Annotated in this window: 42 protein-coding genes and 1 tRNA gene (2 of these 43 only partly in view); 23 read left to right on the top strand and 20 right to left on the bottom strand. The window is 60.6% G+C overall.

Going from position 1 to position 57,671, the window contains the following annotated elements; translation table 11 throughout:
• Both M0D65_RS05520 and M0D65_RS05525 read right to left on the bottom strand, forming a co-directional pair.
• Positions 1-2,567 carry the 5' portion of a sugar-binding domain-containing protein gene (locus tag M0D65_RS05520; protein WP_266251691.1) on the bottom strand. The gene continues 325 nt to the left of window position 1, outside the view, so the window shows 2,567 of its 2,892 coding nt (coding positions 1-2,567); the start codon lies at positions 2,565-2,567; its stop codon lies off the left edge, out of view.
• Positions 2,568-3,371: 804 nt separating this feature from the next.
• Positions 3,372-5,174, bottom strand: a complete 1,803-nt coding sequence (locus M0D65_RS05525; RefSeq protein WP_266251693.1) for a family 20 glycosylhydrolase — start codon at positions 5,172-5,174, stop codon at positions 3,372-3,374.
• 1,010 nt (positions 5,175-6,184) lie between these two features.
• Between M0D65_RS05525 and plcR the strand changes: the two genes are divergently transcribed.
• From plcR to M0D65_RS05555, 6 genes are all read left to right on the top strand, one after another.
• Positions 6,185-6,892, top strand: coding sequence for a phospholipase C accessory protein PlcR (gene plcR, locus M0D65_RS05530; RefSeq protein ID WP_266251695.1), 708 nt, complete (start codon positions 6,185-6,187; stop codon positions 6,890-6,892).
• A 180-nt stretch (positions 6,893-7,072) separates the two neighbouring features.
• Complete coding sequence (locus tag M0D65_RS05535; RefSeq protein ID WP_266252032.1) at positions 7,073-8,398, top strand: pectin acetylesterase-family hydrolase; 1,326 nt, start codon at positions 7,073-7,075, stop codon at positions 8,396-8,398.
• A gap of 93 nt (positions 8,399-8,491) precedes the next feature.
• Entirely contained in the window at positions 8,492-10,567 is a 2,076-nt protein-coding gene (locus tag M0D65_RS05540; RefSeq protein WP_266251697.1) for a cellulase family glycosylhydrolase, read from the top strand.
• Positions 10,568-10,701: 134 nt separating this feature from the next.
• The gene (locus tag M0D65_RS05545; RefSeq protein WP_266251699.1) at positions 10,702-11,064 is read left to right on the top strand and encodes a hypothetical protein; all 363 of its coding nucleotides are present in this window, start codon (positions 10,702-10,704) and stop codon (positions 11,062-11,064) included.
• The gene (locus tag M0D65_RS05550) at positions 11,045-11,293 is read left to right on the top strand and encodes a hypothetical protein (protein ID WP_266251701.1); all 249 of its coding nucleotides are present in this window, start codon (positions 11,045-11,047) and stop codon (positions 11,291-11,293) included. Before M0D65_RS05545 ends, M0D65_RS05550 begins: the two co-directional genes overlap by 20 nt.
• On the top strand, positions 11,293-11,571 hold the full coding sequence (locus tag M0D65_RS05555) for a beta-mannosidase (protein ID WP_266251703.1): 279 nt from the start codon (positions 11,293-11,295) through the stop codon (positions 11,569-11,571). Before M0D65_RS05550 ends, M0D65_RS05555 begins: the two co-directional genes overlap by 1 nt.
• Before the next feature lie 199 nt (positions 11,572-11,770).
• On the opposite strand, the gene M0D65_RS05560 is transcribed toward M0D65_RS05555, so the two are convergent.
• The 6 genes from M0D65_RS05560 to M0D65_RS05585 form a co-directional block, all read right to left on the bottom strand.
• A complete protein-coding gene (locus M0D65_RS05560) occupies positions 11,771-12,685 on the bottom strand; it encodes an alpha/beta hydrolase fold domain-containing protein (RefSeq protein ID WP_266251704.1) in 915 nt (304 codons plus the stop codon).
• Between the two features lie 70 nt (positions 12,686-12,755).
• Positions 12,756-13,952, bottom strand: a complete 1,197-nt coding sequence (locus M0D65_RS05565) for a porin (RefSeq protein ID WP_266251706.1) — start codon at positions 13,950-13,952, stop codon at positions 12,756-12,758.
• Positions 13,953-14,053: 101 nt separating this feature from the next.
• On the bottom strand, positions 14,054-15,454 hold the full coding sequence (locus M0D65_RS05570; RefSeq protein ID WP_266251707.1) for an APC family permease: 1,401 nt from the start codon (positions 15,452-15,454) through the stop codon (positions 14,054-14,056).
• Between the two features lie 169 nt (positions 15,455-15,623).
• Positions 15,624-17,243, bottom strand: coding sequence for an FGGY-family carbohydrate kinase (locus tag M0D65_RS05575; protein WP_266252033.1), 1,620 nt, complete (start codon positions 17,241-17,243; stop codon positions 15,624-15,626).
• A complete protein-coding gene (locus M0D65_RS05580) occupies positions 17,230-18,729 on the bottom strand; it encodes an aspartate aminotransferase family protein (protein WP_266251709.1) in 1,500 nt (499 codons plus the stop codon). The genes M0D65_RS05575 and M0D65_RS05580 overlap by 14 nt, the downstream gene beginning before the upstream one ends.
• Before the next feature lie 144 nt (positions 18,730-18,873).
• Positions 18,874-19,533, bottom strand: coding sequence for a class II aldolase/adducin family protein (locus M0D65_RS05585; RefSeq protein WP_266251710.1), 660 nt, complete (start codon positions 19,531-19,533; stop codon positions 18,874-18,876).
• Positions 19,534-19,802: 269 nt separating this feature from the next.
• On the opposite strand from M0D65_RS05585, the gene M0D65_RS05590 reads away from it, so the two are divergent.
• The 8 genes from M0D65_RS05590 (at position 19,803) to M0D65_RS05625 (ending at position 27,231) form a co-directional block, all read left to right on the top strand.
• Complete coding sequence (locus M0D65_RS05590; protein ID WP_266251712.1) at positions 19,803-20,897, top strand: AraC family transcriptional regulator; 1,095 nt, start codon at positions 19,803-19,805, stop codon at positions 20,895-20,897.
• 534 nt (positions 20,898-21,431) lie between these two features.
• Positions 21,432-22,472: a hypothetical protein gene (locus M0D65_RS05595; RefSeq protein ID WP_266251713.1), complete on the top strand. Its 1,041-nt coding sequence runs from the start codon at positions 21,432-21,434 to the stop codon at positions 22,470-22,472.
• A gap of 88 nt (positions 22,473-22,560) precedes the next feature.
• Positions 22,561-22,779: an AlpA family transcriptional regulator gene (locus tag M0D65_RS05600; RefSeq protein ID WP_266251715.1), complete on the top strand. Its 219-nt coding sequence runs from the start codon at positions 22,561-22,563 to the stop codon at positions 22,777-22,779.
• The gene (locus tag M0D65_RS05605; protein WP_266251717.1) at positions 22,776-23,021 is read left to right on the top strand and encodes a hypothetical protein; all 246 of its coding nucleotides are present in this window, start codon (positions 22,776-22,778) and stop codon (positions 23,019-23,021) included. Before M0D65_RS05600 ends, M0D65_RS05605 begins: the two co-directional genes overlap by 4 nt.
• A gap of 386 nt (positions 23,022-23,407) precedes the next feature.
• Complete coding sequence (locus tag M0D65_RS05610) at positions 23,408-23,584, top strand: hypothetical protein (protein ID WP_266251718.1); 177 nt, start codon at positions 23,408-23,410, stop codon at positions 23,582-23,584.
• On the top strand, positions 23,577-23,927 hold the full coding sequence (locus M0D65_RS05615; protein ID WP_266251720.1) for a hypothetical protein: 351 nt from the start codon (positions 23,577-23,579) through the stop codon (positions 23,925-23,927). The genes M0D65_RS05610 and M0D65_RS05615 overlap by 8 nt, the downstream gene beginning before the upstream one ends.
• 14 nt (positions 23,928-23,941) lie before the next feature.
• Entirely contained in the window at positions 23,942-24,268 is a 327-nt protein-coding gene (locus tag M0D65_RS05620; protein WP_266251722.1) for a hypothetical protein, read from the top strand.
• Positions 24,269-24,393: 125 nt separating this feature from the next.
• Positions 24,394-27,231, top strand: coding sequence for a DUF927 domain-containing protein (locus tag M0D65_RS05625; RefSeq protein ID WP_266252034.1), 2,838 nt, complete (start codon positions 24,394-24,396; stop codon positions 27,229-27,231).
• A 710-nt stretch (positions 27,232-27,941) separates the two neighbouring features.
• Here M0D65_RS05625 and M0D65_RS05630 read toward each other — a convergent pair.
• The 4 genes from M0D65_RS05630 to M0D65_RS05645 form a co-directional block, all read right to left on the bottom strand.
• Entirely contained in the window at positions 27,942-29,186 is a 1,245-nt protein-coding gene (locus M0D65_RS05630; RefSeq protein ID WP_266251723.1) for an integrase arm-type DNA-binding domain-containing protein, read from the bottom strand.
• Between the two features lie 157 nt (positions 29,187-29,343).
• Positions 29,344-29,434: transfer RNA gene (locus tag M0D65_RS05635), tRNA-Ser, on the bottom strand.
• Positions 29,435-29,598: 164 nt separating this feature from the next.
• Entirely contained in the window at positions 29,599-30,891 is a 1,293-nt protein-coding gene (gene serS / locus M0D65_RS05640; protein WP_266251725.1) for a serine--tRNA ligase, read from the bottom strand.
• A 106-nt stretch (positions 30,892-30,997) separates the two neighbouring features.
• A complete protein-coding gene (locus M0D65_RS05645) occupies positions 30,998-32,311 on the bottom strand; it encodes a replication-associated recombination protein A (RefSeq protein WP_266251726.1) in 1,314 nt (437 codons plus the stop codon).
• A gap of 441 nt (positions 32,312-32,752) precedes the next feature.
• On the opposite strand from M0D65_RS05645, the gene cytX reads away from it, so the two are divergent.
• Positions 32,753-34,072: a putative hydroxymethylpyrimidine transporter CytX gene (gene cytX / locus M0D65_RS05650; RefSeq protein ID WP_266251728.1), complete on the top strand. Its 1,320-nt coding sequence runs from the start codon at positions 32,753-32,755 to the stop codon at positions 34,070-34,072.
• A gap of 70 nt (positions 34,073-34,142) precedes the next feature.
• Here the strand turns inward: cytX and lolA are convergent, their stop codons facing one another.
• Entirely contained in the window at positions 34,143-34,883 is a 741-nt protein-coding gene (gene lolA, locus M0D65_RS05655; protein ID WP_266251730.1) for an outer membrane lipoprotein chaperone LolA, read from the bottom strand.
• 100 nt (positions 34,884-34,983) lie between these two features.
• The gene (locus tag M0D65_RS05660) at positions 34,984-37,299 is read right to left on the bottom strand and encodes a DNA translocase FtsK (protein ID WP_170275849.1); all 2,316 of its coding nucleotides are present in this window, start codon (positions 37,297-37,299) and stop codon (positions 34,984-34,986) included.
• 375 nt (positions 37,300-37,674) lie between these two features.
• Between M0D65_RS05660 and trxB the strand changes: the two genes are divergently transcribed.
• Together trxB and M0D65_RS05670 are read left to right on the top strand one after the other, a co-directional pair.
• Positions 37,675-38,673 (top strand): thioredoxin-disulfide reductase, encoded by a 999-nt coding sequence (trxB, locus tag M0D65_RS05665; RefSeq protein ID WP_091011389.1) that lies wholly within the window; start codon positions 37,675-37,677, stop codon positions 38,671-38,673.
• Between the two features lie 156 nt (positions 38,674-38,829).
• Positions 38,830-39,576, top strand: a complete 747-nt coding sequence (locus M0D65_RS05670) for a Smr/MutS family protein (protein WP_266251732.1) — start codon at positions 38,830-38,832, stop codon at positions 39,574-39,576.
• 854 nt (positions 39,577-40,430) lie between these two features.
• Here the strand turns inward: M0D65_RS05670 and M0D65_RS05675 are convergent.
• The 4 genes from M0D65_RS05675 to M0D65_RS05690 all read right to left on the bottom strand — a co-directional run bounded on the left by M0D65_RS05675 (position 40,431) and on the right by M0D65_RS05690 (position 44,850).
• On the bottom strand, positions 40,431-41,546 hold the full coding sequence (locus M0D65_RS05675) for an ABC transporter ATP-binding protein (protein ID WP_266251734.1): 1,116 nt from the start codon (positions 41,544-41,546) through the stop codon (positions 40,431-40,433).
• Between the two features lie 110 nt (positions 41,547-41,656).
• Entirely contained in the window at positions 41,657-42,514 is an 858-nt protein-coding gene (locus M0D65_RS05680) for a carbohydrate ABC transporter permease (protein ID WP_091011386.1), read from the bottom strand.
• Positions 42,504-43,445 (bottom strand): carbohydrate ABC transporter permease, encoded by a 942-nt coding sequence (locus M0D65_RS05685; protein ID WP_091011385.1) that lies wholly within the window; start codon positions 43,443-43,445, stop codon positions 42,504-42,506. Before M0D65_RS05685 ends, M0D65_RS05680 begins: the two co-directional genes overlap by 11 nt.
• 157 nt (positions 43,446-43,602) lie before the next feature.
• The gene (locus tag M0D65_RS05690) at positions 43,603-44,850 is read right to left on the bottom strand and encodes an ABC transporter substrate-binding protein (RefSeq protein WP_266251737.1); all 1,248 of its coding nucleotides are present in this window, start codon (positions 44,848-44,850) and stop codon (positions 43,603-43,605) included.
• 558 nt (positions 44,851-45,408) lie between these two features.
• Between M0D65_RS05690 and zwf the strand changes: the two genes are divergently transcribed.
• The 3 genes from zwf to M0D65_RS05705 all read left to right on the top strand — a co-directional run bounded on the left by zwf (position 45,409) and on the right by M0D65_RS05705 (position 49,591).
• Positions 45,409-46,869, top strand: coding sequence for a glucose-6-phosphate dehydrogenase (zwf, locus tag M0D65_RS05695; RefSeq protein ID WP_091011383.1), 1,461 nt, complete (start codon positions 45,409-45,411; stop codon positions 46,867-46,869).
• Between the two features lie 123 nt (positions 46,870-46,992).
• The gene (pgl, locus tag M0D65_RS05700) at positions 46,993-47,697 is read left to right on the top strand and encodes a 6-phosphogluconolactonase (protein ID WP_091011382.1); all 705 of its coding nucleotides are present in this window, start codon (positions 46,993-46,995) and stop codon (positions 47,695-47,697) included.
• Positions 47,675-49,591, top strand: a complete 1,917-nt coding sequence (locus M0D65_RS05705; RefSeq protein WP_091011381.1) for a bifunctional transcriptional regulator/glucokinase — start codon at positions 47,675-47,677, stop codon at positions 49,589-49,591. Before pgl ends, M0D65_RS05705 begins: the two co-directional genes overlap by 23 nt.
• Positions 49,592-49,694: 103 nt before the next feature.
• Here the strand turns inward: M0D65_RS05705 and M0D65_RS05710 are convergent, their stop codons facing one another.
• Positions 49,695-50,903: a Bcr/CflA family multidrug efflux MFS transporter gene (locus M0D65_RS05710; protein WP_266251740.1), complete on the bottom strand. Its 1,209-nt coding sequence runs from the start codon at positions 50,901-50,903 to the stop codon at positions 49,695-49,697.
• Between the two features lie 205 nt (positions 50,904-51,108).
• Positions 51,109-53,844, bottom strand: coding sequence for a TonB-dependent receptor (locus tag M0D65_RS05715; RefSeq protein ID WP_266251742.1), 2,736 nt, complete (start codon positions 53,842-53,844; stop codon positions 51,109-51,111).
• A gap of 1,176 nt (positions 53,845-55,020) precedes the next feature.
• On the opposite strand from M0D65_RS05715, the gene M0D65_RS05720 reads away from it, so the two are divergent.
• The 3 genes from M0D65_RS05720 to ribD all read left to right on the top strand — a co-directional run.
• Positions 55,021-55,560, top strand: coding sequence for a hypothetical protein (locus M0D65_RS05720; RefSeq protein ID WP_091011378.1), 540 nt, complete (start codon positions 55,021-55,023; stop codon positions 55,558-55,560).
• Between the two features lie 204 nt (positions 55,561-55,764).
• The gene (gene hemL / locus M0D65_RS05725) at positions 55,765-57,057 is read left to right on the top strand and encodes a glutamate-1-semialdehyde 2,1-aminomutase (RefSeq protein ID WP_091011377.1); all 1,293 of its coding nucleotides are present in this window, start codon (positions 55,765-55,767) and stop codon (positions 57,055-57,057) included.
• A 9-nt stretch (positions 57,058-57,066) separates the two neighbouring features.
• Positions 57,067-57,671, top strand: the 5' portion of a protein-coding gene (ribD, locus tag M0D65_RS05730) for a bifunctional diaminohydroxyphosphoribosylaminopyrimidine deaminase/5-amino-6-(5-phosphoribosylamino)uracil reductase RibD (protein ID WP_266251746.1). It continues 526 nt past the right edge of the window; only the first 605 of its 1,131 coding nucleotides appear in the window; the start codon lies at positions 57,067-57,069; its stop codon lies beyond the right edge, outside the window.

A 57,671-nucleotide genomic window follows, 5' to 3' on the forward strand; every position in this document is an offset into this window, starting at 1 on the left:
GTGATTCGCGTGGTCGTATCGTTCGCTTCCACAAGCGACGCGCTCACCGCGATAGAAGCAGCCGCGATCGTGTCGAGCGACTCGTAAGAAGCGTCCTGTCCATTCTTCTGGCACCAGTAGAGATTATCGGCAACGGTCGCGCCGCCCGGATTACGCAATGCGAGCGCCACGATGCAAACGTCCGACGTAGCAGCCGCGATCTGCGCTCCAAGATTCGCGACAACCTGATGCGATGCCGGTGCGACTCCGACGTCCTGAACGGTGCTACCGGCCAGCGTGCTGTCGAGGTTGTAGACGCGCATATCGACACTGCCGAACACCGCGCTCGCGTCATGGTTGGCGATCGTCACATTGAACGTATTCGCATCGAGGATCACATTGATGCGCCGACATGCACGCTGGACCGCAAAGAAGGACGAATGCTGCTCGAGATCGTGGCTGTACATCTGCCAGATAAAACTCGGCTGAGCGGGATTCGTCATCCACATGATCACGCCGGTGGCGGGAGAAGCGATGTTGCCTGACGCCGGGCCAATCATCACGGCAGCGGTTGCTTCGTAGATCGCCTTGATGCTCTCGTAATTCATCATCTGCGACTTACGCACGAAGTCGGCAAGATTCTTCGGCTGCCCATAGCGGTTCCTAGTCCGTGCGATATAGCCGTCACCCCCCCATCTTAATGTCCACCCGTCCAGGTAGATGGACTGATAGCCGTCAGCATTGATGTCGCGATCCGCCCAATAGTCATCCGGGCATTCCCACGACGACGATGGCAGCATCGCCTGGACGAATTCCAGTGTCGGAATCGAATATGATCCGACTTCATTGTGGAACGCGGTATTCGACGTTCCGTAGCCGCGAGAGAAGATTCCTTTCGGCGACTCCCAATGGTACGGTCCGCCAGATGAATAGCCATTCACCGCGCCATCACCCGTGTCGCTCGCGGAACTCGTCAGGCACAGGCGCCCAGGGTCCAGTTCCTTGACGAGCGCGTCGACCCCGTTGACGAGCGCGGTGGGCGGCGAGCCCTCATTGCCGCCACACCATAGCAGGATCGACGGATGATTGCGGTAATGGACGATGATGTCCCGGATGTTAGCGAGGTCACGCGGCACGTTTGCGGGGCCGGCGCCGCCCGCTTCGGTCGAATAAAAGAATTCCTGCCAGACGAGAATCCCGTAGGCATCGCACGCATCGAAAAAATCTCGGCTCGTGCTCTGACCGTTCCAGTTTCGGATCAGGTTCAGATTCGCATCTCGATGCAGTCTGACCTGATTGAACAACCGTTCGCGTGGAATCCGCTTGAGTGCATCGTCGAGTCCCCAGTTGCCGCCCATGACGAGAATCGGCAGCTTGTTGACCTTGATGCTCAGTTGCGACCCGAAGCCGATGTCACGCGAATATTCGATGCGGCGCAGACCGACGTTGATGGTTCGCGTGTCCGATACTTGCCCTTGCACCTCGATCGAGACCGTCACCGCATACAGGTTCGGCTCGCCGTATCCGTTTGGCCACCACAGCTTCGGATTCGACAGTGACAACGCGGACACGTCGGCGGACGTCAGTGTAGTTGTGGTCGGATGATCGGCTGCCGGTATCGTGATGGCGTGACTGAAGACGATGCCGTTGCCGATCCTGCCTGTCACGGTGGCGGCAAGCGGCGCACCGGTGCGATTGTCGAGCGACAGATCGAGCTGCAGCCTGGCGCTGCCCAGGTCGTCGGACAGCGTGCTGTCGACGTGCAGGTCCGCGATGCGCACGGTGCCCGTCGTGAACCACGATACCGGCTGCCAGATGCCGAGATCGCGGTCCGGAATGGTCGGTAGCCAATCCCATCCGGCCGCGCAGAAGAACGTGGGACCGTTCTTCAACGTGACGCCGGTCGGGCCACCGTTGTGGCCGCCGCGCGTCACGCCGCTCGAATAGCTCGGCTTGAGCGGCCCTTCCGAGAAATCCAGCTTGATCACCCGGACGGCAAGGTACGCGGTACCGCCGGCCGCCGCGACGAGTTTCGTGACGTCGAAGTAGCCGTGCCTGAACGCACCCTCGAGCGTGCCGACAGGCGTGCCATTGAGCCATATGGCCGCCATGTAGTTGACGCCGTCAAAGCGTAGCCAGAGACGCTGACCTGGTCGCAGCGCAGGGGTTGCGAATGCTGTGCGATACCAGTAGTCGGTGTCCTTCAACGTGTCGGGAATGGTGTCGGTGACGATCCTGCCGTAGAACGGATCGGGATATCTACCGTTGACGATCATGCTGTTCAGCGCGGTACCCGGCACAGTCGCGGCTGCCATACCACTCACACCGTCAGCGCTCGCCAGTTGTGCGCCACTCAGGTACGGATAGTCCGACACGGATGCGAACCTCCAATGACCTGTGATCTCGCGCGATGCCACCAGATTTCCAGGCGGAGTCGCCGGCACGACGCCCGGTTCCTGCATGTCGGCGATCGCGCGCCCCGACGCGGCACCGGAATTTCCGGTGCCATCGCCGCACGCGGCCAGCCAGCCGCTTCCGATCAGTGCTGTGCCGTATGAAAGGAACCTACGACGCTGTTTAGATTGCATGTCTTCCTCCAATCTTGCTTTGAGTTTTGAGTTTCGTATCCGTGCCGCGCCGAACAAGTGTTGAGATTTGTTAAGAGTGCATACAATTATTGAATGCTCTTTGGTCGGACCAGCATCCAGTGACGCCTGTCATCGATACCATGCCAGCTTCACCGAAACGACTGTAGTGAGCGGAGTTCGTCGTCTCATGCATCGATGAAGGCTGACCTGCCCTGGTCAGTCTTCCTATCGAGGTGTCGATTCCCTTAGCCGCTGCATGAAAGCGTCGTTGAGCTCTTTTCTGCGACCAGGGTCCGCCTCCAGTTCGGACCAGAGGCGCCAGGAAACCCCAGCGACGGCTTCAGGTTGCTCCCTGCCGCTCTTGACTTCCACGACCATCGCTGCAAGCAATGCCCTCGCGTGTTCGAGTCGCTGCGAGTCTGAGAGCACTCCCCCTTTCTCAGCTTTCTCAAAAGCAAGCAGGCGGTCCTGAAGTACGCCCGTGGAATCCTTCGTATCGCCTTGCTGCGACGATACCGGCTTTGTTGCTGCAGGAGGTGGCTGGTCAGCTACTACGCGCAACGACGCTTTCACTACAGAACTCTCTGGAGCACGCGTTGTGTCACCCAGGTAACGGGTGACACAAAAAATCGACGCCCAGCCCACCGCTAAAGCGAGGCATAGCCAAAGTACCGTTGACTTCCTGTCTGTCTGGCTCAACATTTTCGACCCTTGCTTCGGACGGTACCCACATCGTCGATCTTCAACGAGCGCGCTCTCGCGCCTCACGTCAATCCCGTGAGGGAGCTGTACTCCGCACCACCATCACTGGCCAGTAGATGGAGGGGTTTCCAACGAGCCCTTAAGCTCGATGGATCCGTCAGGCCCCATGTCATCCGTGCCCGGCCCATAGCCCAACGTATTTAGATTCGCGCCGACAGCGGAATACGGAACCGTATTGCCGCTGGGGTCTGATACCGTCCCCGACCAGAAAACCTGCGCAGCAGCGGGAATCATGTCCTTCAACGCCAGATGGACAATATCCTGACTAATGACCTGTGCATTGTCGTTCCAGTCACATATCTGTCCACCGATCACGCTTTTGCTGGCACTCCAGCCTGTGTACATGCTGGCTGCGGTCGAGATGGAAGTACCGCTGCTGGCTGTCGGTACGACGTACCATGTCTGACTTGAATTGAGCACATTCGGTATCTTGTCGCCACTGATGTAAGCGTCGTCGTTCCCACTCCAGTCCTGAATAACGATATCGTTTCTGTTCGCGCTTATCGCGGTTGTCGGATCGTATGCGTCGTTCCACATGGTCACGACGCGATTCTGACCAGCAGCGTTCTTTGTTCCCTTGAGATAGTCGGTGAGGCTATTGAGCAATTGCCCACGCGCCACGTTCGCGTCGAACTCCAGCGTGTGCTGAGGGAACGTCGCTTCATCTCCGCCCACCGAGATACTGGCAGACCGGAACCATGGGAGAAACTCAGCGAATACCGTTTTGACATACGGCAAGGTGCCGGGATTGGCGGCATCCATCATGCCACCCCACGACGCACGGGGAGTCAACGGAATGGCAAGATCCGGCCGATCGTTCAGGAATATGCCGGAATGAGACGGCACGTCGATTTCAGGCTTGATCTCCACGCCGTATCGAACGGCATAATTTTCCAGTTCGTCCCAGTCCGCACGCTGGTACCCCTTCAGCAGATTGCTATCTGTGCTTGTCGGATCACCGTCAGTGGGCCGCAATTTATTGAATTTTGGCTTGTCGCTGATCACCCTAAGGGCTGACTGGATACCGACTCCATCCACATAGGACAATATCGCCTGAAGAGGGTCCGATACGGTGGAAGGTATGGATTGGTCGTTCAAGTGTAGCTCTAGTGTGTTGAGCTTGTACCAACTCATGAATTTGATGTAGTCCTCGATAAATTTCTTGTCCATGTACAACCTTCCTACATCGAGCATGACACTGCGCACCGCATAGCGCGGATAGTCGATCGCGTATCCCCCTGGTGCGGACTGATGTAGCGTCCCATCCAGAGACAACATTTGCAGTAGCGTTCGCGTGGCGTGCAGAATTCCAAGGGGTGTCTTTGCTCGCAAAACTGCACCTACGCCAGTAGGGTCGTTAATGGAAAGGGTGTTGCCCTCCACGCCAATCTGCGACGCCACCTGAGCATTACAGGCCGTCAAGCTCAGTGCGATATCGTTTCTCCCCGCTCTATTGCCGATGATCAGTTTCGGAACAAATCGAGCGTGGGTTATCAGGGCAATGTCGCGTTGTAGTTGTTGGGCGACTGAGACCAGCGCAGCAGAGAATTTCGTCTCGACGACGATCCGGGAAGTCGCGGTCAAGCTCCATGTTCCAGTTCCGCCGATCCACGTCTGCAAGGCAGGAACCACCTCAGGAGCAGGATTGTTTCCGCGCGCCGCCACACTGCCGTTGGTTTCGACAGAGCTGCAAGCAAACGCTGCCTCCGGCTCAGACGTAACGTATCCAGCGGGGACACCGCTCACAGGCAAGGTCGCACTCAAAGGCAAAGCCTTCGCTCGCCCGGATACCAGAAGCAGTACGGCAAGGCATGCAATCGACAATGATTGTTTTGTAGAAGACACGTCTACTCCTTCTGTTTGATCAGGATTTTCCCGGATACTCATACCGACCGTGAGGTCCGCCATCCAACTTTCTCTGTCGCGCTGCGCGTATGCCACTCGCAAAGGGATCGCTGGGACCACGGGAACAACATCAGATCGAGTCGTGATAGCAATGACTTGCTATCGACGCAGGTGCTCTCTGAAGACGCGAGATGCAGATGCCGCATTCTTGTTGCGCAATGGCAGGCAGCCAGTCACCAGAATAGACGACGATCACAAGCGATACGCCAATCTGGATAAATGCAGCCAGGTTGCTAGATTCGCGCAAGAAATCTAGCAGGCCATATCTCTGTTTGCAAGAGGGTAACTAGCAGATATTGGCGGCATCTTACTGATGCGCCATTTCACGCGGGATGATGTCAGAACATAGAAGAGAGGGGTGCCCGGAACTCTCAAACATGCGCAGCTGAGCGCTTAGCAGAAGGTATTTTCTAGCACTCGCGGCTTCGGACGTGTGAGCGGGATTTGATTATGTTAGCCCGCGACGGGTAATAAACAAGAAGCTATTTTTGCTAAACACATTCGGTAGGCAGGTAGTAAACGAAAAATCATTTTTGCTAAACACATTCGGCAGGCAAGTAGTAAACAAGAAATTACTTTTGCTAAACAGATTCGGCAGGCGGCTACGTTCATATGAGTAATCGATATCGGGCTCATCGATGGCCGGAGAAACCCCCTAATTGGCCGTCTTGGCGCTTGGTCCGATTTTCGTTTGCTCTTACGCTCCAGCGGCAGAGCTTCGCAAATGAACGGCAATCGTTTTTGAGTCAGGAACGAAAGCGATGAACGGCACGGTTCCTACGCGAGAAAGCGAAACGCCTGGCACTTCTCATAAACGACACCGACAGATTCCCGTTCAATAGTGGCTAGTCTCCAGATTGCTGTTTGACCGGGGCCATGTCTCGATCTTTTGTCTTGACACAATATTAGATCTGTTGCCACACAGTAAAACATTTGAATCTGGAGGCGAGGTGGAAAAATTCAGGTCTTCGTGGGGAGGTTTTGCATTGCTGATCGTTGGAGGCATTGTCACCGCGGCATGGTGGTATGAAACACCGTCAGGGGCCGCATCGGCCCCGCGTGCCCTTTCCTCCGCTACAGCGATCCACCCTTCAGCGTCGCAGGTCCAGACCCAAGGTGCATCCACAGCCGGCCCAGCTGAGCGACGTCTCGACCTCGCCGCATTGCGCAAGAGTCTCGCTGGTCGCCCCGACGCTGAAGCGGAAGTGCAGCGCATTCTGGCGTTCGCCCGCTTCGAGGATCAGGTCGCCAGCTACGGCGAGAATCGAAAGAACATGTCCGATGCGGACAAGCGCATCCTGGCGCAACAGATCCTTGGTGAACTGCCCGAGCATGTTGCCCGCAACGAGATCGTTCCGGTGCAGGCCGAAGCGATGAGCGCGGCACTGCTGATGGATGCCGAGCCAGACGCGGCCACGCGTGACGCGGCCATCCAGAACATGCAACAGCAGTGGAACACCTATGCGCAACAGACGGTCGGACCGTCGCCCGCGCAGGATCCGCGCTATCAGACGTACTCGCAGCAAGCCAGACAGATCGTCGATCAAGTGCAGACGAGCGTGCGCGATCCCGACCAGCAGCAGACGATCATCAGTCAGCGGTTGCAGACGCTGCGCACGCAGATCTACGACGGCGCCCCTTCAGCCGGCACGAACTGAACGTCGTTTGGCCGTACAGAGGACGTCAGAACGACATATCCATAGACAGGGAACCCGTATGACTTCGCAGCCACCCGCTCGCCGGCTGAGGAAGAAATAACACCCCGTACCTAGTGATAAGGAGAAGAGATGTTTGCGCTTAAATACATCAAGCACCTTGGAGTAGCGAGTTTGTTCGGCATGACAATGGCCAACGGCCATGCGGCGGATACGACCACGCCAGACCCGTCGATTCCGTACTATTCGTGGTTCGAAGTGACGCTGCCGGAGAGCAGCGGAGCGAACTGCGGCAACGGCACACCTCTTCGCTTCTACGTCAATCGCGCGCAGTCCGACAATATGCTGCTGATGATGGAGCCAGGCGGCGCATGCTGGGACTACGGCACCTGTACGCAGACAGCGACCGGCGCAGAGGCGGGTCTCGGCGGGTTCAATCCCGATGGCATTCCGCACAACTACATGAATGGCACGGCGAACGAAAGTCTGTTGTCGGCGTTCCTCTCGCCGCTGATGACGCGCATGGACCTTGAGCATATTCTGGTCGGCGAGCCCGCGGTGGAGACCCAAAACTGGACCCAGGTATTCATCCCATACTGCTCCGGTGACATCCACATGGGCAGCGCGGTGCGCAACTATACGTCGCCGACAGGCGACTGGCGCGTTCAACACTTCAACGGCCTGAAGAATACTCAGGCCGTCACCCAATGGCTGGTCGATCACGGCCTTGGCAAACCGAGCCGCCTGATGGTCTATGGGACGAGCGCGGGCGGCTACGGGACGCTTGGCAACTATGCGTCGATCCGTAACACGCTGCAGCCGCAAGCTCACAGCTCGCTGCTGAACGATGCGGGCACCACATTCATCACTCCGTTCAACGCCGATCCAGCAGCACATCCGTCGGTATTGATGTACAACAAGGTTCGCACCGAATGGAACATGGCGGGACCGAACGGCATGTTGACGGGAAACAGTGCCCTCCTCAAGAACTTCGACCCCAACAACATGGGCAGTTTTTACGCGGCACTATCGGCAACCTTCCCGCATGACCGGTTCGGTTATTCGACCTATCAGCAGGACAAGATCGAGGCAGCCTATCACTATCGCGCGTTCGTGCCGGCAGTCGCCGCGGCTCCAGATGACACGACCAAGGACTCGCTATCTCTCGCCATGTTCGACAAGGAGCTGGACGGCGTGAAGCAGGCGCTGAATCCGTTGCCGAACTTCGGTTATTACATGCCGTGGGCGCGTAGCGACTTTATCGACAACCATCAGGTCACCGCCGTCAGCTTCACGGGATCAGATATTCACGAGGACGGCATCAACGCAAACATCGGCGACTTCGTCAACGACCTGCTCAATCAGCAGGATCCGTCAGAGACGCCAGTCATGAAAGCGTTCCGGACGCAGCAGTGGTCTGATTTCACGTTCTCGACCTTCCTGACCTTGATAGACAATCTTTTCAACCTCACTGGAGAGGCAGGCGCGATCTCGACACACAAGTCCTGATCTCGGCCACGCCGACCGTCGCCTACACGGGAGGGGCGGCCGGCGTGGCATGAGCGATCTCAATACATCCCGGTTGCGATCTTCGAGGAAACCATGGTGCGAAAGTCATATCTCACCGGATTCATGCTGGCAGCGTTCTATGTCGCGGGCTGCCCGGTTGCTGTGGCCGCTGATAGTGGTGCCGCCGTTGACACGGCTTCATTCGGTGCGTTCGTCGCCGATACCAGCGGCTCGCGTCCGGCGCATTCGCTGGCCTTCGAACGTCTGCCAGCTGCGCAGACCATTACTACCGGGCTCAAGTCTTATCTCGCCCCGTCCGGCGAACGAATCGATGACGTGGCATTTCGTGATGGCCTGGGACGCGAAGCGTACTTTCGCGGCTGGAATGTATCGGGCACTTCCAAGCTGGTCGAGAGTGGATTCAAGCCATTTACGTCGAATAGCGACGCGCAGACAGGTATCGGCCGCATGGCGGACATGACCGCTCCCAACCTGATTCGTCTGCTGGTGGGGTGGGAAGGCATCAACCCGGCACCGGACACCATCGATTATGCGTACCTCGACCAGGTCGCGGAACAGATGCATGCCGCGATATCCCGACGAATCTATATCCTCGTCGATTTTCACCAGGACCTGTTTTCGCGGTACCTGTTCAACCAGGGGTCGTGGTACACGGGAGAGGGGGCGCCGGCCTGGGTTCTACCCAAAGGCGATTATCCGCAGGAATACTGCGGGATCATCTGTACGGGATGGTCGCAGCTGAATCTGACCGATGAGGCGATCCGCCGGCCGGCCAGAAATTTCTGGAACAACCAGCAATTCACTGCCCCGAACGGCAAGACGTACCAGCTACAGGATGTTTTTCTGTGGCAGCTTCAGAAATCTCTGGCGTACCTGAAGTCAAAGTTCAGCCCACAGGAGTTCGCTTACGTTCTTGGCGTCGATCCATGGAATGAACCGATTGACGGTGGCATGGAAGGACTCACGCCTCGGCAATGGGAGAACCAAAAGCTATGGCCGTTCTATGCCAAAGCTCGCATCGCCGCGGATCAAGCTGGCTGGAACCAGAAATGGGTGTACTCGGAACCGCTAGTCTTCTGGAACACAAACGTCGGCATCGTTGCACCCGCGACGGGAGGGCGACTGCTCGACACAAAACCGGGACCGGGCTTTGTGTTCAATACGCATTTTTACGATGCAGGCCGTCAGGCACTGGACTTCTCTCCCGTCGACAACGCAACCTACTTCCAGAACTTTGACGATATCCGCAAGGAGAGTCGCTATCGAGGCAATGCGGTACTGCTCAGCGAATTCGGTGCTTCGGTAGGCGGTACCGGGAGGCAGGATACTGTCCGCACGATTCAGGCAATGTACCAGGGGGCAGAAGCGAGCGATGCCATTGGCGGGAAGACCCGCTACCTGGATTTCTATTCCGCACCGATCTCGGGTACGGAGTGGCAGTGGGATCACTACTACGATCACCACCACGAGTACATGAACTTCAATCCCTCGAAGCTGATCACCAGTGACGATGGCTGGAACGGGGAAAACTACTCGGTCGCGAAAGATTTCTCAATGGACTACACACTCGATTTCAGGGTTATCGAACGAGCATACCCTCGCAGGACGCAGGGCGACCTGATGAACTTCTACTACAACGACATGGCTCAGGATGCGTCGGCGCTGCCATTGAACTGGGCAGCGATTCGTCCACGGCAAGGTGGACCGGAGTGGTTCGGCAATGCTCAGTTTGTGCTGGTGACGTGGCGTGGCCGTCGCTCGGATGCGCCGACGGAAATTGTCCTGCCCCGATACTGGAAGCCTGAGAACCTTGCCGTTCTCACGGACAAAACCCTCCACAGCGGAGACCTGGTGAAGAACGCTCCGTTGACCCAGTTACCAGACGAAGTGGCGCTAGTTTCAGATTCGATCAGCACGACCGCGAGTCGTCTTCTAGTCTGGGACGATCCCGATACGGGAGAGGATGCGAGTTCAATTCACTTTGCGCTGGTTGTCAACCAGGACAACTCAACGTCCGCCAGCGTATCGCCTTCCGAACTGGAAGCGCTGCGTCACGACCTGATCACTGCGCTTTGCCGGAACAAGCGCGGAGTCGTTTACCTGACGGGAACGATGAACGGTTCAGGGTATCCGACTGGCCGGCTATAGCGACGGTGCCGGAAATCCGGGGCTGCGTCCGACGGCTCAAGCGGAGCAGCGCTATCGGATGTCGAGGGTGTCGAGCGCGACTTCGTCCATGAATCTCGTGGCATCGCGCGAGAGCGCGGGGCAATGGACATTTGTTGCCGCGTCTGACCGCCCCTTCCTTTCCGGCGCAACTGGCTAGCGCTGGTGGGGTGACTGGCATGTCGCCCGCGACCGTTCCCGGTACAGCGCTGAACAGCATGATTGTCAATGGCGAGTACCCCGATCCGCTGTACGGCAAGATCGTCACAGACACGATTCCTGATTCGCCGAAAGACACCGATTACTGGTACCGCACGACGTTCGCGACGCTGCCACTGCGACCTGGTCAGCGTATTTGGCTACTCTTCGACGGCCCCAATTATCTGGCGACCGTATGGCTCAATGGGATGCTTACCGGCACGCTTGACCAATCCCGCCGAGCCGAGCTTTATCCGGCAGATGTACAACCACGATCTTGAGCGGCATTCATCGTTCTTCGCTGTCCAGCGCGGTTGCGGTCGTATCAACGCGATTCTCGATGCAAAGACGTTTGACGTAACGATCGCCAACCATACGGAAAATGTGGTGACTGGCGGCGTCGAGATGCGCGTCTACTATCTGGATAGCTCGCTGGCCGGCAAGGTTACCCAGAATATCGGAAATGTTGTGCAGGCGTCGCGGCGAACATCGGCAATTCAATCGCGCTGATGAGTCATCTTCAATTGCTCAATCACTCCAGCGGGCAGCGGATTCTTCTTGCGTTCTATAGCGATAATTACATGAATCTGTTGCCCGGCGCGTCGGCAAAAATCGTCATCGCCGTACCACATAGACTTGGGCAACCATTTCTCGGCGCGGGATTGCGAATCGATGGCTGGAAGGTCGACCGCGCACATCCCAGACTCCGATCAGGCCGCGTTCCGGTGACGTTCAACGAGGAGGCACTCGCAGTTACGCAAACGATCAGTACGTTCGACAGATGTTAGGGACGGTCTGCGTAAATCCTGAGCGGGAGGGTATCCGAAATTCGCTCCGAGCCTCGGTACTCGCAAGCATTACCCGATAGTTCACGCCCGCAAGGTGCCCGTACGGCGGTGATTCGCTCGTTGCATTGGCAACGCAGTGGATCACTGCCATGCGGAGCAAGTACTCTCGCCAGCCGACCTCTTGATGCCTTAGGTCCCCCTAGACAGCGCGCGGCAACTCTGGGAACAAAACCGCTTCGAAAATCGCCCTCTGCGCAGCCTGAGCCTCGGGAATCGGCAAGATCGGCCACACATGAATCATCTCCGGCTCGTAGACGATATTCACGGTGGTGTCTTTCTTTGCCGAGGTCGCAAACTTCACACAGTCGGGCAGCAATATATCGCGGCCACCAATGAACACGGTTACGCGATCGATGCCCTTTACCGTGCCATTGATCGGGCTGACGAATGGGTGAGCGGTACTTTCGGTACCAGCATACATTTCACCGCATACCACCAGCTCGTAACGGTCGAGCCATGGATCTCGCGATTCGAAGTATGAGATGTCGGGGTGATCCATCGTGACATCAAGCCACGGCGAAATCAGGATGAGTTCGCGCGGCGGCGTTCTGCCAGTGGTGACGAGCTGCTGCGCGAAGGCCAGTGCCAGACCACCACCAGCCGAGTCACCCATGATCACGAATTTTTCTTTCGGCACATCGCCGAGCAGATTCTCGTAGGCGAGCTCCACCATTGCCCGTGTGTCCTTGAAATCATGCTCCGGTGTACGCGGATAGAGTGGGACGACGACCCTGCAACCCGTCTCGTACACCAGCCGTTGCAGAAACTCCCAATGCGCGGGATGAATAGGATCGACGTAGCCTCCTCCATGGAGATACAACACCTGGGTAAGACATGTGGGCTCAACTGCCGAACTGGGCGACAGCGCATAGCAGGTCTTGCCGAGAATAGTCGTGTGCTCGACCCTCAGATGTGCTGAAACGTGTTTCGGCCGTTCACCAGGTTTTCTACAAGACTCGGCAAGCTTTTGTGGCAGCTTGTTGCCCCACGATCGCCTTTGATACTGGATGCCCCTGAACAGGAGCACGATGAGCCTGTGCTTGAGACTGGCCATACTTCCTCTCACGGGACATGAGCGGTCTTCAGGTTCCAGAGACTCGCTTAATACAATAGGCTGTTGCTGGTTAAAAGTAGTGCCGCAAACCGACCATCATCCCGGTTTGCGTGGTGCTGATGCTTGGTGCCTGTCCGTTGATACCGACCAGCTGGGCGCCGATCGCACCCCCACGATAGATAGAGTAATCGACCTCCGCATACAAGGTGTCGCGCCGGGACAGGTTATATGCGGCAATCGCCTGATACTGGTGCGCGGACCCGTTGAAGTCCGTGGTGTACCCGGACTGACTTGTCCACCACCCATTGAGAGCAACGATGAAAGCGGGAGTGACATGGTAGGCGAGGCCAGCGAGAATCATTCGGCGCCGGCTAAATCCGCCGGGGGTAGCGGGATTGGCAACCTGCGCGGGTGAAATGAACCCGAGCGCCGCGAGATCGCCAGGACTGAACGGGCCGCTCTCGAACGATGTGAAGTCGTTGTCGCGTGTATTGATAAGGTAACCTGCATTCAGGGATACCTTGCCGACATTCACTGAACCACCACCTGAAAATATGTCGAGTTTTCCATGCGTAATGTCGTCCCATGTTCGCAGGAACGACGCGCTGACCGCGAAGGGACCGTGATCAGGCGCATAGGCGAGCGCTGCACCGATCTGACTACCGAGTTCACCGCTGCCAGCGTGACCACCAAGGGCATACTGCGCGAGAAAATACGTAGAGCCGAGTTGCGCGGCATACTGGATCATGTTGTTGGTGCGCGAGCCAGCCAGCATGACATTTTCAGGCTTGAAGATATTGGAACTGGGATCCTGCGGTCCCGCCCATAGATTCGAGGCATAGGAGATCGCAGCGCTCTCAAGTCCAACGTTGTACTGTCTGCCAAGCGTGAGCTGCCCCAGTGTCGGCGACAGCAAACCGACATACGATGTCTGGAAGAAGTTCTCCGATCCGTACGGCGTAACGCTACCGCTGCCTGGGTCAAAATGACTCTCGACGTCGAAGAGCGCCTGCATCCCGCCGCCAAGATCCTCCTGACCTTTTAAACCCCAGTAACTTTCGGCAAGGCCCCCACCGTTTATCATGGAAATCTGGCGACCGGTCGAGACTGGTGTGCCGTTCCCGTCGTAGGAGACACCATGTGTCTCATAGCGGATACCCGCATCAATAACCCCATACAGCGTCACACTAGATTGTGCGGATGCGACACTCGAGCCGCATGCCAGAGCCATGCAGATCGTTACTTTTGCCGACGTTTGACGGTTCATTGGTGGTCCCGTTTTTTCAATGTTGACTGCCTGCGGGTAGCTGCTTTGTTCGCTCCCTGGTGCAGTGCGATTTCAAATCCGATTCTCGACAACTGAAAACGTCACTTCGATCCCGGTGTGAGGATCCCGTAGAAAAACAAAGCTACCAGCACAAGAGGCGTTCCATTCACGAGCACGGAGTGGCTATTGGTCAATATGTGATAGTTATCTGTGATCAACCATGCCGCAGCCAGGAGACCGAGGGTACCGATGGCCGGATAAACGAAGCTAACCCACATGCGCGGGTCGCGTTTTCTGCGGAAATGAATGACGGTAGCGATAGCGACGCCGGCTTGCAGCGTAATAATTCCGACAGTTCCGAGTGCTGTGGAGACTGGATAAAGCACACTGTAGGCATCAACGTTGCACAAAATCGGAAGCCCAACCGTCAGGGCGACACAGACCGTCACAAGGAGGCTGGCACGGGAAGGTGACCGACGCTCTGGATGAACGACAGCGAGTGCGCGCGGCAGCGTCCCGTGCTCCGCAAGCGTGAAGACGTAGCGTGTAGCCGCATTGTGCAACGCCAGGTAGCACGCGAAGATGCTGGAGCACAGCATGACGGCCGTAAGATCGGCTACTGCTTCACCCGTGTTTCTGCGAAAGACATTGATGACCAGCTCGCCCTGCTCCTTCGTCGCCAGAGCTTGAATGGATCTCGCTCCGATGTCTCCGACAATCGCCCATATAGCTATCAGGTAGGCAATACCGATCACGATGACCGCGCCAAGCGTCGCACGCGGGATTGCCTTGCCTGGGTCCCGGGCCTCAAGCACATACAAGGCCGCAGATTCGATTCCAATGAATGAGGAAAGACCCGTTACGACTGCAAATCCGAATCCTTTTGTAAAGACGAAGGCGGGGGCTATTCCTTCGTACGGGAATGCGGCAAGACCTTTGTGGGAAACGATCGATATGGCGAGCAAAAGGATGATGCCAAACTCTGCGAGGACCAGCGGCACCAGAAATCTGGCGGCGAGGTCTACGTTCGAGCGACCGAGAATTGCTACGGCGAGCACAAAGCAGAGTGATAGCAGCTTCCATCCGATGTGGACGTTCATGCTTCCCAATACAAGATCGACAAAGTACCCTCCACCGACCGCAAGCGCGGTAGAGAGCATGAGATACGAAGCGAGGGCGACGAGCGCCGAGCCTGTCCCTACTCTTCGGCCAAAGACGACCGAGAGATAGTTGAAGAAGGCTCCCGCTCCAGGTAGATCGCGGATCAGTGCACTGTATCCAACGGCGAAGCAGAGGACCACCAGGCCAGACAGGAGGAAAGCGCCAACAAGGCCTGGGCCGTTTCCGAGCATGAAGGCGACCGGCGCAGCACCGACCACCACGCCGAGCGGCGCCGCCGCAGCCACGATCAACAGCGCGATGCTGGAAGTAGTCAGGTTTCCGCGGATGGTTGCGGGCCCGGCTGGGTAGTCGTCCATCGGAAAACCTGTTGGATCATTCATCTCCACTCCCCTTTGTTTGCGACTGACCGACAATTGCCAATGCGCGTCGCGTTTATGAACTGGACGCGGTGATCGATAGCTCTATGGAATTCGCGCGCTCCGGTCGCTGTGGAATCCGACTCGATAAATCGGATCGTGTGTCATCTCAATGGTCGCGCGTTGGGCGACTTCATGCTGTTCTGAAGCCTGTGTTGAAGCGTCGATACACAGGTTTGTTTTTTTCGTAGATCCGGACGAATGTCTTGAACATGTCGTCGTAACGCTGTCGAAATTCAGATTCCGGAGAAAAAATCTGGGCAATCTCAACGGAGTCGGCAACCTGCGACCACTTGAGGTGCCCGGTTCCGATCGCGCCCAGGATTCCAGCGCCTCGAAGATTCGCTGAAACAGGATCCCGGACCTGTGCAATCGAACGGCCACTGATGTTGGCGGCAATCTGGCACAGCAGGCTTGATGTCGCTCCCCCGCCAATGAAACGAATGGGCGCGGACATGGGGCGATGCCTGCTGTCTGCCAGACGATCGGCGCACTCGATCATCCATCGGCAATTGAACATCACACCTTCGATCACACTGCGAACCAGATCGGCACGTGTAGTCGATAGCGACAGGTTGTGCCAGCCACCGCGAATCGTGTTGTCGTCGATCGGTGTGCGTTCACCGTTGAGCCACGGTGTGAAGATGACACCATTGCTTCCCGCAGGAGCCGTCATTCCAACGCCGTTGAGTCGTACCAATGCGTCGTCGGATCTGCCGTCGCTGGTAAACGCGTCGCTGGCGAAAATGATGTTGTCTAGTAGCCATTCGAGCGCTTTACCCGCTGTCTCCTGAATCGCAACTGCCCAATAGCGTTCCGGCACCACCGAAGGCAGTGTGAACACACTCCGCATTACATCGGCACGCTTGTCGGGAAGATGATAGGAATACCAGGCAGACGTGCCGACGTAGAGATAGGGCTGATAGTCGCCCACAGCGCCCGCGCCGATCGCCGCGGCAATCGTGTCACCCACTCCCGCGACGACGGCGATCTCACGTTCTCCGGTCAAACCAAGATCGAGCCTCGCCTGTGGGGTCACCGGGCCGACAACCGATGCCGCTGGCACCAGGTCCGGCAGTTTCGTGCGCTCGATACCGCTCAGCGCGAGCAGTTTCTCGTCGTACTGAACCTTAGATAGATCGCGGTTATCGGTGCACCACCTCGGGACAATCGAGTCGGGCGTCGCAGTCGCTCGGCCACTCAGGCGGAGCGTCAGGTATTCGGGAGCGTCGAGGAACCAGCGGGTTGCAGCATAGATCTCCGGTTCTTCCGCGCGTATCCAGTGGATGTGTCCGATCGGGTCTTTCCCGTCAATGGACGGTGCGCCACCTGTACGACGGAGCCACGTCATCAGCTTGCGTGCACCATACGGCGTACCGGGTACCCGTACCCATCCGCCGACAACCCGACGTGCCTGTTTGTGACCGCGGCTGTCGAGCCAGCTATGCGCATGACGCAGCGGCATACCGTTAGCATCGATCGCTACGGTGCAACTCCATTGCGAGCCTGCGCAGGCGGCTACAATCGCTTCGGCGGGGACCGCTTGCCTTTGCAGCAGTCGCCGGCTGGCACTACAGATCGCCTGCCACCACTGATGAGGATCCTGCTCGGCGAGCCCACCTTCGCCGAGTATCAGGTCGACGTGCTCTTTCTCATGCGCGACGACCCGGCCAGCGGTAGTAACCAGCGCGACTTTCGCGCCGCTGGTCCCGAGGTCAATCGCCAGAACGTAGCTTTCGTTACGCAGCGGCACCTTCGACTCCCCGGAAGACCTGTTCGAAACGGTTGAGCGCGTCGTCGACGACTTCGTCGGTGTCTGCCAGCGACGTGTACAGCCGGCTGCCAGCCAACGTAATGATGCCGGCGGCAGTGAATGCCGCGCCAAAGTCTTCCAGCCCCTCTTTGCGGGGCGCGACCTGTTCCTTCGCGCCCTTCTCACGCAGGTCGAGCTGCAATATGCCGGTTGTGTGCAAATGCACGATCGCACCAAGGTTGTAGGTCACGAACGGCAACTTGAACTTGTCGATCAGCCTTTGCAGTCCAGCACTGAGCCTGTCGCCAGCGCGTCCTGCCGCTTCCGGAGCCCGGGTCCGTTCGATTTCCAGCAGACTCCAGTAGCCCGCTGCAGAGCTCAACGGATTAGCCGACAGCGTGCCGCCGACCATCGCACGGCGACCCGTGCCGCCAATACCCGCAGCAAACACGCTCATCACATCCACTCGACCGCCGACGCCGCCAGCGGCGGGGTAACCGCCGGCCACGCATTTACCGAAGATCGTCAGGTCTGGTTTAAGCCCAAAGAACGCTTGTGCTCCACCGAGTCCAGCGCGGAAACCGGTAACCACTTCATCGAAAATCAGCAGTGCACCGTACTCTTTGCACAGTCCGCTGACCTGCTCGTTGTAGTCGAGTCTCACTGGCCGAACGCCGCTCTCCGGGCCAAACGGCTCCACGATAACGGCTGCGGTTCCGCCGCGTTCCCTGTTGGCTTGCAAGACCTTGCGCAGCGCGTCCACGTCGTTAGGCCAGACTTCGGTGGTGTTGCTCAGCGCTCCTTCGGGAATGCCTGCCGCGTCGAGCAGACCCGTGCCTGGCAAGCGCATGCCGTAGACGACCTGATCGCTCCAGCCGTGATAGCCACCGCCAACCTTCACGATCTGCGCGAGGCCGGTAAAAGTCCGGGCCGCGCGAATCGCCGCCATCACGCTTTCGGTGCCGCTGCCGAGCATCCGGAAGAGCTCGATGTTCGGCATGAAATCATGGATGAGACGGGCCAGTTTGAGTTCGTATTTGTGGAACAAACCGGTTACGGGACCGCATTCATGCAGGAGCCCCGCCACCTTGTCGCGCACGGGTTCGAAGTTGCTGCCGAGGAGCGTCGGTCCTCCCGCCTGGATGAAGTCGATATACCGGTTCCCGTCGGCATCCCACAGATGGGCGCCCTGAGCGCGCACAATATCAAGTGGAAAAGGTTTGTTGAATGCGAGGTTGTGTTGCACGCCACCAGGGATGTACTTGCGCGCTTCTTGTGCCAGGTCTTTGGAGGCGTTGCAATGTGTCGCGAACCATTCTTCAACTTCAGTGCTGTGTTGCGCGGTGAGTTTCGGCATCGGACCAGTAGCGAGACGTCGGCCGGCCTGGTCGACTGCGTCGATTTCAGGCCAGTAGGTGATTCCGGATGGATGCTTGACGGAATTCACGCCTGCAGGAAAATCGTTGTTACGCAATGCTGGATTCATTGCTCATTCCATGGAGATAAAGCATTCAAGACTTCTTCGCGTGTTCGAGCTCATGCCGGGAGAGACACTCCACATGCACGACACTCAGATGTTTGTCACCGATAGGACCGCTGACGATAGACGGCACGACAGGTACTCTGCCGTTCAAGACACCTGTTGCGGACCCGACGTGTAGCGATTGTTCTGATACATCTGCATGACGTCGGCCAGTTCGCTAGCCGTCAATTCGCGAATCCGGCCAAGCGGCACACTGGCGCGATAGACATCGCACAGCCATTCCAGCAGTTCGAGCCGCTCGCAGGCCTGATCCATCGTGCCGCCGTATGCAATCGTTCCGTGATTCGCCATCAGCGCCGCTGTTTTACCGTCGGCCAGCGCTTCGACCACATTCGCGGCCAGTTCTTTTGAACCATAGGTCGCGTACTTCGCTACGCGCACTGAGCCACCGAGATACAGGCTGGTGTAGTGAATAGGCGGCAGAACCGTGCAGGTGCAGGAGACCGCAGTGGATCCGACTGCATGGGTATGAGCGATCGCGCGGGCCTTCGGGCTATGCTGATAGACGGCGAGATGAAGCTGTACTTCCGAAGTCGGTTTATGCCGGCCGGTAAGCCACTGCCCGTCCATATCGATGACCGCGAGGTCTTCCGGTTGTACCGCGTCAAGCGCTACGCCAGATGGCGTAACCACCACATGATCGCCTTCTCGCACAGAGAGATTGCCGGACGTGCCGATAATGATTCCTTTGGCGGCCAGTCGCTGGCCGGCGGCGACGACTGCCTCGCGCGCTGTTTTGAGTTCCATTGAGTTTCCTGATACCTGATAAGAAACGTGTAGCGTCACTACCGTTGCACGCACGCGCCTCTGTAGCGTTGAAGCTGACGGACTCGTCGGGCTAAACGCCACGTCCGCTGTTGCCTCTTCGCCCCTCTCGCGGCGACGTTGAATTTATACTTGCGGTGCGCACGGACGTGTTAGGACGCCAAAAGTCGAATGAACCTGGCGTTTACGCCGAGGGGAAAGTACAGGCGTACTCAGGTAATCATTGGAGTGCCTTGCAGTACCGCGGTCGCGTGACTTCTTACATTTTCCAGACGCCACGCGGATGGGGACAAACTCTGCCAATTGGGGATGCGATGTCGCGGAAGAAGATTGATGAACGACAGTTCGTTCCTGAGATCAGGGCATATTCGATGTCCGCGTTAATGCAGTTTCTGCCAGAGTTTGGAGTCAGTCCGCAGCGCGTGTGCATGGACCTTGGCTTTACCCCGGAAGAGCTCCTGCACGGGACACAGATATCCCAGCGCCAGGCATGGAGTCTGATTCGCCGGTCATTGCGATTCACGGGACGTGCGGATCTTGGGCTTGAGGTTGGCCGGCGACAGAATCTGGGGCACTTTGGCATGGTCGGTTTTGCGATGATGGCGGAGCCTGATTTGCATCACGCGCTCACGCTGGCCATGCGTTACTACCTCCAGAGTGGTCCTCTCGTGGGTCTCAATTATGTGCTCGACGATACCTTTGGAATCGTGTCGATAGTAACAACGATCAGGGACGCCATTGTTCAGCCGTTTCTGGTCGAGGAGATGGCCTCAAGCGCATTGGCGCTACTACAGATTCTGCACGGCCCGACTTTCGCCTTTCACGCGGTAGACGTCGCTTATAAGGCCCCACCACATGCCGCGCGTTATCAGGAGGTATTGGGATGCCCGGTTCACTTCGGCCGCAAGCAAACCCGGATCTTGATCAATCGTGACTGGTTCGGCGTTCACTTGCCGGGTCATTCACCCATCATGGCTGCGCAACTCAGGGATGTTCTTGATCAACAAGCGCGAGATCGTGATCCCGTCCGGGGTACAGCCGCGGCGATTGAAAATCTGTTGAGCCAGGCAGGAGTTGCCACGATGACGATCGGACAAGCTGCCGAGGCGCTCAACCTCAGTGTCCGCACGCTAGCCCGGCGTCTGACTGATGCCAATACATCGTTTAGTGAACTTCGAGATCGCATGTGTGCCAGTGTTGCGCGCGAACTGCTCTATGTGGAGGGGCTCACGGTTGCAGCTACGGCAGACCGCCTGGGTTTTAGCGATGCCCGTTCCTTCAGGCGAGCGTTCAAGCGTTGGTTTGGCGAGGTGCCGGGGGCTGCGCGGGATATGAATCGACGCTGACAGCGGATGCCATCGGGACTGCACCGGACGGACATGACGCCGATGACACCGCACACAGATCGCCGCCCGTGATAGACAATGTGAACTTGTGCGAGTCCACCGCGAACGGGATCGTCGTCGATCAAGATACATTCGCCGTCGAACTACAGATGCTGGCGTAGTACCTTGCTCCATCGTCGATGGATTTCATATCGGCGGCACTACACCTTGCCAGATCTCAATGCCATTGAGATAACTATCCCCTTATCTCAATGGTTATTTGATTCAGGAGAAACATATCGGGGTGATGCTGCTGAGTCGCATTCTGAACGGAGCGTGCCGTTCCGACAAATCGCACCGAAATCGAGAGGATCCCAAACCGGTCCACCTCCGAAGTCAGCACTGAGCGTCTGACGTCGCCAAAAGACTCAATAGCGTCTCAGATAAATTCTGCGAAAATACCGCCCGTCGAGCCTAGGGCGGCCACCCGAAAACCGGACTCCTTCACCGGCTGGCTCGACTCCTTGATGAAGGGTTGCACGGGAAGGATGCAACATGCAGGACGCGATGCTCGAAGCGGAACTCTCACGTGTTGACGAGGAAACGCTCAATCTTGAAACGATCAGGATGCGCAACCAGAGGTTTACCAATAACCCTCTGTCAGAACATTTTCTTGATGACCTGTTCGCACCCGTGATGGCGAGCGAGGTATTTGCCTTTCGCGCTGACTGGCACAACGCTGTGGTGGATTTTGCGGACATCATCGATCGCGCTCTCTCGCAACATTGGGACGTCATCGAGGGGCCGTGCCGTACTGCCTATAACTGGCGAAGCGGATCTGTCGAATCGAAAGAGGACTACCCCGTCTGGGCACACCGCGCCGCGACAAACCTCATGTACCGCGGGGACAGTGCTTTCCAGCATGGCGGCGACGGAGACGCGGAGAACGACGACCTTCTGACGATGGCCCGCTGGCTCAGTGGAGCGCACGACCAGATTACGGATGCCCAGCTTCTTTCGTGTCTGGCGATCAGGGAAGCGACGGGCGCGGCCCGTCATCTCACCAAGGTCGTTGGGCAGGTTGAGAGCGAATCTTCGGTGGCCCACTGGCTGCGTGCATATCGCAAACCGGATGTGCAGGCGAACCCGGTCGCACAACTGCTCTTTGAGCCGGACGTTGAAGCAGCAATCAACGCCGCCGCACTGTCCCTGTTCTATCCCGAACTCCCGTACATCACGGAGTGCCGGATCCACGCAGAAAAACTGCTGCTGCTCGCCGACATCAGCGCGACGGGTGGCCTGTCCGGGAGCGCGGCCGGCAGGCTCCTGTCCACCATGCAGGAAAACCGGGAGCGTATGAGCGAGGCTGAATCTGCGCTCGAAGCGGTTCATGAAAGGAAGATGCGCGGACCGCTCAAGGGAGCGGAAGTCAGACGCATGCTGTCCGAGCCGGAGAAGGTGCGTCTTCGGGAGGAAGCCGAGCGGCTGAGACAGGAGCGCCCGTCCGCCCAGGAGAAAGAGATCGAGTTCGCGCTGGCCGACCGCTGGGGCGCGTCACGCAGCACGATCCAGAGAGCACTCGGCAAGAAGAAGTAGCCATCGCATGCCAGTCATATGACTGGCATGCCAGCGACCCATAGACTCCGGTTTCCCTGCGAATGGCAGCGAATACCCAGGAGAGTCTATGGCAGCAAAACACCCCTCACACGCACCGCAACAGAAACGCATGGAACGCATGCCGTCCGTACTCGGGCGCGTGCAACTCAGCGAAAGCGAGGTACGGCGAAGAATCAAGGCGGGTCGTTTTCCGAAACCGGTCAAGCTCGGTCCGCGCGCAATCGGATTTGTCTCGTCAGAGATCGATGCATGGCTCGATTCGCTGACGCACGGAGGTGCGGTATGAGCGCGAAACCGTCCATTGCTAACGATTTTTCGGAACCGCTCTTCAGGCAATGGGTCGACAGCATCGACGCGGCCGCCGATGCACTGCATGCATGCAGGGAAAGGCACCTTATCCAGATGGGGATGCAGCTGGAGATCATCTCCCGCGAGCTCTGGAGGCGTGGTGACAGGAAGCATTGCGAGGCAGCTGTCCAGATGCGGCAACTGTCGGTGCTGGTGCTCACACCTGGAGAGACGGAATGACGCGCTACCAAAGGCACTTTGAGCAGACATGCCACGCACCTGGCCTGCAATCAGGCTGGCCGGTAGCCGGTCTGCGCACCCCTTCACGATTTCCGGTGCTCCCGGTGCCGGGTCTTGCACGTGTGGGCCGAGAGCAGTATCCTGCGAGCGTCGATGAAACAGCATCGACCGGATTTGACAGTCCGAGCCATGTAAGCGCACAGCCGCGCAGAGCGGCTTTTTTGTGCGTGTCGCCTTCGCGCGCCTCTTTCAATGGGCGGGCCCTGGCGGGGGAGCCTTCGGGCTCGCCGGGTGCTTACGTGACCGGTCTGTCAACCCTGCCTTGTGCCCGCTCACCCCATTTGACAGTGGGGAGCGGGTTAACCACCCACGTAAGAGGTCGCACCATGCGCCAGTCCTGTCTCGCCCCTACCGGGCACAACCCCTCTCTCATCCAGTCGATCATCCGCGACGCGCTGCGCACTGCCGCAACGGCGGATACGTACCAGTCCGCTCTCGATGCCACCGGTGCCGCACTGGTGGCGATCTCCGCGCTCGTCGGTACGGAGGTGCGCCATGGCTGATCGCTCGACCGTCCGTACCGCCATCATCGAAGGTTTCGATAACGCCCCACCCCTCGATACGGGCGCACCGATCGAGCTGCAGTTCGCCGTGAACCTCGGCGCGATCTGCGCGGATGCCTGGCTGGATCTGAACGGCTCCGTTCGCCTGCATGAATATGCGTCGTACCAGACTGATGCGTTCTCACGCGGCCTCGATGCCGGGATGAACAATGAGTGCGCATTCGATTCCCACCAGCTGACCTTGAACCGCCAGGCGTTCGCCGCGGGTTTGATGGGGCGCATCCAGCAACACCTGCTGGCCGCGCTCGGCGTGGTGACGCGTAATCCGCGCACCACACACTGAGGGACACACACCACATGGCAAAGAGCAAAAAGAAAGCGTCCGTGTCTGTGTCCGGGGTGTCCGCTACCGGGGTCAACCGCGTGGATGCGGGCAAGGCCGGAGTCCGCATTTCCGATGCGATGGAACTGCTCGACGGTCTGATCTGGGCAGCCGATCAGGCGGTGTCGCAACCGCAGTACGACCTGGTGCTCAGCCTGCTGCGTGCCTCGCTGCCATCAGTCGGTGCCGCACTCGAAGCGGCCAACGACGCACTCGGCGAATGCCCGATCGGCAAGTTCGTCTACAGCAACGACGTGAGCGCAGGTGGTGCGGTGCTGGACGTCTCCGGTGCGCGCTGCTGACGATTGACGTGCCGCCCTGATGCCGACGCGGTCTGTGCGACCGGTCGCGTCAATCAGTGCGGCAACGCGGGTCGCCACATCGACGCGGCCCGCATCCGAACAGAGAATCCATGAACGACACACCGATGTCCGAATTCGAGCGTGCGAGGGTCGCGCTCAACCACGTCCCACCTGATGACCGCGAGACGTGGGTCAGGATGGCGATGGCACTCAAGACGGAGTTTGGCGACGACGGGCTCGCCCTCTGGAGCGACTGGAGCCGTCAGGCGAAGGGGTTTAACGACCGCGACGCACGCGACGTCTGGAAGTCCGTCAAGCCCGGCCGGACGAAACTGGCTTCGCTGTTCTTCGAGGCAAAGAAGCACGGCTTCGATCCGCGCGCCCACAAGGCGAAACCCGTCGATCCGGCTGAACTGGAACGGCAGCGTGCGGAGCGTACCGCGCGCGAGGCCACTGAACAGGCAGAGGAAGCCGCCCGCCACGAGGCGGCTGCCACGCTCGCGCAACAGATCTGGACGGCGGCTGCACCCGCGCCGGCCAGTCACGCCTATCTGGTTCGCAAGCGTATCGGCGTCGATGCGCTACGTCTCTACCGTGGCGAGCTGGTCATCGACAGGACAGCATGCGACGGCGCCTTGATCGTTCCAGCCCGGGACGGATCCGGCAAGCTCTGGACCCTCGAATTCATCCTGCCGGACGGCCGCAAGCGCTTTCTGCCCGGTGGCCGCAAGTCGGGTTCCCTCGCATGGATCGACCGGCCGGATACGACCTCGGTCCTGGTTGGTGAGGGCTACGCGACCTGTGCGACGCTCGCGGCTGCGACGGGTCTGCCCGCAGCGGTTGCATTCGACGTGGGCAACCTGCTCGCGGTGGCGAAGGCGATGCGTGCCCGCTATCCGGATAGATGCATCGTGGTGTGCGCCGACGACGATCACATGACGGCGGGTAATCCGGGGCTGACGAAAGCCCGCGCGGCGGCCGACGCAGTCAGTGGTGTTGTCGCGGTGCCTGACTTCGGAGCAAACCGCCCTGAGGCTGGAACAGACTTTAATGACATGGAGGCGCATCTGGATATCGGGGCGGTCGCTGCCGCCGTTCGCAAGGTACTGCCTGCGGGCGGCACGATTGCAGGCCGGGATGTACCCGCAGCCACGGCGAAGCCCGCCAGGCGCCATAAAACGGCCCGTGCGCAAGACGGAAAATCGCGCTTCGTGGTCGATGAACAGGGTGTCTGGTTTCATGGCCTGAACAACCAGGGCGAGGCACTGCCGCCACACTGGGTCAGCACGCGCATCGACGTGATCGCCGAGACGCGCAATGAGATGAACAGCGAGTGGGGTTACCTGCTCGAATTCACCGATCGGGACAACATCCTCAAGCGCTGGTCGGTTCCGGCTGCCCTGTTTGCCGGTGACGGTACTGAGCTGCGCCGCACACTGCTGGATATGGGCGTCAAGCTCGGCGTGACGCAGATTGCCCGCACGCAGATCGCGAACTATATCCAGATGGCCCAGCCGGACGAGCGCGTGCGCTGCGTGCCGCGCGTCGGGTGGCACGACGGCGCATTCGTGCTGCCCGACCGGGTGATCGGTACCGGCAAGGAGTCGATGATCTATCAGGCCGATATGCCGATCCAGAGCCAGTTCAGGGACAGTGGAGCACTCGAAGACTGGCGACGCGAGGTGGCGGCTTATTGCGTGGGTAACAGCCGCCTGCTGTTCTGCGTCGCCACCGCGTTCGCCGGGCCGCTGCTGCACTTCTCAGGGCTGCAGTCGGGCGGGTTTCATCTGCTGGGCACCACGTCCAAGGGGAAATCGACCGGCGGTGTGATTGCCGCATCCGTATTTGGATCGGGAAACTATGTGCGCAGCTGGAAGGCAACCGACAACGCACTGGAAGCGGTGGCCACACAGCACAGTGACGCGCTGTTGGTGCTGGACGAAATCGGGCAGGTTGAGGCACGGCTGGTCGGTGACGTGATCTACATGCTGGCGAACGAATCCGGCAAGGCGCGGGCGACAAGAAATGGCACAGCAAAACCAGTGCTGAGCTGGCGTCTGCTGTTCCTGTCGAACGGTGAGAAAGGTGTGGCCGCGCTGATGGCTGAAGCCAACAAGCCGATGAAGGGCGGTATCGAGGTACGTCTGCCTGCGATTCCTGCAGAGGTCGGCGAGATGGGCGTGGTTGAGGAACTGCACGGCTTCGAGACGCCTGCGGGTCTGATCGAGCATCTGGAGCGACAGGCGGGGCGTTACTACGGCACGGCAGGTCCGGCCTTCATCGAGTGGGCATCATCGGTGGCAGGTCATCTTACAGAGTCGCTGCACGCGCGTATCGATGAGCTGGTCGTGCAGTGGGTGCCGGACGGTGCGCATTCGCAGGTGGCCCGGGTGGCGAAACGCTTTGCGCTCGTTGCGGTGGCGGGCGAACTCGCGTCCGCTCACGGCCTGACTGGCTGGCCATCGGGTGCGTCCATCGATGCGGCCCGCAGCTGCTTTGATGGCTGGATGCGTCTGCGCGGGGGAGCGGGTAACTCCGACGAGACAGAAGCCATCCGGCAGGTCGTTCACTTTCTGGTGGCGCACGGTGACAACCGGTTCGTGTGGATGCAGCGGGCGCACGACGATCACCGGCCGAACGTGCCGCACCGGGCGGGGTTCAGAAAGCACGTGAAACCCGGCGCGGACATCACCACGAACCGGGACTACGTGCGGGAGTACGGCGAAAAGATGAACGGTGCGGACGCGGAAGCCACCGAAGTCGAATACTGGATTGAAGCTGAGGTGTTCCGCAAGGAAGTCTGTACCGGCTTCGACCATCACATGGTGGCCAAGGCACTGATCAAACGCGGCGTGCTGATGCCACGCTCGGACGGTCCGGCATACCGGCAGGAGCGCGTACCAGGTCACGGCAAGTTCATGGTGTACCGCATCCTTCCTTCGATCTTCTCACTCGAACTCTGAGCATTCTGTACGTAGCTGCTGGCCGCGAAGGGCGGTGGCGGTACGGATTTCCTTGCGCAGAAAAGTGGCTTTAACGGAATCACAAAGTCACTTTGCCTGACGCACCAGCCGGAGGTTCGGCAGTATCGACCGGACCCGATTGCCACATCCAGAGCAACAATCAGACGGCTTCTGTCTCCACGTCTCCAGCCGTCTCCATTGCCCCATGGAGACGCGCAAAGCCTTATCAGTAAAGGCTCTGCCCGGTTTGTCTCCATGTATCCAGCCGAAAGTGTGCAGGGAGAGGCGATACTTCACTGCAGCGAGACCAAAATCCAACGACATCAACGTGATACGCAAATTCACGGGCGACCGTACCGGTGCGGAGCACCGATCGCTATCGCGTCAATTGTTGCAATCGTTGAGCAAACCGGTCCCGGGGGCCCCATAGGCGCTTCTGTTCACGGGGGCTCACACCCGCGGATTTTCTCTACTAGTGGCGCGACAAGGGGGGTCATATTCATGACGGGCGGTTGGCCGTCACAAAATGGCCGGGGGACCCCAATAGACCTTTTCCAAGCGGGGCATCGGACCCGCGAGTTTGCGTTAGCCAGATACCCTGAAAGTTAGTAAACAAGTCAACAAATCTGTTGACCTGTTTGTTGACTCAAGTGAACAGAAGGGCTCGCTTGCGTTGACGTGTTGACCTCGTATTGGGCGATCACAGTCGATTAACCCGTGGCCGCTTCCCCTTGGAACGGGATCACGTTCGCGCCACTCTGCCGGTCGATATAGTCGGCCCATGCTTGCATCAACTCACGTCGTTTATCAAACAGGTCGCCGCGGCGATAGGCGCTCTCGGTCTTATCGCTGATCGCGTGTGCAAGAGCCATCTCCGCAACCTCGTTCGGGGTCCCTGTGCATTCGGCCGTCCAGTCGCGGAACGTCGAGCGAAATCCATGCGTGGTCAGATCGTCACGCTTCATGCGCTTCAACAAGTTCAGCATCGCCATGTTGGAAAGAGGCTTACCCTCCTTCGCTCCCTCGAAAACGAAACCATCGCCGCCGAACGTCGGGAGTGCCTTCAGCAGTGTGACGACCGCCGACGACAGCGGCACACGATGTTCCCGTTTGGCTTTGGTGCGCTCTGCTGGAACGGTCCATAGCGGCACGGAGAGATCAAATTCAGACCATGCTGCTTGCAGCGAATCCCCCGTGCGCGTCGCCGTCAGTATCGTGAATTCAAGCAGGCGAGCAGACGTTGCTTCGTTTGCTCGCAGCATCTTGAAGAACGGGCCGATCTCATCGTATGGAAGCGCTGCATGGTGCCCCTCCTTCTTCACCTTTGATGGCGCTGCCAGTAGCTGGTCAAGGTGGCCACTCCAACGGGCTGGATTCTCGCCCGTGCGCAGGCCGCTAACCTTCGCCCAGTCCATGACGCTCTCAATACGACCACGTACGCGCGAGGCAGTCTCGTTCTTCGTCAGCCAGATGGGCTGCAGCACCCGCATCACGAGGTCGGTATCGATATCGACCGGACGTAACGCACCGATGACTGGATATGCGTAGGTCGTCAGTGTGTTGGTCCACTGCTGCGCGTGCTTCGGATTTGTCCATTCAGCGCTTCGAGCTTCGATGTACGCCTCCGTGCACTGCCGGAACGTCATCGACCGCGCAGACTCGACCTTCCGTCGAGCCTTATCCTGCTTTCGCAAGGTGGCCGGATCATCGCCTTGCGACACAGCGGTTCGGTGTTCGTTACGCGCAGACCGGGCCCGCTCCAACGTGACACGCGGATACGGTCCGATCTGGATCAAACCTTCGCGGCCGTCGGGTTTGGTGTAGCGGAACTGCCAGTATTTGAGGCCGGTAGTTTTGACGAGCAGCGCGAGGCCGCCCCCGTCGTTCAGGCGATAGGAAGTGGCACGCGGCTTAGCTGATCGGCATTGCAGATCGCGCAGGAGGCTCTCAGGCATCGTCGTGAAATCAGTCGCAAAAAGTACCCGAAAAAGTACCCGGGAAATTGCGGAATTCTACGACTTTTCTTGGATGCTCGTGGAGGTATCGAATCGCCGCAAAGCCCTATGGGTCTTGGCTTTGCGGGACTTCTTGAAAATACTTGGAGGGTAATTCTGGCGGAAAGGGTGGGATTCGAACCCACGGTACAGCATAACTGTACACCGGATTTCGAGTCCGGCGCATTCGACCACTCTGCCACCTTTCCGGCTTGAATAGCGTTGATATTGATAGAGAAATCACACCACAAACTACGTTGATTCTCGGTCATTCAACCGCTTCGCCAAACGGGTCGCTGTTTGGCGAAGCGAAGATTATAGAACAGTTGAGACCGGATTCCAAGCCATTTTTGCCCGACGAACGCCGTCGGACTCAGCCCGCCAGGTGCAGCCGCTCCATCCCATCGACGTATGGACGCAGCGCCGCCGGCACTGTCACCGAGCCGTCCGCATTCTGGAAATTCTCGAGCACCGCGACCAGCGTGCGCCCCACCGCGAGCCCCGAACCGTTCAGCGTATGCACGAGCTCCGGCTTGCCCTGCGCGTTGCGATAACGCGCCTGCATCCGGCGCGCCTGGAACGCCTCGGTGTTCGAGCAGCTCGAAATCTCGCGATACGTTTCCTGCGCAGGCAGCCACACCTCGAGGTCGTAGGTTTTCGCCGCAGAGAAACCCATATCGCCCGTGCACAGCGTAATCACGCGATACGGCAATTCGAGTTTCTGCAGGATCGCTTCGGCGTGTCCGACCATCTGTTCGAGCGCGTCGTAGGACGTTTCCGGCTCGACGATCTGCACCATCTCGACCTTGTCGAACTGATGCTGGCGGATCAGTCCGCGCGTATCGCGACCATATGCACCCGCCTCCGAACGGAAGCACGGCGAATGCGCGGTCAGCCGGATAGGCAGCGTGTTCGCTTCGACGATGCTGTCGCGCACCGTATTCGTCAGCGAGATTTCCGACGTGGAAATCAGATACTGCGTCACCGTATTCTCGCCACCGCCCTTCTCGACGCGAAACATATCGTCGGCGAATTTCGGCAGTTGTCCGGTGCCGTACAGGATCTCCGGATTCACGATGTACGGCGTGTAGATTTCCGTGTAGCCATGCTGCCGCGTGTGCGTATCGATCATGAATTGCGCGAGCCCACGATGCAGCCGCGCAATCTGTCCGCGCAGCATCGTGAAGCGCGCGCCGGCCAGTTTCGCACCGGTTTCGAAGTCGAGCCCGAGCGGCGTGCCGACATCCACGTGATCCTTCACCGGAAAATCGAACTCGCGCGGCGTACCCCAGCGGCGCACTTCCACATTGCCGCTTTCGTCGTTGCCGAGCGGCACGCTCTCGTGCGCGAGGTTCGGCACGCCGAGCAGCAGGTCGGAGAGTTTCGTCTGGATTTCCTCGAGCTTCGCCGCCGACGCTTTCATCTCGTCGCCGATACCGCCCACTTCGGCCATCACCGCCGAGGTATCCTCGCCCCGCCCTTTCATCCCGCCGATCTGCTTCGACAGGGTGTTGCGGCGCGCCTGCAGGTCTTCGGTGCGGGTCTGGTTCGTGCGGCGTTCCGCTTCGAGCGCGGAAAACGCGGCGACGTCGAGGGTATAGCCGCGATCGGCGAGTCGCTTCGCGACGCCGTCGATGTCTTTGCGCAGCAGCTGGATGTCGAGCATGAGGAGGGACGCGTGTTCGTTGTGTGAGGATGGGATTTTAACGCACCGGCGCGCGGGCGCCGGCAGGTTCTCGACGGGACGCCTTCGCGGCGCTATCCGACGGGCGTCAGTCTTTCTTCGGCTTGTTCTCGCTGCGCCATTGCGCATCGAGTTCGGCGAGCCGTGCGAGCTTCTCGCCGATCCGGCCTTCGAGCCCGCGCGGCGTCGGTTCGTACCAGTGCGGCTCGCGCATATCGTCGGGCAAATAGGTCTCGCCGGCGGCATACGCATCGGGTTCATCGTGCGCATAACGGTACTCGTGACCGTAGCCGAGTTCCTTCATCAGCTTCGTCGGCGCGTTGCGCAGATGCACCGGCACCGGCCGCGATTGATCCTTGCCGACGAAGCGCCGCGCCTCGTTGTACGCCATGTAGCCCGCATTCGATTTCGGCGCGACCGCCAGATAAATCACAGCCTGCGCAAGCGCGAGTTCGCCTTCGGGCGTGCCGAGGCGCTCGTAGGTTTCGGCAGCATCCAGCGCGATGCGGCCCGCGCGCGGATCGGCAAGACCGATGTCTTCCCACGCCATCCGCACGATGCGGCGCGCCAGATAACGCGGGTCCGCGCCACCATCGAGCATCCGGCAGAACCAGTACAGCGCGCCGTCCGGGCTACTACCGCGCACCGACTTGTGCAACGCGCTGATCTGGTCGTAGAACGCATCGCCGCCCTTGTCGAAACGACGCAGATTCTCGGCGAGCGCGCTGCCGAGCAGCGTACCGTCGATCTCCTTCGTCTTCTGCTGGGCCGCCGCGCGCGCGACGATCTCGAGGTTGTTGAGCAGCTTGCGACCGTCGCCATCGGCGGAACCGATCAGTGCGTCGCGTGCTTCGTCGGTAAACGTCAGGCCGCCGAGTTCCTGCTGCGCGCGCTCGAGCAGCTCGCGTTGTTCGTCGGCATCGAGGCTCTTCAGCACATACACCGCAGCTCGCGAGAGCAGCGCGCTGTTCACCTCGAACGATGGGTTTTCGGTCGTCGCGCCGACAAACACGAACAGCCCGGACTCGACATGCGGCAAGAAGGCGTCCTGCTGGCTCTTGTTGAAGCGATGGACTTCATCGACGAACACGAGCGTCTGGCGTCCGTGCGCGCGATGGACCTGCGCGGTCTCGACCGCCTCGCGGATATCCTTCACGCCCGAGAGCACCGCCGACAACGAGATGAACTCCGCATGAAACGCGTCGGCCATCAGTCGCGCGAGCGTGGTCTTGCCGACGCCCGGCGGGCCCCAGAGGATCATCGAATGCGCTTCGCCGGACTCGAATGCGACCCGCAGCGGCTTGTTCGGGCCGAGCAGGTGTTTCTGGCCGATCACTTCGTCGATCGAGCGGGGCCGCAGGCGTTCGGCGAGCGGAACATTGGCGCGGGGTTCTTCGAACATGGCGTTTTGGGGATAATCTCGGCTTTCCGGACAAACCTTGCCCAGACCCGCCGCCCGTTTGCGGGCGACATCGAATGCAGCGGACCGGGCGGATGTCGGCAGAGGTCAGCGAACCTCGGTGGACAGGCGGCCGGCAGGTACAGTCGTGCATTATGACAGCCGCGGCGCGAGCCGGAACCGGAGCGGCAGCAGATCGATCGCAGCTGGCAGCGCGCCGGGCGCCGGGCGCAGCGTGTACCCGGGTGCCGGGCCGCGCACCGGACGGCTTGNTTGCGGCTTGCGGCTTGCGGCTTGCGGCTTGCGGCTTGCGGCTTGCGGCTTGCGGCTTGCGGCAGGCCAGACTATAGACCGGGCCACTGCACGCCGGCAGTCTCCGAGGCAATGCCGGCACAAGCCCGACACAAGACACAACAAGACACAACAAGACAGGACCAGCACACGATGACAGAAGACCAGCACGCCGGCGCCGCCGGTCCCACCTACGCTCCGCTCACTCCCGTGCCCGACGCACGACGCGCGTTCCGCACCGGCGACGCCTTCGCGCTGTGGTTCTCGCTCGGCATCGGGCTACTGGTCGCGCAAGCGGGCGCACTGCTGGTGCCCGGGCTGGCATTACCGCTTGCGCTCGCGGCAATCGGTCTCGGCACCGTGATCGGCGTCGTACTGCTCGCTCTGGCCGGCGTGATCGGCACGGACACGGGGCTCGCAGCGATGTCGTCGCTGCGCCCGACGCTCGGCGTACGCGGCGCCTCGATACCGGCCGTGCTGAATGCGGTGCAACTGGTCGGCTGGGGCTCGTTCGAAGTGATCGTCATGCGCGATTCCGCCGATGCACTCGCAAAACAGGCGTTCAATCTGTCGATGCCGCTCGTCTGGACGTTATTGTTCGGTCTGCTAGCGACGCTGCTTGCGATCAGCGGTCCGTTGTCGTTCGTCCGGCGTTTTCTGCGCACGTGGGGCATCTGGCTGCTGCTCGCGGGCGCGGCCTGGCTCACGTGGAGTCTGCTCGCGCGACACGATCTTGCAGCGCTGATGCACCGCCCCGGCACCGGCGAGATGCCGTTCGGCGGCGCCGTCGATCTGGTCGTCGCGATGCCGCTCTCGTGGCTGCCGCTGATCGCCGATTACACACGCTTCGGCCGACGCCCCGGCGAAACCTTCCGCGGCACGCTGTTCGGCTACGGCATTGCTAACCTGTGGTTCTATGCGCTCGGCGCCGTGTACGGTCTCGCAGCGGGCGGCGGCGATGCGCTGCTGACCACCGCACTCGCGCAGGCCGGCGGCGGCCTTGCACTGCTGCTGGTACTGATCGACGAAATCGATAACGCGTTTGCCGACATTCACTCGGCGGCGGTATCGACGGGGACGTTCTGGACGCGCGCGGGCGTACCACTGCTGTCGGCGGCGTTCGGCGCGCTGTGCACGCTGATCGCGCTGCTGGTGCCGATGGCGAAGTATCAGAACTTCCTGTTGCTGATCGGCTCGGTATTCGCGCCGCTGTTCGGCGTCGTGCTGGCCGATCACTTCATCGTGCGCAAGCGCCGCATCGAAGCCGCTGCGCTAGCGGACCTGCGCGGACGTTACGCGTTCTCTGGCGGCTGGCATGTGAGCGCGTTCGCCGCGTGGGCGATCGGCATCGCCGCCTATCACGCGATCAACCAGTGGCTACCGAATCTCGGCGCGACGTTGCCCGCGCTCGCGATCGGCGCACTCGGTTATCTGGCGTTGGTGTCGGTGCGCACGCGGACTTACGCGGCGTAGCGCGGTAGCGTGCGAGACGCCGGGCAGCAGACGCCCGGCGCGAGATCTGCGGAAAACGCGTTCAGCCGTTTCAGCCGTTGATCACATCGGCACCCTTCGGCACCGTGAACTTGAACTGATCGGCGGGCAACGCCGGGTTCTTCTCCATGTTCGTGAACGTAAGCAACGTCACGTTACCGAACACGTCGTGCAGTTCCATCGCTTCGAGGTTGCCGTTCCGGAAACCGATGCCGACGCGCTGGAACTGCGTGTCCTTCGCCTTCGGCGTCAACTCTAGCCAGTCGATGCCGTCCTTCACGCCCGCGTCCTGCAGCGTGAAGTTCTTGTCCAGATCATTGCTGCCGAACAGGATCGCGGCCGGGCTCGCGCCGAGTGCGCCACCGAGCTTGCGAATCGTGACCTGGTTCAGATCCTTGTCATACACATAGAGCTTGTCGCCGTCGGCCTCCAGCAACTGCTGATACGGTTTCTCGTACGACCAGATGAACTTGCCGGGTCGCGCGAACGAGAACGTGCCGCTCGACGTGCCGCCCGTGCGCGTGGTGGGCAGCGCGCCGCTTGCGCCCGCCGCATTGTTCGGTGCCTTGATTTCGCGCTGCACGAACGAGCCGCGCGCCGAATGCACCTGTGCGACAAACGCCTGCAACTGCTCGGTGCCGCTCGCGAATGCCGGCGCTGCCGCCAGCAGCGACGCGCCGATCGCGACACAACCGACGCCGCGAGCCAGTGTGCGGATCAGGCGACCCAGACGGCTTACATGGCCCGAGCGGACGACTGCGTGGCGGGCATCTTGCCCGGCATAGTGCTGCATGGTGTTTCTCCGTGAATGGAATCGGATGGTCGCGCGGGCGGGTTGCCGCGGTGCGCGCGAGGCCATGTGGAGCGCACCGCGAGGCATGCCGTGTGCCCCGCTAGTCGGCGTCCCGGGTCGGGACGAGAATCTCGCGGTTGCCGTTCGACGACATCGCCGACACGAGCCCCGACTGCTCCATCTGTTCGAGCAGTCGTGCAGCGCGGTTGTAGCCGATCCGCAGATGCCGCTGCACGAGCGAAATCGACGCGCGACGATTCTTGATGACGATCTCGACCGCCTGATCGTACAGCGGGTCGGACTCGCCGCCCGCAGCACCAGTTCCCGCAGCGCCCGCGGAACCCTCGTCGCCTTCGCCCAGCGTGCCACCTTCGAGAATGCCTTCGATGTAGTTCGGCTCGCCCTGTTCCTTGAGCTTGTCGACGACGCGATGCACTTCCTCGTCGGACACGAACGCGCCGTGCACCCGGACCGGCAGGCCGCTACCTGGCGGCAGGTACAGCATGTCGCCCATACCGAGCAGCGATTCGGCGCCCTGCTGGTCGAGAATCGTGCGCGAATCGATCTTCGACGACACCTGGAACGCCATCCGCGTCGGCACGTTCGCCTTGATGAGCCCGGTGATCACATCGACCGACGGACGCTGCGTCGCGAGGATCAGGTGAATACCGGCCGCGCGCGCCTTCTGCGCGATCCGCGCGATCAGCTCTTCGACCTTCTTGCCGACCACCATCATCAGGTCGGCGAGTTCGTCGATCACGACGACGATGTTTGGCAACCGGTTGAGCGGTTCGGGATCGTCCGGGGTGAGGCTGAACGGATTCGGCAGCTTCTCTTCGCGCTTCGCCGCTTCGTCGATCTTGTTGTTGTAGCCCGCGAGATTGCGCACGCCGAGCTTGCTCATCAGCTTGTAGCGGCGCTCCATCTCGGCGACCGTCCAGTTCAGCGCGTGGCCGGCCTGGCTCATGTCGGTGACGACCGGACACAGCAAGTGCGGAATGCCTTCGTAGACGCTCATTTCGAGCATCTTCGGATCGATCAGGATCATCCGCACCTGCTCGGCGCTCGCCTTGTAGAGCAGCGAGAGGATCATCGCGTTGATCCCCACCGACTTGCCCGAGCCGGTCGTGCCGGCCACCAGCAGGTGAGGCATCTTCGCGAGATCGGCGCAGACCGCCTTGCCGCCGATGTCCTTGCCGAGACCCATGGTCAGCGGCGACGACGCATCCGCATAGACGGCGGAACCGAGAATCTCCGACAGCCGCACGGTTTGCCGGCGCTGGTTCGGCAGTTCGAGCGCCATGTAGTTCTTGCCCGGAATCGTCTCGACGACACGGATCGATACCAGCGACAACGAACGCGCGAGGTCCTTCGCGAGGTTGACAATCTGGCTGCCCTTCACGCCGGTGGCCGGCTCGATCTCGTAGCGCGTCACGACCGGCCCAGGATAAGCAGCAATCACGCTCGCATCGACGCCGAAATCCTTCAGCTTCTTTTCGATCAGACGCGAGGTGAATTCAAGCGTATCGGCGGAAATGGTTTCCTGTACTTCGGGCGCGGGATCGAGCAGCGAGACCGGCGGCAAGGTCGAATCGCCAGGCAGGTCGGTGAAGAGCGGCACCTGCCGCTCCTTCTCGACGCGTTCGGATTTTTCGGGCTTCACGACCGGCGCGACGATCGTCACCGGCTCGTGTTCCTCGATCCGCACGCGGCCCTGTTCGACTTTCCCTTCGCGTTTGACGGCCGCTGCTTCACCGAGCTTGCGATCGCGGCCGGCCTCGCGGCGCAGCTTAGCGAACGTCACCGCAGAGATGATCGAATCGCCGACCCGCTCCGCCACCGACAGCCACGAGAAGCGGAAGTACAGCGACAGCGCAGCCGCCAGCACGACCAGCAGCGCGAGCGTGCCGCCGGTGAAGCCAAGCGCGTGCGACACGCCGCGCGCCACCGCTTCGCCGACCACGCCGCCAGGCGCGCGCGGCAATTGCACTTTCAGCGACCACATGCGCAGCGCCTCGATGCCGTCGCAGGCGAGCAGCACCACGACGAACGCGAGCGCCTCGGCCAGCCAGCTGATATCGCGCGGACCGTCGTCGGAAACCGCCTCGTGATGTGTGATGCGCCGGTAGTTTGCGGAGATGCGCCGTGCGAGCAGCACGATCCACCAGTAGGCGGACAGCCCGAACAGCAGCAGCAGGATGTCGGAGGTCCAGGCGCCGACGCGGCCCGCCCAGTTGGCGATGCGATCGACCTGCGCCGCGTGCGTCCAGCTCGGATCGTGGCGGCTGTAGCTGACGAGTGCCATCAGCAGGAATACGCCGAGCGCGACCTGCAGGATCCAGCGGATTTCGGTGAAGAGACGCGACATGCGGTGCGGCAATGCCTGCGCGTTCGCGGAATAAGTAGCTTTTGCCATTGATCCTGTTGCGTGGGCGGTCCGGTGCGTGTTGCGGGCTGGGCCAGCCGCCAGTCGATTGATCCGGTCTATTGTAAACGTTGTATTGCGTACAAGGCTGTAAATGACGGTAACCGGGTCTGGAGGGGGAAATCGGGGTTTCATGGGCCCGCCGATTCCCGGCTACCCGCACGCAGCCTCGTTCAGGGAGCCCGGCCGGTACCGCCGGCAAGGCCCATGCGCCTTGCTATCGCCGCCATCGCAAAGCTTCATGGAGCGGCGGATTGCCCTGCCCTTTATAATGCCGGACTGATACCCATCTACAGTTTCGACACACGTTCCCGGCTTCGCACCATCCTGCACCACCCGGCCGGACGCTATTTACGGATTTCGATCATGCCCGCTCCCACCAAACACGCCAAGGTTCTGATTCTCGGTTCCGGCCCCGCCGGCTATACCGCTGCCGTCTATGCGGCGCGCGCCAACCTGGCGCCGGTACTCGTCACGGGGCTCGCACAGGGCGGCCAGCTGATGACCACGACCGACGTCGAAAACTGGCCCGCCGACGCAAACGGCGTGCAAGGCCCGGAACTGATGCAGCGTTTTCTGGAGCATGCCGAGCGCTTCAACACCGAGATCGTGTTCGATCACATCCACACCGCGAAGCTCGGCGAAAAGCCGATCCGCCTGATCGGCGATGCCGGCGAATACACCTGCGACTCGCTGATCATCGCGACCGGCGCATCGGCGCAGTACCTTGGCCTGCCCTCCGAAGAAGCGTTCATGGGCAAGGGCGTGTCCGCCTGCGCGACCTGCGACGGTTTCTTCTACAAGAAGCAGGACGTTGCGGTGATCGGCGGCGGCAATACGGCAGTCGAGGAAGCACTCTATCTCGCGGGCATCGCGAAGAAGGTGACGGTTATCCATCGCCGCGACAAGTTCCGCGCCGAGCCGATCCTGATCGACCGTCTGCTGGCGAAGGAAAAGGAAGGCGTCGTCGAGATCAAGTGGAACCACGTGCTCGACGAAGTGACGGGTGACCAGTCTGGCGTAACAGGTCTGCGTATCAAGCACGCGCAAACCGGCGCCACCACCGACCTCGGGCTGCAAGGTGTGTTCGTCGCGATCGGCCACAAGCCGAACACGGACCTGTTCGAAGGTCAGCTGGAAATGAAGAACGGCTACATCATCACGAACGGCGGCCTCACGGGCAATGCGACCGGCACGAGCATCCCGGGCGTGTTCGCCGCCGGCGACGTGCAGGACCACGTGTACCGCCAGGCGATCACGAGCGCCGGCACGGGCTGTATGGCTGCGCTCGACGCACAGCGCTATCTGGAGAGCATCCACGAAACCGCCGGCGAGCACGTGCTGAGCGCGGAAGCGGAACGGTAAAATAGCGTCGGGGTGCTAGCCGACGCACATTGAGCAGGGGCCGCGGCCGACAAGCCAGCGGCCCTTGTTGTTTGTAGTGTCTTGTAGGTAGCGTCGTTACCGACACCTAGCCTCGATTGCTCCGATTTATCTTGCAACGCGATCTGTCTGACCGTCATGCCGAAGAACCTGCCTCACCCTAGCGAACCGAAACGCGCGAAGCCTGCGCCGGCACGGCCTGCACCACCCGCCGCCGCCCCCACAAAAGCGGCTGCCGAACCCGCGCCGGGACTTGCCGGCCTCGGTGCATTGCGCGATTCGCTGAAGGGTGCAGCCGAGCGCCGCGAACGGGAACGCATCGTCGCCCAGCAAGCGCACCGCGAGGCCACCGCCGACGCCGACCTGTTCCGTCGTGAGATTGGCGCAGTCGCGCCGCTTACGGTTCCGCCGCGTGCTTCGGTGCCGCGGCAGCCGCCTGCGCCGCTGCCGGTGCAGACCCAGCTCGACGAAGAAGCGGTGCTACAGGAGGCGTTGTCCGACGAGTTCGATCCCGAGGTCCTGCTCGAAACCGACGACACGCTGTACTACTGCCGCCCAGGGATTAGCCAGGATGTGGTGCGCAAGTTGCGCCGGGGCGAGTGGATCGTGCAGGCGCAACTGGACCTGCATGGCATGCGGCGGGATGAAGCACGCGACGCGCTGGCTGGTTTCGTACGCGATTCGGTTAAGCGTGGTCTGCGGTGTCTGCGGGTGATACACGGCAAGGGGCTTGGGTCGATCGGCAAGGAGCCCGTGCTGAAGGGCAAGGTTCGCGCGTGGCTCGTGCAGAAGGAAGAGGTCATCGCGTTTTGTCAGGCGCGGCCGAATGATGGGGGCGCTGGCGCGGTACTGGTGTTACTGCAGCCTGGGCGGCTGACTGTCTGACTTGGTCTGTTGCCTGTGCCGGCGGCTCTTCGTTAGCGCCTCTCGGCCGGTCTTTGGTTTATGCCTGTGCAGGCGGCTGCGAGTTAGCGCCTCGCGGCGCAGGCGTTGCCCCTGTGCGGGGCGGCACCTTCTTTCTTTGCCGCGGCAAAGAAAGAAGGCAAAGAAAGCCGCTCGAGACGTTACCTGGTCCTTTCCGTGTGCCAACTTCGTGGCCCGCGCCTAAGTGTCGTTCTCGCACTGAAACGGTAGTGGTCCGAAACGAGACCATCCCTCGCATCTCAACCGATAGTGACAAGGCCGTCATTCATCCCACTCGCACTACGTGCTCGCGGTTGGGTGACCACAGCGGAAACCCGACGAGGACAGCGGGACGTCAAGTTGAATGCGAAAGCTGAAGGACAGTTCAAGACGCAAGCCCGAACAGGAAGTCGGCGACGAAGTTAATGCGGCAAGTTGAAGGGAGAGCAAGCCTGAAGTCGAAAACGCAAGGATGCGCTAAACGAAGCCGAAGCGGGTTATGCCCGTCGGCGGCGAAGCCCGCCAGAACGGATGAGCGCCTTGTCACTACCGTTGGCGGGGCGAGGTGTGATCTCGTCTCGGACCACTGCCGTTTCAGTGCGAGGGCGACACTTAGGTGCGGGCCACGAGGGCTACACGCGGAAACGACTCGGTAACGTCTCGAGCGGCTTTCTTTGCCTCCTTTCTTTGCCGCGGCAAAGAAAGGAGGTGCCGCCCCGCACAGGGGCAACGCCTGCGCCGCGAGGTGCCAAAACAAAGTCGCCGGTACAGGCATAAACCAAAGACCAGCCGCGAGGAGCTAACAAAGAGCCGCCAGCACAGGCAAAAGCCGACCCCTATGCAATGCGTTCCTCATTCGCCGGATCAAACAAAACCGCCTTCGACACATCAAACAACAAATTCATATTCGACAACGGCTGCGGATTCGACGCCGGATGCACCCGACTCACCACCCGCTTGCCATTCACCTGCGCAAACACCAGCGTATCCGGCCCGGTCGGCTCGATCACATCGATCTTCACCTCCATCGACTGCAACTGCGCATCTTCAACGTTATGCGCGCTCCGCGCATCGGTGATCCGCTCCGGCCGCAAACCAAGAATCACTTCGCGCCCAACATGGCTCTTCACCTTGCCATCGAACGGCAGATTCAACACGCCACGGCGCGCACCCGTATCGAGCTCCATACCGAACCCGGCACCCTGCTCCACCACCTTGCCCTGAATGAAGTTCATCGGCGGCGCACCGATAAAACCGGCGACAAAAAGATTGGACGGCGAATCGTAGATGTCCTGCGGCGCGCCGAACTGCTGGACGACACCGTCCTTCATCACCGCAATACGATCGCCAAGCGTCATCGCTTCGATCTGATCGTGCGTCACATACACGATCGTCGTACCAAGACGTTGATGCAGCAGCTTGATTTCCGAACGCATTTCAATGCGCAGCTTCGCATCGAGGTTCGACAGCGGTTCGTCGAACAGAAACATCACCGGATCGCGCGCAAGCGCACGACCCATCGCGACGCGCTGACGCTGGCCGCCCGACAGCTGCCCCGGCTTGCGATCGAGCAGATGCTGGATCTGCAGCATGTTCGACACACGCTCCACGATCTGGCTTTGCTCGGCCTTCGGCACCTTGCGGATGTTCAAACCGAACGAGATGTTCTCGCGCACTGTCATCGACGGGTACAGCGCATACGACTGGAACACCATCGCGATGTCGCGATCCTTCGGCGACAGGTCGTTCACGACCTTGCCGTCGATCAGGATCTCGCCCTTCGTCACGGTTTCGAGACCGGCGATCATGTTCAGCAGCGTCGACTTCCCGCAGCCGGAGCCGCCGACCAGAATCAGGAACTGCCCGTCTTCGATGTCGATATCGACACCCTTCAGAACCGGCACGCCGTTCGGGTAAGTCTTGTATACGTCACGGATGGAAAGGCTTGCCATGCTGTGATTCCTCTAGTCTCTGTACTGCTTCGAACCCGCCGCGCGAAGCGCCGCCGGCCGGATGCTGTTCAAGCCGCGAGGCGCAGTGCGCCGCCGCGGCGTCCATTGGATTAGCCCTTCACCGCGCCCGCTGTCAGGCCGCGCACGAAGTAGCGGCCGGCGATCACGTAGACGAGCAGCGTGGGCAGCGCGGCGATGATCGCGCCGGCCATGTCGACGTTGTACTCCTTCACCCCGGTCGACGTATTGACGAGGTTGTTCAGCGCAACCGTGATCGGCATCGAATCGACACCAGAGAACACGATCCCGAACAGGAAGTCATTCCAGATCTGCGTGAATTGCCAGATCAGGCAGACCATGAAGATAGGCAGCGATACCGGCAGCAGGATCTTCGTGAAAATCACGAAGAAGCCGGCCCCGTCGATACGCGCCGCCTTCACGAGTTCAGCCGGAATGCTCACGTAGAAGTTACGGAAGAACATCGTCGTGAAGGCAATCCCGTACACCACGTGCACCAGCACGAGTCCGCCCACCGTATTCGACAGGCCGAAGAAACCTTCGACGCGCGCCATCGGCAGCAAGATTGCCTGGAACGGGATGAAGCAGCCCACCAGCAACATCGTGAAGAGCGCATCGGCGCCGCGGAACCGCCAGTGCGTGAGCACATAGCCGTTGAACGCGCCGATGATCGACGAGATCAGCACGGCCGGGATCACCATCCGCACCGAGTTCATGAAGAACGGTTCCATGCCGTCGCAACGCACACCCGTACATGCCTGGCTCCAGGCCTTGATCCACGGTGCGAAGGTCGGGCTGGACGGCGGCGTCAGCAGGTTGCCGTGACGCAACTGATCCAGATCCTTGAACGACGTGGACAGCATCACGTACAGCGGAAACAGGAAATACAGCGCAAACAGAATCAAGGCCGCATAAATGACGGCACGGCTAATCGTCATCTTAGGCTGCATTGCGCGTGCTCCTCGATTCCATGTACATGAGCGGCACGAGTACGGCCACGACGGTCGCGAGCATCATCATCGACGATGCTGCGCCGACGCCAAGCTGCCCGCGATTAAACGAAAACGTGTACATAAACATGGCCGGCAGCGACGACGACGTGCCCGGGCCGCCCGCGGTCAGCGCGACGACGAGGTCGAAGGTCTTGATCGTGATGTGGCAGAGAATGAGCAGCACCGAGAAGAACACCGGGCGCATGCTCGGAATGACGATGCGGCGATAGATGGTGGGCAACCTTGCGCCATCCACCTGTGCTGCCTTGAAGATTTCGGCGTCGACGCCACGCAGGCCCGCAAGGAACAGCGCCATCACGAAGCCGGTGGATTGCCAGACGGCCGCGATCACGATACAGAAGATCGCGCGATCGGGATTGTCGAGCCAGTCGAAGGTAAAGCTCGTCCAGCCCCAGTCGTGGAACACCTTCTGCATACCGAGGTTGGGATTCAGGATCCATTGCCATGCAGTGCCGGTCACGATGAACGACAGCGCCATCGGATACAGGAAGATCGCGCGCAACGCGCCTTCGTTACGGATCTGCTGGTCGAGCAGGATGGCGAGAAACAGACCGAGCGCGACACAGATAGCAATGAACGGAATGCCGAACCAGCCGAGGTTCGCGGCAGCGGTCCACCAGACGTCGTTCTCGAACAGTTCGCGATAGCGGTCGAGGCCGACGAAGTTGTAGCGCGGCATCAGCCGCGAATCGGACAACGACAGATAACCGGTAACGAGGATAAAGCCGTAAACGAAGACGAGGCTGATCACGATGCTGGGAGAAAGCACCAGCTTCGGAATCCAGCGGTCGGCAAACGCCGATAGCGGCGAAGTGCGGCGGGTCACGGCGGCCGTGTTCTTCCCGTTTCCGCTAAGAGAAGCAGTCACTACTCGACTCCTGAAACTATGCGGCCGGCGACTGCAGGTATGCAACGCAACGCTGGACTGGCATGGGGTGTGGCTTCGGGTAAGGCGTCATACATGGCGCGTGCCCGGTTGCGCGTGAAACACATAACCGGGCACGTGGCCATCCTGCTTACTTCGCTTACTTCGTCTTCGCAGCCTTGGCGAGCGCTTCGACTGCGCTCTTCGAGTCTTGCGTCGAGTTCATGAACTTCGTGACGACGTCGGTGATGGCGCCGGCGGTTGCATCTGCCTGAGCCATGCCGTGTGCCAGCGACGGAACATAACCGCCCGCCTTGATCGCCGTCTGTTCATCCGCGTACGACTGCTTGCCGCATGCATCGAACTTGTCCATCGGCACACCGAGGCGCACCGGGATCGAACCCTTGTACAGGCTGAACTGCTCCTGGAATTCCGGGCTCATGATCGTCTTCGCAAGCGCGAGCTGACCAGCCGTCGCCGCCGTCTGACCCTTCTGCTGGAAGAACACGAACGAGTCGACGTTGAACGTGTATTGCTTCGACGTACCCGGCACCGGTGCGCAGATGTAGTCCGTACCAGACTGCTTGCCCGCGTTCGCGAACTCGCCCTTCGCCCAGTCGCCCATGAACTGCATGCCGGCCTTGCCGTTGATGACCATCGCCGTTGCCAGGTTCCAGTCGCGGCCGGTGCGGCCGTTATCCATGTACGACTCGATCTTGCGAACCGTGTCGAACACGCCGACCATCTGTGCGGACGTCAGGGTCTTCTGGTCGAGGTCGACAATCGCCTTCTTGTAGAAGTCGGCGCCTTGCGACAGCACGACGTCTTCCCACAGCGTCAGGTCTTGCCACGGTTGTCCACCGGCAGCAACCGGCTGGATACCGGCGGCCTTCAGCTTGTCGGCGAGTGCGAAGAATTCCGGCCACGTGGTAGGCGGTTTTGCACCGACCTTGTCGAGCGCAGCCTTGTTGATCCACACCCAGTTCACGCGGTGCACCGAGAACGGTGCGGCAACATAGTGGCCACCTGCGTGCATGATCTTGTCGATCTGCGGCGGCAGGTTCTTCTTCCAGTCACCCGCGACCGAGTCGATCGGCACCAGCACGCCCTGATCTGCCCATTCCTGGATCAACGGACCCTTGATCTGCGCAGCAGTCGGTGCATTGCCCGAGATCACCTGGGTCTTCAGTGCCGTCATGGCCGCCGCCCCTGCGCCGCCCGCAACCGCGAAGTCCTTCCACGTGTAACCCTGCTTCTGCATGTCGTCTTTCAGCACGCCGACAGCTTTCGATTCGCCGCCCGACGTCCACCAGTGCAGCACTTCAACCGACTCGGCAGCCTGCACGGCCGACACGCCACACATCAGACCCGCGGCGCACAGTGCGCCCATGATCGCGCGAAATTTCATTGCTTATCTCCTCCAGACACCTGAACAAAAAACGAATGGCCCCTGATATAGCCAGGGTGCAGTGAGTGGTTCAAACAGGCAAAACGATTGAGCGGTCGAGCCTCGGGCAGACGCATGCGCATGCATGTGCCAGCAAGCCGTTGTCCGGCCGCAGGACGCTCAAGAGATGAGTGATTCGGGATGCAATTGACTGTCTCCTCTTTTGATTTTTGCCTGCCCCGCCTCGCACCCGTTGACCCGGTATGCCGGAGGCGCGTTGCAGACTCGAGGCACATCGCACATTGGCCGGTCCACCGTACTACAGAACGGCAGCGGAACTGCCTGCCAGCCCATGCAGAAACGAGATGTTCCGTTAACATGCGAGGGACGACCGCCGATTCGGGAAAACGCGTATCTCGCAGGTCCCGGATACGCTTTTTTCATCGAATTAGCGCTACCTCTTGATTTGGATTGTAGTTAAACTACAATTCAGTGTCAAAAAAAATTTTATCGGACTACGGCCGCCCTGACGCTCACTTAGCGTTCACTTCGGCGGCACCAGGACATCGACGGAGACTCATGCAAACCGATTCAAGCTTCACCTTCGTGCTCTTCGGCGGAACCGGCGATCTGTCGATGCGCAAGATCCTGCCCGCACTGTATGAAGCGCACCGTGCAGGCATGCTCGCGGACAGCGGCAAGATTGTCGGCGTCGCGCGTCATGAGGAAGATCGTGCCGGGTACATCGATTGGGTGAACGGGCACGTCAAGCCGTATGTGTCGAAGGACGGTCTCGACGAAGCCGCGTGGGAAAGCTTTCTCGCGCGCATCGAGTACGTGAAGCTCGATCTCAGCAAGGCCGAAGACTTCGTGCTGCTGCGCGACGCGGTGAACAAGCTGTCCGGCACGCGCGTGTTCTACCTCGCTACCGGGCCGTCGCTGTTCGTGCCGATCTGTCATGCGCTGGCATCGGTGGGACTTAACGAAAACGCGCGCATCGTGCTGGAAAAGCCGCTCGGCTACGACCTGCGTTCGTCGAACGCGATCAACGACGCGGTCGGCGAGATCTTCGCGGAAGAACAGATCTACCGGATCGACCACTACCTCGGCAAGGAGCCGGTGCAGAACCTGCTCGCGCTGCGCTTCGGCAATGCGCTGTTCGAGCCGCTGTGGCGCCGCGAATGGGTCGAAAGCATTCAGATCACGATCGCCGAAGAGCTCGGCGTCGAGGCGCGCGGCGATTTCTATGACAATACCGGCGCGCTGCGCGACATGGTGCAGAACCACCTGTTGCAGTTGCTCTCGATCGTCGCGATGGAACCGCCGCACTCGATGGATTCCGACTCGGTGCGCGACGAAAAACTACGCGTGCTGCGTGCGCTCAAGCCGATCGATCCGCGCGATATCCAGCGCGTCGCGGTGCGCGGTCAATATCATGCAGGTGTGATTCGCGGCACGGCTGTTCCCGCGTACGCAACCGAACCCGGTGTGAAGAAGGACAGCACGACCGAGACCTTCGTCGCACTGAAAGTCGAGATCGAGAACTGGCGTTGGTCGGGTGTGCCGTTTTTTCTGCGCACCGGCAAGCGGCTCGCGGATCGCGTCGCTGAGATCGTCGTGAATTTCCGTCCGGTGCCGCACTCGGCGCTGGGGCCGACCGCGCTGCGCCCCGGTGCGAACCGTCTCGTCATTCGCCTGCAACCGAACGAAACGATCCGCCTGTATTGCCTCGCCAAGCAACCTGGCGAAGGCATGAATCTCGCCAGCGTCCACCTCGATCTCGCGTTCGACCAGTTCTTCCGCGAAAACCAGATGGAGGCTTATCAGCGGCTGCTTCTCGACGTGATCAACGGCCGGCTCGCGCTGTTCGTGCGGCGCGACGAGCAGGAAGCCGCATGGCGCTGGGTCGAACCGATCCTGAACGACTGGTCGGCCGCGAACAAGGCACCGAAACCATACGCAGCGGGCACGTGGGGACCGGCAGCAGCAAGCGCGATGCTTGCGCAGCACGGCACCTGCTGGCTCGAAGAAGAAAATTGAAGGTAGAAAACTGAACGGGGCGACGTCCGCGCGAAGTTCTAGACGCGGACCGTTGACGCAGCATCCAAGGGGCCGCTCTGCGGCCCGCCCTGCAAACTAACAAGAAAGCTGTACGGAGGAGAAGTGATCGAGCTTCACGCTTTCGACGACCCGCGCGCCCAATCCGACGCGCTGGCGAAGGCGGTAGGCGACGCGCTACATGCGTCGCTTGCCGCAACGACAAACGCGTCCGCAACCGGCACGCGCCTGGCCACGCTCGCAGTATCGGGCGGCACCAGCCCACGTCCGTTCCTGCAGAATCTATCCACCCAGCCGTTCGACTGGGCGCGCATCCTCGTCACACTGGTCGACGATCGATGGGTGCCGGAAACGGACAGCGCGAGCAATGCGCGTCTCGCGCACGAGACGCTGCTGCAGAACGCCGCGCGCGACGCCACGTTCTGGCCGCTCGTCGACACGACCCAGGCACTCGACGCGCACGTCGCGGCGTTGAACGCCGACCCCGCGCGCCTCGTGCCCGATGTCGCCGTGCTCGGCATGGGTGAAGACGGCCATACCGCGTCGATTTTCGCGGATTCGCCCGAATGGGACTTCGCGATCTCCACACCCGAGCACTTCGTCGCCGTGCATCCGGGCGCCGCGCCCCACGCACGCGTGAGCTGGTCGATGAGCGCGCTGAAACAGGTCGGTCACCTGTTCCTGCTGATCGCTGGACAGAGCAAGCTCGACGTACTCAATGCCGCTGCCGCTGCGCCACAAAAAAATGCCATCTCGACGCTGGCGAACGACAAGGGAGTGAGACTCGATGTCTACTGGTGTGCAAACTAAGGCTGTGCCCGGTACGGGCCAGCACGCCGACGGACCGAGGCTCCTCGCCGATATCGGCGGCACCAATGCGCGCTTTGCGCTCGAAGTGAAACAGGGCGAGATTACCCAGGTGCGCGTCTATCCGTGCGCGGAGTATGCCGGTGTCGCCGAGGTCATCCAGAAGTATCTGAAGGACACGAAGATCGGTCGCGTGAATCACGCGGCGATTGCGATTGCGAATCCGGTCGACGGCGATCAGGTCAGCATGACCAATCACGACTGGACCTTTTCGATCGAAGCGACGCGACGCGCGCTCGGCTTCGATACGCTGCTCGTCGTCAACGATTTCACCGCGCTCGCGATGGCGCTGCCAGGTCTTACTGACACGCAGCGTGTACAGGTAGGCGGCGGTGCGCGTCGTCAGAACAGCGTGATCGGGTTGCTCGGGCCGGGCACCGGCCTTGGCGTCTCGGGTCTGATTCCCGCCGACGACCGCTGGATCGCGCTCGGCAGCGAAGGCGGTCACGCAAGCTTCTCGCCGCAAGACGAACGCGAAGACCTGGTACTGCAGTACGCGCGCAAGAAGTGGTCGCATGTGTCGTTCGAACGTGTCGTCGCCGGTCCTGGCATCGAGGTGATCTATCGCGCGCTCGCAGCCCGCGACAAGAAACGCGTCGCGCCTTCGTGCGATACGTCGGAGATCGTCAAGCGTGCACTTGAAGGCGATGAACTCGCCGCCGAAACCATCGACTGCTTCTGCGGCATCCTCGGTAATTTCGCTGGCAACGTCGCGATGACGCTGGGCGCGCTCGGCGGTATCTATATCGGCGGTGGCGTCGTGCCGCGACTTGGCGATGTGTTCGCGCACTCGTCGTTTCGCGAGCGCTTCGAGGCGAAGGGTCGCTTCGAGGGGTATCTGCAGAACGTGCCGACCTATGTGATCACGGCCGAATACCCGGCGTTTCTGGGGGTTTCCGCGATTCTCGCGGAGCAACTGTCGAATCGCGCGGGCGGTGGATCGTCGGCAGTGTTCGAGCGGATCAGGCAGATGCGCGATGCGCTGACGCCGGCCGAACGACGCGTCGCCGATCTCGCGCTCAATCATCCGCGCTCGATCATCAACGATCCGATCGTCGACATCGCACGCAAGGCCGACGTCAGCCAGCCGACCGTGATCCGCTTTTGCCGGTCGCTCGGCTGTCAGGGGCTGTCCGATTTCAAGCTGAAACTGGCCACTGGTCTGACCGGTACGATTCCGGTCAGCCACAGCCAGGTGCACCTCGGCGACACCGCAACCGATTTCGGCGCGAAGGTGCTCGACAACACGGTGTCCGCGATCCTGCAGTTGCGCGAGCATCTGAATTTCGAACACGTCGAACGTGCAATCGATCTGCTTACCGGCGCGCGGCGCATCGAGTTCTACGGGCTCGGCAATTCGAACATCGTTGCGCAGGACGCGCACTACAAGTTCTTCCGCTTCGGCATTCCGACCATCGCGTACGGCGACCTGTACATGCAGGCTGCGTCGGCGGCGTTGCTCGGCAAGGGGGACGTGATTGTCGCGGTGTCGAAGTCGGGGCGCGCGCCCGAGCTGTTGCGTGTGCTCGAAGTAGCGATGCAGGCCGGCGCGCAGGTGATCGCGATTACGTCGAGCAACACGCCGCTCGCCAAGCGCGCGACAGTGGCGCTCGAAACCGATCACATCGAAATGCGCGAATCGCAGCTGTCGATGATTTCGCGAATCCTGCATCTCGTGATGATCGACATCCTCGCGGTCGGTGTGGCGATCCGCCATGCCGCACCGGACGCCGACGTTCGTGAAGCGGTTGCGAAAGTGCGCGACGGTGCCGACGATGAGGCGACGGCCGTGCTCGACTGGCTCAGTCATGGCGCGGCGTCGACGGCGCGCGATTAGGGCGTGCGTGTGATGTAGTGGGCTCGGGTTGCCACGCGCGGTGCGTGCGGCCCGGCCCGAGTACTTCTTGAGCACAGCACGTCGCACCCTTCCCTGAGCTGCCCTACCGCACCGGCCGATCGTGCCAGCGCAAGATCAACAGACGTCCCGCATAACACAGCACACCAGCCGAGCCGATCGTAACGCCCATGCCGAGCGGCGACGTGTCGTGCCATAGCCCTACAACAATGCTCGCAAGCGCACCGAGCGCGAGCTGCACTGCGCCAAACACCGCAGCCGCAGCGCCTGCGTTGTGCGGGTAGCGGTGCATCAAATCCGTCGTGCAGTTGGCGGACAACACACCCACCACACCGACCACGAAGAACAACCCAACCACGATCGACCACAGCCCACCCCAACCGGTGATGCACACCAGCGCGACGAACAGCGAGGCGATACAGCTGATCGTCGCCGCGAACGAGATGATGCGCAACTGCCCCACGCGCCCGACGAAACGCGTATTCAGGAAGTTGCCGGCGATAATGCCGAACACGTTCAGGCCGAAGAAGAACCCGTAGTGCTGCGGCGACACGTGGAAGTAATCGATGTAGACGAACGGCGTCGCCGAGATATACGTGAACATCGATGCGAACGCCATCCCGCCGCATAGCAAGTGCCCCCACACCAGCGGATCGCGCAGCAGCCGGCCGTAGGCAGTGAACGATTGCAACACCGCGGAATTGGCGCGCTTCTCGCGCGGCCAGGTTTCGGGCACGCGCAGATACGCGGTCACAGCGCAGCACGCGCCGAACAGCGTGAGCGCCATGAACACCACGCGCCAGCTGCCAAGCAGTAGCAATTGACCGCCAATCAACGGCGCCAGCAGCGGCCCCACCGCCGTAACGATCGCGACCATCGACAGCACGCGCGCCGCATCGCTCGGCTCATGCGCATCGCGCGCGATGGCGCGTGACAGCACCGACGCCGCGCCCGCACCGAGTGCCTGCAGAAACCGTACGAGCACGAGCGAACCGATCGAGAACGAGAACACGCACGCGATGCTCGACAGCGTAAACAGCGCGATGCCGCCGAGCAGGATCGGGCGCCGGCCATAGGCATCGGATAGCGGGCCGTACAACAGCATGCCAACCGAAAACCCGGCCATGAAACTGGTCAGTGTGGATTGTGCGACCGCGGACGTGACACCGAATGCGAGTGCGATCGACGGCAGACTCGGCAGATACATGTCCGTCGAGAGCGGACCGCAGGCAGCGAGCGCGCCGAGCAACAGAATCAGCCGACCATCGGGCCGGCGTCTGACAACGTGAGACATGGGAATCCAGGGGGTAGGCAGTTCGTCCGCGCCAACACCGGAGCTGATGGAAGAACGGAGAGGTGGGGCGATTGTACCCGACGTATCGGATGAGGCAGGCAGTGAGAACCGTGATGACCGGCTTGTGCCGCTTCCTGCCGCGTGTCGGGCAGGAAGCGGTGTACATCCAATGTACTAAAACGTCGTTACCGCTTCGGTCAAACCATTAGAAACGGTACGTCGCACCGATCTGGAAGAAGCGGCCAAGGTCGGTGTACAGCGACTGGTCGTAGCCCGTGATGTCCGGCGTAGACTGCCACTCGACGTCGAACGGCGGCTTCTTGTCGAACAGGTTCGAGATGCCGCCGTAGATCGTCCAGTGCTTGATGCCGCGATAGGTCGCCATCAGGTTGAACTGGCTGTACGACGCGACGGAGCCCGTTCCACCATCGCCGAATTCCGCCGCCACCGCATTCGTGTACGGACCGGTGTATTGCCAGGTCAATGCGGTGGTCAGGTTGTGGAAATCCCAGGCCAGCGTCGTATTGCCCTTCCACCGCGGATTACTCGCACCGAACGGTTGCAACAGCGCGAGGTTATTGCCGGCGAAGTCCTGTATCGGCGAACCCGGGCTGCGCAGCTTGTAGTGCCACACGTAAGCCCAGTCGCCCGTCAGCGTGAACAGACCGTACGGCGTGCGGAGTGCCTTGCGGAAGTTCATGTCGAAACCATCGGTATCGAGCGAACCGAGGTTCACGAACGGCTGCACGATGTAGCGGATCGTACCGTCGGGATTGCGGACCACCGTCGTCGGGTTGTTCGCTTGAAGCACTGCGTTTGGATCTGCCGTGCCGATCACCCCGTCAATATGCACCTTGTAGAACGCCGCGCCGATATCGGTCAACGCGTCCGGCGACAACTGGAACCCGATGTTGTAGTTCTTCGTGTGCTCAGGCTGCAGGTTCGGATTACCCGTGGTCTGCTCTGTCGTGAAGTGCTTCGTCGGCACGCCGCTCGGATCGTTCGGGTCGACCAGATTCTGGTGACCCAGGTAGACCGCCTGCGAGTTCTCAACACCTGTCGGCGCGCGGAAACCGCGACTGTACGACGCGAAGGTCGTCAGCATACGCACCGGCTGGAAGCGCAGCGCGAAGCTCGGCGAGAAGGCACCGCCAAAGTCGCTGTAGTGGTCGTAGCGGGCAGCTTGCGTGAAGGTCAGGTTCTTGATGATCGGAATATCGATCTGATAGAACAACGCCGCCACATTGCGTGAGCTGGCGACGGTCTGCACGTTTGCCGGTGCGGTAATGCCCTGCGACGCGTACGTTTGCGGGTTGATCGTCGAAGATTCATGACGGAATTCCGTGCCCAACCCCAAACCGACGTTGCCGGCCGGCAGGCTGAACAGGTTCGCCGTCGAAGTCTTGGCGGTCACGCTATCGATCTTCGAAATTGCCTGCTGGTTGTCGTCGGTGAATACACCGTTCAGACCGTTCGGCGTCGAGGAAGGATTCGCGAAGTTGTACGTGCCGTTCAGCAGCATGTTCTCGACGCCCGCGACGTTGATGCGGTTCGAGTAGCTCGTATCGACCGTGCTCTGCGAATGACCGTAGTCGGCAGACCAATCCCAGTTTCCGAACTTGCCGGTGTCGTACGAGCCCTTGATGCCCGTCGACGCCATCCAGAACGTCGACACGGTATCCGCCACGCCGATCTGGTTCGGGAACGTCAGATTGATCGGCGTCGACACGCCGAACGGGTTGAACGGATTCGACGCCGACACCGTCCGCGAGAGCGGTGCGACAGAACCCGTCGCCGGGTTAAACACGTTCGAATTGGCAGTGATCGCGGCGGGTCCCTGCAACTGCACGCTTTCGTCACGGCTCACCCAGAAGCCAGCGTACGCTTCGGTGTTCTCGTCGATCTTGAAGGTGCCGCGGACTTTCGCGTTCAGGCGCGTCAGGGCCGGTGTCAGCGAGGTGCCGGCAGCGACGTTGTACACGCAGTTCTTCGTACCTGGAGTGCTACCCGGTGGGCAGGGGCTAAGCGCTACGTTACCGCCGGGCGTGGTCCAGAATGACTGCTGGCCCGGACCAAACGGTGCTTTATTGCCACCGGAGTACTGCGTGTAATCCTGCCCTGACGTCATATCGCGATCGGCCAGCGTCGACCCGCTGTCGCGGTAATAGCTTGCCGCGGCCGTGACGTTGAAGCGATCCGAATTCAGGTCCCCAAAGCCGCCGAGCACGCTGAAGCTGCCCTGGCCATTGCCGGGGTGCTGCGCCTTGCCAAGCTGGGTATCGAGCTGCAGGCCCTGAAAGTTCTTCTTGGTAATGATGTTGACGACACCGGCGATGGCATCGGAGCCGTAGATCGAGACCGCGCCAGTCTTAACGATGTCGATGTGATCGACGATGCTCAGCGGAATCGTGTTGACGTCGAAGAAGGTGTCGGTGAAATTCACCGCCTGCGCATAGTTGGCGACACGTTGCCCGTCGACCAGCACCAGCGTGTATTTTTCGCTCAGGCCGCGCAGTGCGATGCCGGCTCCGCCCGGCGCTGCGCTGTTCATCGTCGACTGCGACCAGCTGGCGCCCGAGTTAGCGGCGGTACCGCGCAGGAAGTCGGCCACTGTGGTGTAACCGCTTTGCTGGATGTCCTTCTGCGTGACCGTCTGGATCTCGGTCGTGCCGACCTTGTCCGACGTTCGAATCAGCGAGCCCGTGACCTCGAAGGTCTTGAGCTGCTTGACGCCCGCCGCCACGGGGGCACCAGTGCCTGCTGCGGGTGCCGTGGCACCCTCCTCCGTACCCGCCTGTGCGACCGTTACCGGCGGTGCAACCGCCACTCCTGCTGCTGACGGCTGGCTCTGGGCAAACGCCGAAGTCCCGACCATCGCCGTCAAGGCCATTTCGGCCCAAAGTATTTTTCGTATGGCCGATCCTGCTTCTTTTGGTTTCATAATCCCCTCTCGCCATTAATACCAGGTTGTTATGCGAAGAGACCTGGCGAGCCTCTTCGTTTGCGGCACCCCGCCGCACGGATTCCAACGCCTTGTCTTTACCGATGCTCAAACAACGATGAATAGAGTCTGTGATCTCTGATAAGCGCCTCCGGTACATAAGTGTCTAGCTGAAATTGCCTATAATTTAGCTATCCTCAATTCGCCAGATTGAAATGACACGACGACAGAAGGCAGCGGCTTGTTAGAGCAAGCTCGCCCCCTCACGCCCAACGGGCATGAATTCTTTTCCAGTCACATGGATCCCGCTTCGAGACCGTTGACGCGTATTCCGAGCAGACTTCCGCACCAGATACGACGCTGCTCTACCCGGCTCATTAATTCTTCACAACCGAACGTACAAAATAATTTCCGTTAGTCCGGTCAAGCTGCCAGTACAACTAAATTATTTTTCTGCACTTTGAAAATCAAAACCCTGCCATTCCCCACTGCGACAAATCTGTTCACCCGGTTGTTCGCATGCCAACCACGGCCCCTTCCGCTGTCGCAACGTCCTGAATAGTGCGCAGTTGTCGCCTGCAGGACGCCCCACGCTTACCGTTCAAGAAAGGTCAAATCTCATCTTTCATTTGCTGTACGGAAACGTATCAGCCCAGAAATGTTTCGTCAAAATTTGTTTGATGGCCGTAATTAACGTGTGCGATTTGCGTAACGTACCTTTCTAGGTATTTACCCTCTCATGGGACCGATTGAATCTGTGCGCGCAAGACGCATCGGATTGCGCGGCGACAAGGGAATCGCTTCCACTCGCCCGAGGGCAAGCCCCGCGCCTTCGTGACTTTTCACCGCAACCGGCGTCGGGTACGGGCTGGCAAAACACTTCTGTGCCAAACCGAGCGCTTATTCTCTTGCGTAAGATATTGAAATATGCCTAGGGCGACCGCGACACCGACGGGGTAATTGCCGCCGGACGATTGGGCAAAAAAAGACCTGCTCACCCAGGGGTAGGTAGCAGGTCGAGAGTACTGACAAGCGTACTTATCGAAGAGGATAAGTGGGTCAGATTGTAATGTTAACGAAAAAACAATGTAAAGATAAACAATAAGGCAATCGACACTGTTGCCCGCGACACGCAATCAGTTAAGCTGCCGTTTTTCTGCGTCCGACAAATTCGCCATGACCGCCTTTCTGCTGATCTGGAGCCCGAAGAAATGGCCCTGGCCAGAACTGCCGGACCTCGCGAAACGCGTCGCCGCGGGCGAAGCGGTCGCGGATGTATGGGGCTGCGGTTTCGCGCGCAGCCTGCTGTCAGGCGACCGGGTGTTCCTGCATCGCGTCGCCTCCGAACCGCGTGGCATCTTCGGCTCGGGCTATGTGACGCGAGCGCCGTACGAAGTGCCGGACCCAGCGTACAAACGCGGCTACCGGCTATGCATCGAATTCGTCTACGACTGGCTTGTCGATGCCAACGAGCGCGTCGTGGTCGACCGCGCTGCGTTACGTGTGCATCCGTTCTCGGTCCAGACCTGGGACGCACAAAGCTCGGGCACTTCAATCAAGCCGATCGCCGAAGGCGCGCTGGAAAAGCGCTGGGCCGAACTGACCGGCAAGCGCGCATCGCCACGGTTGCCGGTTGCATCGGCTGCCGCGCCGCAGGGCGCCCCGGTGCAATCATCGAAAGTCACCGCGCACGCGCGCAGAAAGCGCACCGGTTGATCCACGGCATGCGGCGCGTCCATAGCCCACGCCGCTCGCCTCCTTGAGGCGTCCACCAAGGCAAAACGCCGCAGCGGATGCTGCCGCCAAACGCCCGATTGACGGGAGTCCGGTACAATTTCAGCCAGTCACCCCGCCGCCGCCCGCTCTCCCGGCACGCCGGCAACGCCATCCATCACGCAGGTCGAATCAGGTCGCAATTCCATGTCCAGCCAGTCCAGAAACGAAGCTCTCTTCGAACGCGCGCAGATCACTATCCCGGGCGGCGTCAACTCGCCGGTACGCGCGTTCCGCTCGGTCGGCGGTACGCCGCGCTTCATCGAACGCGCCCAGGGCGCGTACTTCTGGGATGCCGATGGCCAGCGCTATATCGACTACATCGGCTCGTGGGGGCCGATGATCGTCGGGCATGTGCATCCGGAGGTGCTCGACGCCGTGCAGCGCGTGCTCGCGAACGGCTTCTCGTTCGGCGCACCGACCGAAGCCGAGATCGAGATCGCCGAAGAGATCTGCAAGCTGGTGCCGTCGATGGAACAGGTCCGCATGGTGTCGAGCGGCACCGAGGCGACGATGAGCGCGCTGCGACTCGCGCGTGGTTTTACGAACCGCAGTCGTATCGTCAAGTTCGAAGGCTGCTATCACGGCCATGCGGATAGCCTGCTCGTGAAAGCCGGCTCCGGCCTGCTGACGTTCGGCAACCCGACTTCCGCGGGTGTGCCGGTCGACATCGCGAAGCACACCACCGTGCTCGAATACAACAACGTCGAAGCCCTCGAAGAAGCGTTCAAGGCATTCGGTAACGAAATCGCTTCGGTGATCGTCGAGCCGGTCGCGGGCAACATGAATCTCGTGCGTGCAACGCCGGCGTTTCTGGCCGCATTGCGGCGCCTGTGCAGCGAGTACGGCGCAGTGCTGATCTTCGACGAAGTGATGTGTGGTTTTCGCGTCGCGCTCGGCGGCGCGCAGGCGGCGTACGGCATCACACCGGATCTCACGTGCCTCGGCAAGGTGATCGGCGGCGGCATGCCCGCGGCCGCATTCGGCGGACGGCGCGACATCATGGCGCATCTCGCCCCGCTCGGCGGTGTCTATCAGGCGGGCACGCTGTCGGGCAATCCGATCGCCGTCGCGGCCGGCCTGAAGACGTTGCAACTCATCCAGGCACCGGGCTTTTACGACACACTCAGTGCGCGCACAACCCGTCTCGTAGAAGGACTCACTGCTGCCGCGCGCGATGCGAAAGTGCCGTTCGCCGCAGATTCAGTCGGTGGCATGTTCGGCCTCTACTTCGCGGCGTCCGTGCCGACGAGCTTTGCCGAAGTCACCCGCTCCGATGTACCGCGCTTCAATGCGTTCTTCCACAAGATGCTCGACGCGGGCGTGTACTTCGCGCCGTCAGCCTACGAAGCGGGCTTCGTATCGATCGCGCACGACGACGCGATCATCGACGCGACAATCGATGCCGCACGCGGCGCGTTCACCGCACTCGCTGCCTGAGCCATGCCGATGTTCTCGCAAACCGATTTCGTCCATATGGAGCGCGCGCTCGCGCTTGCAACGCGCGGCATGTACACGACCGATCCGAATCCGCGGGTCGGTTGCGTACTCGTGAAGGACGGCGCTGTCATTGGCGAAGGCTTTACGCAACCGGCCGGCCAGGATCATGCGGAAGTCCGCGCGTTGAAGGACGCGCGTTCGCGCGGCCAGGACGTGCGCGGTTCGACCGCTTATGTGACGCTCGAGCCGTGCAGCCACTTCGGCCGCACGCCGCCGTGCGCGAATGCGTTGATCGAAGCGCAGGTATCGCGTGTCGTCGCCGCCATGGAAGATCCGAACCCGCAGGTCTCGGGCCGCGGACTCAAGATGCTGCGCGATGCCGGCATCGAAGTGCGCTGTGGCTTGCTCGCGAACGAAGCGCATGAACTGAACATCGGTTTCGTGTCGCGAATGACGCGCGGCCGGCCGTGGGTGCGGATGAAGGTCGCGGCATCGCTCGACGGCCGCACGGGGTTGCCGTCCGGCGCGAGTCAATGGATTACCGGCGAAGCCGCACGCGCCGACGGTCACGCGTGGCGGGCACGCGCATCGGCGATCCTGACCGGCATCGGTAC

The organism is Paraburkholderia sp. CHISQ3, from assembly GCF_030464945.1.
Classification (GTDB): domain Bacteria; phylum Pseudomonadota; class Gammaproteobacteria; order Burkholderiales; family Burkholderiaceae; genus Paraburkholderia; species Paraburkholderia megapolitana.

Excerpts from the sequence above, each read along its gene's own strand:
- M0D65_RS05535 (WP_266252032.1), top strand. The coding sequence starts at position 7,073 with ATGACAATGGCCAACGGCCATGCGGCGGATACGACCACGCCAGACCCG.
- M0D65_RS05540 (WP_266251697.1), top strand. The coding sequence starts at position 8,492 with ATGGTGCGAAAGTCATATCTCACCGGATTCATGCTGGCAGCGTTCTAT.
- M0D65_RS05550 (WP_266251701.1), top strand. The coding sequence starts at position 11,045 with ATGTACAACCACGATCTTGAGCGGCATTCATCGTTCTTCGCTGTCCAG.
- M0D65_RS05555 (WP_266251703.1), top strand. The coding sequence starts at position 11,293 with ATGAGTCATCTTCAATTGCTCAATCACTCCAGCGGGCAGCGGATTCTT.
- M0D65_RS05560 (WP_266251704.1), bottom strand. The coding sequence starts at position 12,685 with ATGGCCAGTCTCAAGCACAGGCTCATCGTGCTCCTGTTCAGGGGCATC.
- M0D65_RS05565 (WP_266251706.1), bottom strand. The coding sequence starts at position 13,952 with ATGAACCGTCAAACGTCGGCAAAAGTAACGATCTGCATGGCTCTGGCA.
- M0D65_RS05570 (WP_266251707.1), bottom strand. The coding sequence starts at position 15,454 with ATGAATGATCCAACAGGTTTTCCGATGGACGACTACCCAGCCGGGCCC.
- M0D65_RS05580 (WP_266251709.1), bottom strand. The coding sequence starts at position 18,729 with ATGAATCCAGCATTGCGTAACAACGATTTTCCTGCAGGCGTGAATTCC.
- M0D65_RS05585 (WP_266251710.1), bottom strand. The coding sequence starts at position 19,533 with ATGGAACTCAAAACAGCGCGCGAGGCAGTCGTCGCCGCCGGCCAGCGA.
- M0D65_RS05595 (WP_266251713.1), top strand. The coding sequence starts at position 21,432 with ATGCAGGACGCGATGCTCGAAGCGGAACTCTCACGTGTTGACGAGGAA.
- M0D65_RS05600 (WP_266251715.1), top strand. The coding sequence starts at position 22,561 with ATGGCAGCAAAACACCCCTCACACGCACCGCAACAGAAACGCATGGAA.
- M0D65_RS05605 (WP_266251717.1), top strand. The coding sequence starts at position 22,776 with ATGAGCGCGAAACCGTCCATTGCTAACGATTTTTCGGAACCGCTCTTC.
- M0D65_RS05610 (WP_266251718.1), top strand. The coding sequence starts at position 23,408 with ATGCGCCAGTCCTGTCTCGCCCCTACCGGGCACAACCCCTCTCTCATC.
- M0D65_RS05615 (WP_266251720.1), top strand. The coding sequence starts at position 23,577 with ATGGCTGATCGCTCGACCGTCCGTACCGCCATCATCGAAGGTTTCGAT.
- M0D65_RS05620 (WP_266251722.1), top strand. The coding sequence starts at position 23,942 with ATGGCAAAGAGCAAAAAGAAAGCGTCCGTGTCTGTGTCCGGGGTGTCC.
- M0D65_RS05625 (WP_266252034.1), top strand. The coding sequence starts at position 24,394 with ATGTCCGAATTCGAGCGTGCGAGGGTCGCGCTCAACCACGTCCCACCT.
- M0D65_RS05630 (WP_266251723.1), bottom strand. The coding sequence starts at position 29,186 with ATGCCTGAGAGCCTCCTGCGCGATCTGCAATGCCGATCAGCTAAGCCG.
- serS (WP_266251725.1), bottom strand. The coding sequence starts at position 30,891 with ATGCTCGACATCCAGCTGCTGCGCAAAGACATCGACGGCGTCGCGAAG.
- M0D65_RS05645 (WP_266251726.1), bottom strand. The coding sequence starts at position 32,311 with ATGTTCGAAGAACCCCGCGCCAATGTTCCGCTCGCCGAACGCCTGCGG.
- cytX (WP_266251728.1), top strand. The coding sequence starts at position 32,753 with ATGACAGAAGACCAGCACGCCGGCGCCGCCGGTCCCACCTACGCTCCG.
- lolA (WP_266251730.1), bottom strand. The coding sequence starts at position 34,883 with ATGCAGCACTATGCCGGGCAAGATGCCCGCCACGCAGTCGTCCGCTCG.
- M0D65_RS05660 (WP_170275849.1), bottom strand. The coding sequence starts at position 37,299 with ATGGCAAAAGCTACTTATTCCGCGAACGCGCAGGCATTGCCGCACCGC.
- trxB (WP_091011389.1), top strand. The coding sequence starts at position 37,675 with ATGCCCGCTCCCACCAAACACGCCAAGGTTCTGATTCTCGGTTCCGGC.
- M0D65_RS05670 (WP_266251732.1), top strand. The coding sequence starts at position 38,830 with ATGCCGAAGAACCTGCCTCACCCTAGCGAACCGAAACGCGCGAAGCCT.
- M0D65_RS05675 (WP_266251734.1), bottom strand. The coding sequence starts at position 41,546 with ATGGCAAGCCTTTCCATCCGTGACGTATACAAGACTTACCCGAACGGC.
- M0D65_RS05680 (WP_091011386.1), bottom strand. The coding sequence starts at position 42,514 with ATGCAGCCTAAGATGACGATTAGCCGTGCCGTCATTTATGCGGCCTTG.
- M0D65_RS05690 (WP_266251737.1), bottom strand. The coding sequence starts at position 44,850 with ATGAAATTTCGCGCGATCATGGGCGCACTGTGCGCCGCGGGTCTGATG.
- zwf (WP_091011383.1), top strand. The coding sequence starts at position 45,409 with ATGCAAACCGATTCAAGCTTCACCTTCGTGCTCTTCGGCGGAACCGGC.
- M0D65_RS05705 (WP_091011381.1), top strand. The coding sequence starts at position 47,675 with ATGTCTACTGGTGTGCAAACTAAGGCTGTGCCCGGTACGGGCCAGCAC.
- M0D65_RS05710 (WP_266251740.1), bottom strand. The coding sequence starts at position 50,903 with ATGTCTCACGTTGTCAGACGCCGGCCCGATGGTCGGCTGATTCTGTTG.
- M0D65_RS05715 (WP_266251742.1), bottom strand. The coding sequence starts at position 53,844 with ATGAAACCAAAAGAAGCAGGATCGGCCATACGAAAAATACTTTGGGCC.
- M0D65_RS05720 (WP_091011378.1), top strand. The coding sequence starts at position 55,021 with ATGACCGCCTTTCTGCTGATCTGGAGCCCGAAGAAATGGCCCTGGCCA.
- hemL (WP_091011377.1), top strand. The coding sequence starts at position 55,765 with ATGTCCAGCCAGTCCAGAAACGAAGCTCTCTTCGAACGCGCGCAGATC.